The sequence below is a fragment of the Burkholderia sp. BCC1985 genome (assembly GCF_905339915.1).
Lineage (GTDB): Bacteria > Pseudomonadota > Gammaproteobacteria > Burkholderiales > Burkholderiaceae > Burkholderia.
In genome coordinates, this window is sequence record NZ_CAJPGY010000031.1 from 1 (window position 1) to 57,362 (window position 57,362).

Consider the following 57,362-nt stretch of genomic DNA (forward strand, 5'->3'; position numbering starts at 1 on the left):
GGATCTGCAGGCGCATGAGGCAGGCATTGCGTGAGGGGGGCGAGCCCGATGAGCGTGATAAAGCGCGCTTATCGAAAAACATCGCCAACGGCAATTGGACCTGATCAATTTGGCGGCGGACGATGACCCGCACGACGAACCGAACCGGACACACGAACGATCGAGGCACGATGCAGCGCAAGTTCGACAATGCTGGTGAAATGTTGAAGGGGTAAGGAGATGGAGGTGGAGATGGAGATGAAACTGAATATGGACGACGTTCAAATAGAAACGTCTCCGCAGAAGAAGCTGTCGGGCAGCATGGGGGCCGTCGGTCTGGCGCTTACCGTGCTGGCGTTCTCGGCCCCGTTGACGACCGTATCGGGATACATCCCGTTCGCGCTGATGTTCGGCGGAGTCGGCAGCCCCGTGATCTTCATACTGACGACGCTCGTATTACTGCTGTTTTCCGTCGGCTATGTGACGCTCAACAATATCGTGAAGCGCCCCGGTGACTTCTATGCGTTCATCAGCTATGGCATCGGAAAGTCGACGGGACTCGGTTCCGGCATTCTCGCCGCGGTCTCGTACTTCCTGCTCCTCGCCGGTGTCACGTCGTTCTTCGGCGTGTCGTGCTCCGATCTCGTGCACGACATGACCGGCGCTTCGATTCCGTGGTACTGGCCGACGCTCGCTTGCTGGTTAGTGGTTTCGATGCTGGGATACCTTCATGTGGAACTGTCCGCGAAGGTGCTGACGTGGGTAATGATTCTCGAGATCGTCGTTTGTCTGGCGTTTTCATTCGGTGTGCTGTCGAAAGGTGGCGTGCCAGGTGTTTCCGCGTCCGCTCCATTCATGCCGAGCCAACTGGCGAACAGTACCAACGTGCCGTTCTGCATGTTGTTCACCGTGTCGTTCTTCATGGGATTCGAGGCCACCGCGTTGTTTCGCGACGAAGTGAAGATGCCGGACCAGACGATTCCGCGTGCGACATATGGTGCAGTCATCTTTATCGGCGTGATCTACACACTGTGTGCCTACGCGATGATCATGGCTTACGGGCCGCAGGTTCAGGCGATCGCGGCCAAGACGCCCGCGGCGATGTTCCCTGACGCCTTCGCGAAATTCGTGAGCCCTAGCCTGCACCTGATCGTTTCGATGCTGGTGATGACTTCCGCATTTGCGGCGAGCCTGTCCACGCAGAACGTGCTTTCGCGCTATATGCACAACCTTGGCACGGACGGTGCGCTTCCCCGCTTCCTCGGGAAGGTGCATGCGAAGCACGAGTCTCCGTATCTGGCTTCGATTACCGTCTCGGTCATGGTTCTGTGCGTGCTGATGCCGTTCATCCTGATGGGCGCTAAACCGGATCTGCTGTACGGGCAACTCTCCGGTGTCGGGACCTCGGGCATCATCATCCTGATGACCATCGTCAACATCTCGTCGCTGGTCTGGTACGTTCGTCGGGGCCGGCACCAGGGCGTGAGCTTCGCCAAGTCGTTTCTGGCGCCGGCGATTTCATCGGTATTCTTTATCGCGCTGGTTTATCTCGTCGCAGCACACTTCGACGTGCTCGCGGGTGGCGACCCGGGGCAGTATGTGTGGATGTTCTACTGCCTGATCGGTGTGCAGGTTGCGGGCATGGCACTTGCCCAATACTTCAAGCACCGGCGCCCCGAAGTCTTCGAATGCCTGGGACGCAGCCAGAACGGTTGACGATCACGACAAGTCAGGACTCGTCGAGTCCTGGCTTTTTTTTTGCGCTTGTGCAAAGCGAGCGCAGTGCGTTGCCTACCGCCCTTCGTAACGAGCGGCGACGTTTTGGGCGAGCGTGGCCACGATCGAACTCAGCGGCATGTCGACGCGGCGAACGAAACTGGCGGTGAACGGCATCACCGGCATCTCGTGGCCGGTATCGATGCGGCGTAGCCGGCCGGTCGCAAGATGCTCCGCGACGACGTGATGCGGGATCGCCGCGATGCCAATGCCGTCGAGCGTCATCCGGACGATCGACGACAGCGACGAGTTGCCGAAGATCCTCACGTGATGCAGATGTGACCGATCGAACATCTCCTTCAGCTGCATATACGGACGCGTCGATCGGGAAAACGTGATGACCGGATGCCGCGCGAGATCGTTCAGCGTGAGGTTCCCCGCGTCGCATTCGAAATCCGACGAGACGATCCAGCTGATCGGATAGCTGCACAACGGCAGATTTTCTGCGTTGCTCGCGTTGACGGGGCCCATCAGCAGCGCGACGTCGATCGTGCCGTCGGAGAGGCCCGCGGTGAGGTTCGGCGTGGCGTCGACATTGACCTCGAGGGTGATCTCCGGGTACTCGACGCTGAGTCGCTTGAGCAGCGCGGACAACCATGTATGCACGATCGTGTCCGACGCGCCGAGCTGGACCGTCCCGCTCAGGGCCGTGCGGCCTGCGACAGCCTCCACCATCTCCGCGCTCAGCGAGATCATTTGTTCGGCGTAGACGAGCAACTGCCTGCCCTTGATGGTCAGGAAGCAACCCCGTTTGTCTCGCTCGAACAGGCGCCCCTTCAGCTGCTGTTCGAGTTGCGCGATGCGCGCGGATACAGCCGGCTGTGTCGTGTGCAACCTTTCCGCGGCACGGTGAAATCCTCCCAGCTGGGCGACGGCGTAAAAGGTCTCCAGATTTCGAAGATCGATCATGTGACGAACTCCACCCCACGTGGGGAAAAGCGATTCGATCGCAGTTGCCCGGCGCTCGATTGCCGGTCAGATAAAGCGACGCATCTCCCCATTGCGGGGAAGGTCCGATCGATCATAACGACGAAGGTTTGAGCACTCAACACCGAACGCGTGAAACCGGCGCTAGCGCGCCCGCGGCACATTCTTTCTCCACCTTTAGGTGGACGAACCTCATTAGGCGTCTAACTAGAATTTCAACAACGCTGAACGAACGGTGCGTTCGTGAAGGTTGAAGCGAGCGGTCGATGATTGATTGCGAGTGCGTGGTTTGCGCGTCAACGTGCATCGAGGATCGAGATTCCGACCCGTGCTCACGCACTGATAAGCATCGTTGATCGCGCGATATCGCCAATCACGATTGGACCGGGCGAAATTGTCCGGTGACGATTGAAATGGCATGTCGGCACTGCTGTCACGATATTCGTCGGGCGATCGGAATTGGCAAGAAAGCTGAGGGTGCCGCGTCGAAGCGCGCTGCCACGCACACCATTTGAATAAAGGAGATTGGAATGTCCGCCTTGAAGTTTCCCAGTGAGCGGCTCGTGGACGCTTATCGCGCCATGCGAACGATTCGCCGCTTCGAGGAGCGGGTGATGGACGAGATGTCGACCGGCGACATTCCGGGCAATACCCATCTTTGCGCGGGGCAGGAGGCCAGCGCCGTCGGCGTGTGTCTGCATCTCACGGATAAGGACTACATTTCGTCGACGCACCGTGGGCACGGTCACAGCATCGCCAAGGGGTGCGATATCGGCGCAATGATGGCCGAGCTGTTCGGTCGCGCGACTGGAACGTGCGGCGGCAAAGGTGGCTCGCAGCACATCGCGGACCTGCGCAAGGGGATGCTGGGCGCGAACGGCATCGTGGCCGGCGGTGCACCGATCACGTGCGGCGCCGCGCTCACGGCAAAGTTGCTCGGTACCGGTGGCGTGGCCGTCGCGTTCGCGGGTGACGGTGCGATGAACGAAGGAGTGATGGCGGAGAGCTTCAATCTCGCGAAGATCTGGATGCTTCCGATCGTCTTCGTGATCGAGGATAACGGCTTCGGCGAGGCAACGGCGAATTCGTTCGTCTCGGCTGGCAGCTTCACGCGGCGCGCGCAGAGCTACGACATTCCGGCCGCCGAAGTGGACGGTACCGACCTTTTTGCGGTCTACCAGGCCGCAGGCGAGGCGATCGATCGTGCACGCAATGGCGGTGGCCCAAGCCTTCTTCAAATCCACGTACCGCGCTACTACGGTCACTACAGCGGCGACCCCGACAACTATCGCACCCCCGAAGAAAAGAAGGCCATGCGCCAGGAGCGCGATTGCCTGGCCAACTTCCGCCGGCAAGTGCAGGAAAGGTCGCAAGTAGCCAGTGGTGAGTTGGACGCGATCGACGGGCAGATCGAGGTCGAAATCGACGCCGCCGTGAGTGCTGCGCGAGCCGCACCGTTCCCGCCGCTTTCGGCACTGACCGCCGACGTTTACGTGAAGTATCTGTAAGGACCCACTGCAATGGCAAAGAAATCGTTCCGTCAAGCGCTGAATGACGCGCTGCACTCGGAGATGGCGCGCGATCCGCGCGTGATCATGATGGGTGAAGATTTGACTGGCGGCGCCGGCGCCAACGGTGTCAAGGATGCGTGGGGCGGTGCATTCGGTGTGACGCGCGGGCTGCTCGAGGCATACGGCCCCGAGCGCATTCGCGATACGCCGATCAGCGAGGCCGCATTCGTTGGCGCAGCTGCCGGCGCGGCCCTCACGGGTTTGCGCCCGATCGCCGAGCTGATGTTCGTCGACTTCGCGGGCGTATGTCTCGACCAGATCATGAATCAGATCGCGAAGTTTCGGTACATGTTCGGCGGCCGCGCCAAGACGCCGCTCGTGATCCGCGCGACGTACGGGGCAGGCACGCGCTCTGCCGCGCAGCACACGCAGGCGTTCTATCCGATCTTCACGCACATTCCCGGTCTCAAGGTCGTGATCCCGTCGAATCCGTACGACGCGAAAGGCCTGCTGCTCCAGGCGATCCGAGACGACGACCCGGTGATCTTCCTCGAAAACAAGATGCTGTACGACACGACGGGCGAAGTACCCGACGGGGCATACACGATTCCATTCGGCGAAGCACGCGTGGTGCGGGACGGGAAAGACGTGCTGATCGTTGCGCTCGGCCGCATGGTCGGCGTGGCCGAGACGGCTGCTCGCCTTCTCGCGGCGGACGGGGTGTCGGCATGCATCATCGATCCGCGCACGACATCGCCGCTCGACGAGGACACGCTGCTCGAATACACGGAGGACATCGGACGGGTCGTGATCGTCGACGAGGCGAATCCGCGCTGCAGCGTGGCGACGGATATCTCCGCGCTGCTGGCCGACAAGTGCTTCGACTCGCTGAAGGGGCCGATCCGGCTCGTGACGGCGCCGCACACGCCGGTGCCGTATGCACCGAACCTGGAAGACGCGTACGTGCCGTCGCCGGAAGCGGTCGTGAATGCCGTCAAGTCGATTCTGAAGGGGTAATCAATCATGTCGTTCATTGAAGCCGTCACCATCCCCAAGTGGGGGATGACGATGACCGAAGGCACCGTGCTCGAATGGCACGCGAAGGAGGGGGACAAGGTCGAGCGCGGCCAAGAACTCCTCGAGGTCGAATCCACGAAGGTCAACAACGCCGTGGAAGCGACCGTGTCCGGGATCCTGCGGCGTATCGTGATCAACGAAGGTGAAATCGCGCCGGTCGGTGCGCTGATCGGCGTCATCGCCGACGAGGCGGCGACCGAGGAGGAAATCGACGCGCTCATCGCAAGCTACGCGCACCGCCTGAATGCGGGTGACGGCGAGGCGGGCGGTGTCGTCGCACCGAAGGCGATTGCCGTGTCCGGGGGCAGCGTGAACGTGCTGGAGCTCGGCCCCGAAAGCAACGAGGCGGTGCTGCTCATTCACGGCTTCGGCGGCGATTTGTCGACTTGGCTGTTCAACCAGGGCGCGCTCGCCGAGCAGTTCCGGACGATTGCGGTCGACCTTCCCGGGCACGGCGCATCGACGCCGATTACCGGCGGCGACGTGATCAGAAAGATCACCGAAGCCGTCGAGGAAGCCGCGGACGCCGTGACGTCCGGGAAACTCCACTTGGTCGGCCACTCGTTCGGCGGTGCGATCGCCGCCGCGTTCGCTGCCGGCAAACCGTCGCGTGTCGCGTCGGTGACGCTCATCGCGCCGATCGGCCTCGGCAAGGAGATCAACCGGTCGTTTGTGACTGAATTCGTTGCTGCAGAGCGCCGTCGTCCGCTTCAGGCTGCGCTGGAAAAGCTGTTTGCCGATCCGTCGAAGATCACGAGCGAAATGGTCGAGGGCACGCTCCAGTTCAAGCGTCTGGAAGGTGTCCAGGAGGCGCTGTCGGCCATCGCCGACACCATCGCCGATGAAAGCGGCCAGGTTCAGACGATCGGCGCGACGCTGGCGGGACTTGCCTGTCCCGTGATGCTGCTCTGGGGTGAGCGTGACGGGATCATTCCGGTCCCGCAGGCCGACAGCCTGCCGTCCACGGTGCAGCTGCGCGTGATTCCGGACGTCGGCCACATGCCGCAAATGGAGGCAGCGTCGGTTGTGAACGATGCGGTGCTGGACAACATCAATCGCGCCCGATAACCGCGCCTGCCGAGCGGCGGGATGCCGATTCGGCGGCATGGTGCGGTTATCCGCGCAATGATCTTGAGGAAACTGTGATGTCAGGACGTTTGACAGGCAAGCGAGTACTTCTGACCGGCGGCGTTGCCAATATCGGTCTCGCCATTCTGGAGTCGTTCGTTGCCGAAGGCGCGACCGTGTCGGTCGTCGATATCGACGAAGTCAAGGGCCGTGCACTCGAATCCAGGTTCGGCGACAAGGTGCGCTTTTTCCGAGCGGACATCTCGAGCGAAGAAGAGATCAAGACCGTAATCGGGAAGTCGTCCGAATGGATGCACGGCATCGACACGTTGTGTCTGAATGCCGGCGTCCAGCTCTCCGGGCGCGTCGAGGATTTCAGCACCGAGAACTGGGACAAGGTGTTCAGGATCAACGTGCGGGCCAACTTTATTTTCGCGCGCGAGTCGCTTCGCTACCTGCGAGCCGCGAAGAAGTCATCGATCGTGATGATGTCGTCCCTCGCGGGCAAGCGCGGTGGTACTGGCCTCGCATGCTATTCGGCGTCCAAGGCGGCCATCATCGGTCTCACGACCACGCTGGCAATCGAATTCGCACCCGATGGCGTGCGTGTCAATGCTGTGTGCCCCGGCTGGATCGATACGCCGTTCAACCAACCGGTGATCGACTTCATGGGCGGACGCGACAAGCAGGAGTCGGTCGTTCGGACGGCCATCCCCCTCGGCCGACAGGCGACGCCGGACGAGGTCGCGCCGCTGTTCGTCTACCTCGCATCGGACGAGTCGTCCTACGTTACCGCACAAGCGATCAATGTCGACGGCGGCGTGTACAACTAACTGCGGGATACGACCAGGAAGAGATCAATGAGCAAGCAGATCACATATGAAGCCGCGCGGCGGGCGATCGATGCGGGCGTCGCAAAAGCGAACGAACTGGCGCAGCGCTCGTCGCTGTCGATCGTCGATGCGGGTGGCCATCTTGTTGCGTTTACGCGTGTGAACGACGCCGCATTCGGCACGATTGAAATTGCGCACAACAAGGCGTATACCGCCGCCGCACTGCGGTTCCCTACTGATTACTGGATGAAACTCGTCCAGCCGGGCGCCGAGCTGTACGGGCTCGAGCGCGCTGCGTCCCGTCCGTTGGTCGTGTTCGGCGGCGGCCTGCCGGTGAAGAGCGGCGACGAGGTTATCGGTGGTGTCGGTGTGTCGGGTGGCCCGGAGGAAGCGGACGTGGCGATTGCGCGTGCGATGGTCGCTGCGCTCGGCGAGAACTGAACAACTTCGGGTAAGGGTGCTTTCAATGGAATCGACTGCAAGTACGCGGACGATGTCGGCCGACCAGGTCCGCCTGCTGATTCGCGACGGCAAGCTGCGTGTGCCGACGACGGGATACGCCGATGGCTTCATGCAGGCAAATCTGGCGATTCTGCCGAAGCGGTACGCAGATGATTTTCGCGAGTTTTGCCGGATCAACCCCAAGAGCTGCCCGCTGGTGGGAGTCGGGCAGCCCGGCGATCCGGGACTGGACGGACTCGGCGCAATTGACATCCGGACCGATGTGCCCCGTTACCGTGTGTATCGGAACGGGGTTCACACCGATACGGTCGACGATCTGATTGATTTGTGGCGCGACGATCTCGTGACGTTCGCGCTCGGTTGCTCGTTTTCGTTCGAGAGCGCGATTCTGCAGGCCGGGATCGATATCCGCCACATCAGTGCGAACCGGAACGTGCCGATGTACGTGACGAACATCCAGACCGCGGCTGCGGGGCCGTTTCATGGCCCGATGGTCGTGTCGATGCGTGCGTTCAAGCCTGCCGATGCGATCCAGGCGATCGTGCTGTCGGAGCGGTTTCCGCTCGCGCATGGCGCGCCGGTTCATATCGGCGACCCGGCAACCATCGGGATTCGCGACGTCGCCCGGCCTGAGTTCGGCGATCCGCCGGTGATCGAGGCAGGTGACATCCTCGGTTTCTGGGCGTGCGGCGTGACGCCTCAAATGGCCCTTCAGGCTGCGAAGCCGGACTTTGCGATCACGCACGAACCTGGGTACATGCTCGTCACGGATTTGCCGGCGAACACGGCGGTCGTGTGAGCAAGGAGTCGTTGCAATGTTCGATGCAGAAATCGCTGCGAAGCTGCTCAATCGCGCAACATCGCAGGCGTCGGACGACTGTGGCATGCAATATCTTGACGTATTGCGCGAGGGGTTACTCGATTTTTCTCACAGGACCGAGCGTCTGGTCGTAGAGGACGCCGGTTCCGATGTTTCTCGCGAAATCGAGTGGCTGACATTCGGCGACGGCTCCCGCGCGTTGCGCATTCGTACCGATGACGTGCAGATGTGTTGGAGCGAATGGGTTTCGATTGTGAAATCGGGTGACGTCAAATCGATAAAGAGTGTGAAGAAATACATTGCGGCGGAATGAGCAGACGAAGCCGTCGCAGTCTGTCCGCAATGGAAATTGACTGATTGGCGAGGAAGCTCGCCGGGAGACACCGATGTCCGAGCATGGCGTCCGATTGGAATGGAATGTTGAGAGGCACCACGAGCGAGAAGGGACCTATAGCAGGGACCACCGGGCGATCATTAGCCCGACCGTGACGATTCCCGTATCCGCGGCTCCCGATTATCTCGGGAACGAAAACCTGGCTGACCCGGAGCAGTTGCTCGTCAATGCACTCGCAAGTTGCCACATGCTGTACTTCCTCGCGCTGTGTGAAGGCAGTGGCTATGCGGTCGAGTCGTACTCTGACAATGCAGTCGGGAAAGTCGAGAAAAGCGCAGAGGGGTTTCACTGGGTATCTGAGATCGTGCTCAGGCCTCGCGTGACCTTCACGTCCGAAAAGCAGCCGAGCCAGACGCAACTGGAGCGACTGCATTACCGTGCCCACAAAGGGTGCTTCATCGCCAATTCGATCAAGTCGAAAGTGGAAATCGATCTCGGCTGAGCTTGGACCAGGATCGACTATCAGCCGATCAACAACCGTAATGAGGAAAATGAGATGAAGAAGCAAGGTCTGGTCGTGGTCGCAACCGTCGTTGCTCGCTCCGGTAGCGAAGACGTGCTGCGCGAAGCGTTGAAGGAGCTGGTGCCGTATGCAAAGACGGAGCCGGGGTTCATTCAATACGATCTGCACGAATCGACCGAGACGCCGGGGCAGTTCGTCTTCTACGAAATCTGGGAGGACGAAGCGGCCCTTGAGACGCATGCGAATACCGAGTTCGCGAAGGCGTTCGGCGCACGGGCGGGGCAATGGATCGAGTCCGTGTCGCTCAGCAAGTTCCGGAAAATCGCGTGAACCTCGCACGAACGCTCGAGCAGCATCGTGTGTCGTGCATTGAAGGAATCCTGTAGGCAGCGTCATGGTAAGCATTGATTTGAACTGCGATCTCGGTGAGAGCTTCGGCGCCTGGCGGATGGGCGACGATGCGGCGATGCTCGACATCGTGACTAGCGCAAATGTTGCTTGCGGTTTTCATGCCGGCGATCCGGCGGGGATCTATACGGTGCTGCGTGAAGCTGCACGGCGCGGCGTCGCCGTCGGCGCGCACGTCGGTTATCGCGACCTGGTGGGTTTCGGGCGTCGCAACATGCAGCCATCCCGCGCAGAATTGACGGGCGACGTGATCTACCAGATCGGTGCACTGCAGGGACTTGCAAAAGCCGCGGGCACGTCGATTCGCTATGTGAAGCCTCATGGCGCGCTGTACAACACGATTGCGCACGATACCTATCAGGCGGCGGCCGTGATCGACGCGATTCTGGCGATCGATCCGACGCTCGTGCTTATGACGCTGGCCGGCGCACCCGTCGCGGATCAGGCGCGGGAAGCCGGCCTTGCCGTCGTCAGCGAGGCATTTGCCGACCGGGCGTACAACGTGGATGGAAGCCTCGTGAATCGCCGCATGGAAGGAGCTGTCATTCATGATCCGAACGTCGTTGCGCGTCGCATGTTGCGGCTCGTGCAAGGGGGTGTCGTGACGGCAATCGACGGTACGGACATCACGATCGAGGCACAGTCGATCTGCATCCACGGAGACAACCCGTCGGCGGTCGAGACCGCTCGCGTGCTGCAAACGCAGCTCACCGCGCGGGGCGTTACGCTTCGGCCGTTTGCCGGTGCGTGCAGGGGGGAGAACCGTGCCTGAGCAGATGCGCATCCTTTCGGCCGGCTCCGCCGGCATTCTGGTCGAGTTCGAGAGTCTCGAAATGACGCTGGCGCTACTCGATCGGCTGCTCGCGAGCGAAGTGGAGGGAGTCGACGAGGTCATTCCGGGCGCGCGTACCGTGCTGGTTCGCTTCGACCCGGTTGTCATCGATCGCGCGGCACTAATCGAGCAGCTCGGGCAGTTGGACTTGTCTGTTCGCCGGGAGCGCAGCGGGAACACGTTCGATATCCCGGTTTCCTACGACGGGGAGGATCTGGGTGAGGTCGCCGAGCTGCTGGGATGGTCCGTGGCGGAACTCGTCCAGCGGCATCTGGATGCAGTCCACTCGGTTGCTTTTACGGGATTCGCACCGGGGTTTGCTTATATGACCACCGACGATCCGGGATTCGATGTTCCTCGACGCAAAACACCTCGTGTGCGTATCCCGGCAGGCTCGGTCGCGATTGCGGGCAAATTCAGCGGGATCTATCCGTCGGACAGCCCCGGAGGATGGCAGCTTCTCGGCACGACACAGGTGCCAATGTGGGACACGAAGCGTCCGCGTGCGGCATTGCTTGCGCCCGGCGATCGGGTTCGATTCCGCGATGCGAAGAAAGGCGCCGCCGTGCCGGTTTCGGAGCGACTGCAATCGACGCCGGTGCGCCACGTTTCAGGCAGCGGCATCTTGGTCACGCGTGCGGATCGCACGGTGCTGTATCAGGACCTCGGTCGGCCTCGACAGGCTGACCAGGGTGTCTCCATGTGCGGTGCCGTCGACAGAGCCGCGCTACGAATCGCGAACACCTGTGTCGGCAATCCCGACAGTAGCGCCGCGCTCGAAGTGACGTTCGGCGGTCTTTCGCTGGTGCCCGATCGCGCGGTGACCCTGGCCGTGACGGGGGCGCCGTGTCCGATTTCGATTCGCGACGCGAATGGCCGCGTGACGGTTGTCCCCCACTCGCGTCCTTTTGCCGTCGATGCGGGCGAGGAAGTCACGCTCGACATTCCCGGCCGCGGCATGCGGAGCTATGTCGCACTGCGTGGCGGGTTTGTTGTCGAGCGCACGTTGGGGTCCGCGTCGACCGACACGCTTTCGAGGATCGGCCCGGCGCCGATTGCCCGTGGCGATGTTCTCGTTCCGGCCGACGAAGCGGCTACGTTCGTCGAGCCCGAGCCGCCGGCCGCGCGGCCGCTTCCGCGCGCCGGCGACGCAATCGAGGTCGATGTCGTCCCGGGTCCGCGCACCGACTGGTTTACCGACGAAAGCGTCACCCGGTTTCTGTCCCAGGAATGGCGTGTCACGACCGAGTCGAGCCGCGTCGGCATGCGGCTGTCGGGCGACCTGGCGCTGCAGCGGCGCGACGACGCGGAGCTGCCGTCGGAAGGCACGCTGTTCGGATCGATTCAGGTGCCGCACAGCGGGCAGCCGGTGCTGTTTCTGACCGATCACCCCGTCACCGGCGGGTATCCGGTCATTGCCGTGGTCGCGGCACATCATCTCGGCATGCTCGGGCAGATTCCGATCGGCGCCCGCATTCGCTTCAACCCGATATCCGCATTCGATCCGCAAGTGAAGGAACTCGTTCGATGAAGAAGCTGCTCATCGCAAATCGTGGCGAAATCGCCATTCGCGTCATTCGTGCCGCGCGCGACTACAACGTGACGTCGGTCGCAATTTACTCGGACGCCGACGCCGGTTCGCTGCATGCCGAACTGGCCGACGAGGCCTACGGATTGGGTGCGGGGCGCCCGGCGGACACGTATCTCGACATCGCGAAGATTCTGGCGATTGCACGTCGCGCCGGCGCCGATGCGGTTCACCCCGGCTACGGCTTCCTGTCGGAGCGGGCGGAATTCGCCCGGGCGGTCATCGATGCCGGGTTGATCTGGGTCGGTCCGTCGCCGGAGGTCATTACCGCGCTCGGCGACAAAGTGCAGGCGCGGCGTATCGCGTCGAAGGTCGGCGCGCCGCTAGTCAGGGGATCCGACGGGCCGTTGAACAGTGCGTCGGATGCGGTGGCGTTCGCACGGGAAGTCGGCTTGCCGCTGGCGATCAAGGCGGCGTTCGGCGGTGGTGGCCGCGGCATGAAGATCGTCCGACGGATGGAAGATGTCGCGGAGATGTTCGATTCGGCCGTCCGTGAGGCGACCGAGGCGTTTGGCCGGGGCGACTGCTATGCCGAACAATTTCTTGATCGTCCGCGCCACATCGAGGCGCAGATCATTGCCGACCATCACGGCAACACCGTGGTTCTCGGCACGCGCGACTGCTCGCTTCAACGCCGAAACCAGAAGCTCGTGGAAGAAGCGCCCGCGCCCTTCATCACCAACGAGCAGCGCGCGCGGATTCACGACGCGGCACGGCGGATATGCGTCGAGGCCGGATATACGGGGGCCGGAACGGTGGAGTTCCTGCTCTCGCAAGATGGCGTCATTTCGTTTCTCGAGGTGAATACGCGGTTGCAGGTCGAGCATCCGGTGACGGAAGAAACCACCGGGGTCGATATTGTGATCGAGCAACTGCGCATCGCTGACGACCTTCCCGTCTCGATCACGGCTACGCCGGAGCCGCGCGGTCATGCGATCGAGTTCCGCATCAACGCGGAGGATCCAGGCCGCGGCTTCCTGCCGACACCGGGTGCGATCACGCGCTTTCGTCCGCCGGCAGGTCCCGGTGTGCGGCTCGACTCCGGCGTCGAATCGGGTTCGCAGATTCCGGGGCTGTACGACTCGCTGATGGCCAAGCTGGTAGTCACGGGCGAGACGCGGCAACAAGCGTTGGCCCGTGCGCGTCGCGCGCTCGCCGAATTCAGTATCGAGGGCGTGGCTTCGGTATTGCCTTTCCATCGAGCGGTGCTCGAGGAAAAGCGCTTCACCGGCGAAGACGGATTCAAGGTTCATACCAACTGGATCGAAACGGAGTTCGGCGGGATTGCGCCTGCTGCACGCGTCGCGCCGGCCGAGGGGGGCGTGCTGAAGAGCTTCATCGAGATCGATGGAAAGCGTCACACGATCGGCTTGCCCGCGTCGCTGTTTGCGAACGTCGGTGCTCCGCGCGCATTCGACGATGTTGTGAAGATGGAAGCTGGCGCCGGCATCGTGACGGCACCGGTGCCTGGAACGCTGCAGAAGTGGCTGGTGGAAGAGGGGGCGACGGTGGCCGAAGGTGATGGCGTCGCCATCATGGAGGCGATGAAGATGGAGATGCGTGTCGTCGCGCCGAAAGGTGGTCGGATCAGGATCCAGGGGGAATCGGGGCGTGCGGTCGCCGCGGGCGAGAAGATCGCGGTTATCGAGTAAGGAGCGAACGAGACATTGAATCTGAATTGAGCAATCGAGATGTAATGGATGTACGTCATGTGATTCGGAATCCTGAGTGACTGGCGAAAGATCAAGTTTGTGTCGAAAGAGTCAAGTAATCGGCTGAGTGCGTCACGAGTACGACAGCCTTAATGGAGGAAAACCGTGAAAAAACTGAATGTCGCTCTGGTGGGCACTGGCTTCATGGGCAAAGCCCACTCCATCGCTACTGCCGTGGTGCCGATCCTGTTCGGCTCGCCGGTAGAAATCGAGCGCAAGGTTGTGGTCGATATCGACGACGAACTCGCACGCAATGCGGCTGCGCAATACGGGTTCGCAGAGCATGCGACGGACTGGCGTGAGGTCGTGTCGCGCCCGGATATCGACATCGTCGACATCTGCACGCCGAACGACACGCACGCGGCGATCGCGATCGCGGCCGCGAAGGCGGGCAAGCACGTGATGTGCGAGAAGCCGATGGCCATGACGGTGGCAGACGCGGAAGCCATGCATGCAGCCGCAAAGGAAACCGGCGTGGTTACGATGATCTCGTACAACTATCGCCACACGCCGGCATTGCAGATGGCCAAGCGCCTGATCGACGAAGGGCGTATCGGCGAGATCCTTACGTTCCGCGGCTACTACTTGCAGGACTGGGGTGCAGATCCGAGCACGCCGCTGTCGTGGCGCTTCAACAAGGAAAAGGCTGGCTCGGGCACGCTCGGTGATATCGGCACGCACGTCATCGACGCAGCGCGACTGCTCGTCGGCGAGTTCGAATCGGTGAACTCGATCGTCAAGACCTTCATCGCCGAGCGGCCGCTGCCGGCCGGTCGCTTCTTCGGACCGGCAGGCCAGGCTTCGTCCGAGAAGGGCAAGGTCGACGTCGACGACATGGCCATGACGATGATCAAGTTCACCAACGGCGTGTGCGGGACGATCGAAGTGACGCGCAACGCGTGGGGCCACCACAACCAGCTCGGCTTCGAAATCCACGGCACGCGTGGTTCGATCGCGTTCGATTATCAGCGTCTGAATGAATTGCGTGTGGCATTCGCAGATGATCCTTCGGACGCGTTCGGCTTCCGCACGATCTACTCGGGCCCGCATCAACCGTTCGGCGACAAGCTGTGGCCGGTTGCCGGGATGGGCCAGGGCTACATCGATATCAAATCGATCGAGTGGTACAACTTCCTGCAGGCAATCGCGGGGAACAAGCCCGCCGCACCGAACTTCGAGGACGGCGTCCAGATCGAGCGCATCGCCGACGCGATCCTCGTCTCGGGCCAAAGCGGGGTGTGGGAGCACATCCAGCAGCCGGCTCGCGGATAACACGGCCGCCGCCTGAAGTCGTGCGGAGACGGCGAGCTTCCTCGGTGAGTGGCAGATCTGTCTGGCGGCTCGTCGGCAACCGACCCGACGAGCGCCTCCTCATCGGCTACTCACGTTGAAGCATCACCGTCAGGGCGGCGCAATGCGATAGATCCGGATGCGGCCACCAGGCCGACCGCATTCGAACGATGGCGCGTCAACAGATCGGAGGCAGGAGATGTCCCTGGCAATTGGGGTGATCGGCGTCGGCGTAATGGGATCGGAGCACGCGCGCATTTTGCGCGAAGAGACGTCGGGTGCGGAGCTGGTCGCAGTCTGCGATGCGGACGAAGAGCGTGCGCGCACCGTGGCGGGCGGCGCGCGAGTTTATACGGACCCGCGAGCGCTGATCCGCTCCGAGCATGGTGATGCCGTTCTCGTTGCAGCACCGGACCCGCTGCACGGCGATCTCGTACTGCAGTGCATCGAGGCCGACAAGCCGGTCCTGTGCGAGAAGCCGCTGGCCGGTACGGCAGCTGAGGCGCTCAAGGTCGTCGACGCGGAAATCGCGAAGGGCCGGAGGTTGGTCCAGGTCGGTTACATGCGTCGTTTCGATCAACCGTACATCGAGATGAAGCGTGCCATTGGTGCTGGGGAGATTGGTGCACCGGTTGTCGTACACAACGTCCACCGCAATCCCGTCGCGCCGGACTGGTTCAACGGCCCGATGTCGATCACCAATGCGTTCGTTCACGAAATCGATGCAACCCGCTGGCTGCTCGATTCCGAGCCTGTCGGCGCACGTGTCTACAGCGGCGGAAGCGGTGATCCGTTGGTCGTCGTGATGGAGATGGCCGGCGACTTGATCGTGTCGTCGGAGGTGTTCATGAATTGCCAGTATGGCTATCACGTGCACGTGCAGGTTGTTGGGCGAACCGGAACGATCGAGACCGCTCCACCCGGATATGTCGGCAGGAACGCCGGCGGCTACGGTATGACGGCCTATGCAGGCAACTGGATCGACCGATTCAGGTCGGCCTATGTGAAGCAACTCAACGAGTGGATCCGATCGATCGACACCGGTACGGCAAGCGGCGGCGCAAATGCCTGGGACGGCTATGTCACGACGTCCGTCGCGGAGCAGATCGTCGCGGCGATGGGCCGCGGGACGTCAGTAACGTTCGCGTCTGAGCGCCACCGGCCGACGATTTACGCGTAGTCGTGTCGATACACGGAAATGGAAAAGTTTGTGCGACTCGGGAGGAAAAATGATCAGAATCGGCATTCTCGGATGTGGGCGCATTGGTCAGGTTCATGCACTGGGTATCAAGCAGATTCCATCGGCGACGCTGGTTGCGGTTGCCGACGTCGACGAGCGTGCCGCGGGCGCCTGCGCCGACAGGTTTGGGGTTGAGGCACGCGATGCAACGGAAATTCTCGAAGGGAAAGACATCGATGCGGTTGTGATTGCGACATCGTCATCGACGCATTTCGATCTCGTTCATGCGGCAGTGGTTGCACGAAAGGCCATCTTTTGCGAGAAGCCCATCGATCTGTCGTCGGCCCGGGTAAGAGCGTGCATGGAAGCCGTCGAGAACGTGGGGGTGCCATTCATGACGGCGTTCAACCAGCGATTCGATCCGCACTTTGGCGAGTTGGCGCGCCGCGTACACGACGGTGAAATCGGGGATGTCGAGACCGTCACGATCACCTCTCGCGATCCGGCGCCACCGCCATTGTCGTATCTGAAGACGTCCGGTGGCCTCTTTCGCGACATGATGATTCACGATTTCGATCTTGCGCGATTCCTGTTGCGCGAAGACCCGGTGCGTGTGTTCGCTACCGGGTCGGTACTGGTCGAGCCGTCCATTGCGGAGGTAGACGACGTGGATACGGCGGCGGTGATCCTGACGACGAAGTCGGGGCGGATCTGCCAGATCTCGAACTCGCGTCGCTCGACCTACGGCTATGACCAGCGTATCGAGGTGCATGGATCGCGCGGCATGCTGCGCGTCAAGAATGTGCATGAGTCTCAGGTGGAGCGAGCCACGGAATCCGGATTCGCTATGCCGGTCGCACAACCGTTCTTTCTCGAGCGCTTCGGCGCCGCCTATCTTGCCGAAATGCGCTACTTCGTCGACACCGTATCGGCTGGAAAACTGCCGAGACCAGATGCTGGCGACGGCCTGAAGGCCCAGTTGATCGCCGACGCTGCCACGCTTTCGTGGCAGCGCGGGCAGCCGGTGGACATCGCCGGTTGATCGACGCGGCTGGCAGGCGAAAACCTGCCGGTCGCCACATTACACATATCGGGTGCTCCCATGAAGATCGGAATCGTCGGCCTCGGCAACGTAGCAGAGCTGCACGTGGCGGCTCTCGCCGAAATGGATCCGCAGTTGTTTTGCGGCGGTTGGAGTCGGACTTACAGGAAGGCGCTGGCATTCGTCGACAGGTTCGGCGGGCGCGCATACGAAACCGTTGACGAACTGTTGGGCGACAAAGCGGTCGACGCGGTTGTCGTGTGCACGAATACCGCGTCACACTTCAACATGGCCAGGCGTGCGCTGCTGGCAGGCAAACACGTATTGCTCGAGAAGCCATTGTGCGAGCAGGCGACGCAGATTCGCGAGCTTGCGGAGATTGCACGTTCGCAATCGAGAATCTGTATGCCGTCCCACAATTACGTCTATGCGGAGAGCATGCGCCGACTGCATGCGCATGTCGCTTCCGGGAAACTGGGACGGATCGTCAATTTCTGGGCGATCTACAACAAGCGGCATGACGCTTCGATCGGCGCGCCCGATCTGACGATGCGCGAGCTGATGGTGCATCACGCGTACTGCATGCTGTACTTCGTCGGCCGTCCGTCCTCGGTATTCGCGACCGGCTCCAATGTGCACTTCGATGATCCTGATGCCGACGATCAACTGATGATCACCGCGGAATACCCGAACGGAACGATTGCGAATCTATGGGGAAGTTTTTCAGCCGACGATCGCAGTCGGGATCCCTGGTCCGTCTATTTCAAGATCATCGGCTCCGACGGAAGCGGTGTGATCCCTTGGGATGTAACGAAGTTCGGCGACGCGAGACTTCCGTTCTGGGATGACGCGACCTACTGGGACAGCTTTCTTCAGGTCGAAAGCTTCTTCGTGAACGAGTGCGTCGCGAAAGGCACGACGCCGTTGTCCACGCTCGACGACGCCCATGACGCGGCAGTCGTTCTGGATGCGGCGCGTCGGTCTCTGCGCGAGCGGAGCGTCGTGCCGGTGGTCTACGGTTCCTGAGCCACGCAGAGGGGCAAACATGATCAGATACGCTGTTGTAGGTGCGGGATGGATATCGCAAGAAGCGTTCATGCCGGCCGTTGCCCAGACCGGAAATTCGACGATCGGTGCGTTGGTCTCCGGAAATCCTGACGGGGCGTGCAAGCTCGCGCGATTCTACGGTGTCGACACGATCGTCGGGTACGACGACTACGAGCGGATGCTGAACAGCGACGTCGTCGATGCCGTCTATATCGCTGTGCCCAACCCGCTTCACGCCGACTACGCGATTCGCGCTGCGCGGGCAGGCAAGCATGTGTTGGTCGAGAAGCCGATGGCGACCAGCATCGCGGATGCCGAGGCGATGATTGCGGCCGCCGCCCGAGCTGGCGTTCTGTTGAGCACCTGTTACCGCTTGCATCACGAGGCCGGGACGATCGCGGCGCTGGAAGCGATCCGGGAAGGCCGCATCGGCGATCCGAAGTACTTCAGCGGGGTGTTCGGCTTTCAGTCCGCGACGGGCAATCACCGGCTGGACAGCAAGAACTGGGGCGGCCCGCTTCAAGACATCGGGATTTACTGCGTCAACGCGGCGCGGCATGTCTTTTCTGACGAACCCGTCGATGCGTCGGCGATCACGACGCGCCGGTCCGGAGATCCCCGCTTCTCAGACATCGACGACGCCATTGCGGTCACCCTGCGCTTCCCCCGCGATCGAATCGCACAGTTCTATTGCAGTTTTGGCACGGCTTCGATCGATATGTACAGAGTGCTGGGGACCGAAGGGGACCTGACCATGGAGCCTGGTTTCAGGTTCGAGACGCCGACGCGGATGGTACTGAACACGAAGGACGCTTCGGAGACGATGCATTTCCGGCACTGCGACCACTTCGGCGGGATGATCCAGCAATTCTCCGAATGCATACAGAGAGGCAGTAAACCTGCGGCGAGTGTCGAGGAGGGCCTGGCCGATTTGAAGACCTTGTTGGCGATTGAGGCATCTGCGCGCACGGGAACGGTGGTACCCGTCGAACTGACGCGGTTCAGCCGTCGGAACCTGACGCTGGACGATGTGCGCGCCGTGCCGAGAACGGAAAAACGCCTGCTGCTGTAGGTGTCGAATCAGAAGAACCCGCGCGATGCACCGCCCGAGGCTCGCCCGGCGAGCCTCGCATTCCTGCCGCGGATCGCGACGCGCGGCAAGCGATTCAGTTGTAGCCGAGGATCGATACGGACCGGAGATCGGGGCGATCGGGAACGTTCGCCGCGATCGAAGCCATGGGCTCTCGCAGAAGGGCCGTGTACGGCGAGGTTGTTCGCGGGTCGGTGGCGGATAGCGTTCGATGGCTCGCCCGGGTTGCCGGGCCAGCATTGTGAAGAGCGGTGCCGAGAACTTTCCGTGACGTCATGGGGAGAGGGTCCAGATAGATCCGTTGTTTCGGGATTCACGGTTGCCGAGTGGTTTCCGCGTTCTACGCCATAAAAGAAGGAATGCGAATGAATAATAGGATCGGAAATGATCTTGCGCCAACGAGAAATTCCGCTCACGACTGTCAACATTTTCCTGACAGGCAGTGACGAACGTCTGCGTGTTCAATGCAGCTGCGCTGTCGTCGTGTCGACTCGAGCCGGCAGGTGTTCCATGCCGGAAGCCGGAGCGGACCTTGGATTCCTTCAGGGCAGGGCAATGAATACGCGCTTCCTGGAGACGTTCGTGACGCTCGCGCAACAAGGCAGCTTCCGGGCTACGGCGCGTCTTCTTCATACTTCGCCTGCGACGATATCGACACGCATTAAGGCGCTCGAGGACGAATTGAGGACCGAGCTCGTCGATCGGACGGCGGCGGATTTTCGTCTCACCCTATCGGGGCAGAGCTTGTTGGCGCTGGCGAGGAACGTGGTGGACGCGACCCGTGCGCTCAAGCAGGCAGCCGGCCTCGAACTCGCGTTGCGCGGGCCCATACGTTTCGGTGTCGTCGACACGATCGTCCATAGCTGGCTCTCCCTGTATGTGACGCAGTTGAGGGAGCGTCTACCTGGGCTGGTGATCGAGCTTACCGTCGATTCGAGTCCGGCATTGAACAAGAAAATCCTGCACGGAGAACTCGACATGGTCGCGTGCGCAGAGATCGTCGATAGCAACAAGATCACGTCGAGCCGGATTGCAAGCTATCCAGTTCGATGGATTGTCAGCCGGGAACTGCTTTCCGACTCGGACGTGGACCCGATTCGCCTTGCCTTGGCGCGGCCGATACTTACTTTCGGAAGAGGCACGACGTCGCACCTGGCGGTGGAACGCATCGTCCGAACACTCGCGAGTCGTGCCGGCATCCCGGACGACGCGATACGTATAACCTGTGCCTCTTCTGTCGCCGCGATCGTGCAATTGGTGCGTGATGGATATGGTGTCGGGGCAGTCCCGCATCTTTTCGTGCGTGACGAACTGGAGAACGGACGCTTCGCCGAGCTCGCGCTGGAACCGCAGCCACCGTCGATCGACGTGTCGTTGTGCATGTCGGTGAATGCGTCCCCGGCCGTCGTCGCGGCAGCCGACGCAGCTAAGGACGTATGCGCCGCATACTGCAGCGGAAGGCCGGCAACCCTGATCCGGCCTGCATGACGGTCATCCCGCTTACGGTCGTTCGGGCAGTGGCGTGTTCCGGTTGGCTTCCCGGATATGGTCGCCGGCCTGTATATGACTTCCCCTAGTATGAACCGGCGGCATGTTGCGGTAGGCTGTCACATTAGGTATCAGATGTTAGTCTGGTGCGAATTTCATGCTTCATGCTCGTGCGGCCGCCCGCTTGGTGCTGAGTACTCGTCAGGCCGCGGATTTCGCGCGATTGGTGTGCGTACTCATCCCTTCCGGCAAAGAGAATTGGCGATGTTAGTCGAAGTCAGCAAATTCAGGGAATCCCAGGAGTTCGCCCTTCAAACCGTTAACTTCGCACGGTCGATGCTCAATTGTTCAGCAGCCGTGTTTACATGGCTCGATTCGCACGACCAGCTATTGCCGCACACCCAGATGGGATGGCCGGAAGAAACCATCAAGGACTATTACACGGTATTCGCCTCAGCCGATCCGCTGAACGTCTATCGTCTGATCAAACAGCGTGCGACCGTCGTGACCCTCAAAGGTGCAAAGCGCGACGACCAGCACTCTAGCTGGTCGGATTACCAGAGAAAGTATGGTCTCGTGGACGAAGTCGGGTTCCTGTTCTGGGCAGGGGATACACCATTGGCGTGTCTCTCCGTCATCAAGAAGCAGGGCGACAGCCCGTTCTCGACCCCGGAACCCTTCGGACAGATGTACGACTACATGCAGCACAGCTTCTCGATGCTTGCCTCCGTCAAGAAGGTCCAGGCCGACCATGTGCTGCGAAACGAGTATTTCCTGACGGAGCGGGAACTTGTCGTTGCGTCCCTCATGACCGCAGGCCTTTCAAACAAGGACATCGCGGAGACGCTGGGCATCGAGCTTGCCACCGTCAAGTCGCATGTCATTCGCATCTTGGGCAAGCTGGGAATCGAGAGCCGTACGCAGCTTGCGGCGTTCTCCGCGGACTTGGGCACTCCAACAACGAAGTAGCCTGAGCGCACCGGGGCGGTGCATTCATATTCGCCGCCGGCTGCGTCAATGGAAATTTTTCTCATCCTTTGGATGGACGAACGGCGTCTTGGCCATACATACAATGGTTTCAAGGCCGGCGGACATCATCCGAGAGGTCGGAACGCTCGCATTGGCCATCGCCTGTTGCGTGGACTGACCGTTCACTTCATCGACCAGAATCTTCAACCTTGAAGACGGTGCACGTTGCGCACGGTACGATCGATGTTCGAATATAAATTCGCACAACGAATTAAATTACGGTGAGTGATGGATGCTTGCCGAGCGACGATTGATTGCGGACACCGCGTCCGCTCTGGCTTGCCGAGTTGATAGAAATTCGTGATCTGCATACATCGAGAATCACAATTGGACCTCGTCTAATTGGCGCAAGACGATGCAACGACACGAATCCTGGAAACGCAAAGCGCACGATTCGCCGGCTCAATGAGCAGCGCACGTGCTGGTCAAAGTGAAGTCAAGGAGACGTTTCAGTGAATGATTATTCCGGGCGTGTGGTTGTCGTAACCGGTGCCGGCTCTGGCATGGGGCGGGCAATGGTTCGCGAGTTCGTCTCGAGAGGGGCGAACGTAGCCGCACTCGATATCAATCTCAAGGGCGCCGTTGCCACCGTTGAAGCGTTGGCGAATCCGTCGATGGCGTACGCACATCAAGTAGACGTCAGCGATCCGCGTAGCGTCGAGACCGCTGTCAATGCGGTGATCGAGCGCTGGGGGCACATCGATCTTCTGTGCAACAACGCCGGCATTCTGGATGGACACGCGACGGCTCACGAGGTGAGCATCGAAGAGTGGGATCGCGTCATCGCAGTTAACCTCACGGGACCGTTCCTGATGGCCCGAGCGGTCATTCCGCAGATGCTGAAGCAAGGCAAAGGGGTGATCGTGAACACATCGTCCACCTCGGGCTTCAGCGCTGCAGGCGGCGGGACTGCCTACACGGCATCCAAGCATGGCGTGATTGGTTTGACTCGACAACTCACCTTCGAATACGGCGCGCGCGGTATCCGCGTCAATACGATTTGCCCGGGCGCGACCGCGACTCCGCTGGCGATGTCGGAACATACGACGGCGAATTCGCCCGATATGGAGGCGGCGCTTCAGAAATTTCCGGCGCGCCGGTGGTGCCAGCCGGAAGAAATTGCCAAGCTCGCCGCGTATCTGGGTGGCGACGATGCCGACTTCGTGCACGGCAGCGAGTACGTAATGGATGGGGGCTGGCTTGCAGCTGCACGGGATCCGTTCTGAGCGTGCGTTTGGCTACACGCGTGCGCGGTGCAGGCACCTGCGTCCGCGCCTGCACATCTCGGTGGAACAATAGGAGCTTGTGAATGTTTTCGAATCGTGAATGGCCGGAAACCGGCATTGAAGGCTTCGAGCGAGGCTTTCAAACGGTTGATGGCGTGCGGATGCATTATGTGAGCGGAGGCAAGCCGGACGGCGACGTGCTGGTTCTGATTTGCGGTTTCCCCCAAAGCTGGTATGCGTGGCGCAAGGTTTTGCCTCTGCTTGGGCATCGGTACCGTGTTATTGCTCCGGATCTTCCCGGGCAAGGTGACTCGGATCGTCCCGCGGGTACGCTTGATACGGTCAAGGCGGCCAGGCTTCTTCGTGGCTTGGTTGAAAAGCTCGGTGTCGATCGCCATGCACTGGTCGTGCACGACATCGGCGGATGGGTCGGCTATCCCTATGCAGCGATGAACGGCAACAAGGTCACCGGCCTCGCGATTCTCGACACGGGTATTCCGGGCATCAGTCTTCCGGATACGCTGCCGTGGGCTTCCGACGTTGCGTGGCGGACGTGGCATGTCGCATTCCACAACATCCCCGATCTTCCGGAAGCACTTCTTGCCGGACGCGAGCACATCTACCTCGAGTGGTATTTGCAAAGGAAGGCGGCAAATCCGCAGGTGTTTTCCCAAGCGGACTTCGAGGAATACCACCGCGTCTTTCTGACGAATGGCCTGAAAGGCGGTCTCGCTTACTACCGTGCTATCTCAGTGTCTGCCGACCAGAATCGCGAATTGAGCGCGAAGGGTAAGCTCACGATGCCGGTTCTCGCCGTGCGTGCCGATCAGGGATCAATGCCTGATCTGGTCCCGCAACTGCAGGAGGTCGCTGCGGACGTACGCGGAACGATGGTCGCTTCCGGGCACTACATCCCGGAGGAGGCGCCCGAGGCGCTTGCAAAGGAACTCGAGAGTTTCTTCGGCTAGTAGGAGCGGATATGCGGGCGCCGGCTTTGACGACCTTGCCGGCGTCTGAAGATATCCGTCACCCGGTTCGAACGGGTACGGGGTTCGCGCCGCATGCTGCCGATCGAAGTCAGTGCGTCGTGGGAGCTGCGCTCCACCGGTGAGAGATTGTTGATCTTGAAAACGGCCAGCACCGACTAAAGAATTCAATTAAATTAATCAGTATTCCTAGTGAAATTAACTTCTGATATTGGGGGGGATATGAAAAAGAAAGTCATCGCAGTGGCCGCGCTGAGCATCGTAGCGTTCTCGCAAGCAAAGGCTCAAAGTTCCGTAACGCTTTACGGGATCGTCGACACGGGTGTCGGGTACGTACACAACAGCGGCGGGCAGAGCTCGCAAGTGAGAATGTTGCCCAGCAATCTGTCAGCGTCTCTGTGGGGATTGAAGGGAACGGAGGATCTGGGCGGTGGGCTCTCGGCCATCTTTACGGTCGAGAGCGGCTTTGATGGCACGAACGGTGCGCTTGCAACACCGGGCAAGTTGTTCAGCCGACAAGCGTTCGTGGGCATTTCGAGCCCGTACGGCACCCTGACGCTTGGTCGTCAGTACGACCCCCTGACGGACCTCGAACAGCAGTTGACTGCCGACGTTTACAGCGGCTGGTTCGCTACGCCGGGTGACGTCGACAACTACGACTCGAGTGCTCGGTTCAACAACGCCGTGAAATGGGTGAGTCCATCGTGGGGGGGTGTTTCGGCCGAGGTCATGTATGCGCTTGGCGGCGTCGCTGGATCCACGGGGTCGGGGCAGACGTGGAGCGCAGCAGTTGGCTATCAAAGCACGTCGTTCAGCGTCGGTGGCGGCGTTCTCCACATCGACAACGGCAATGCAACGTTAGGCAATCGCGGCACATCCTCGTCCGACTCGCTTTTTAATTCGCCGGTAAACGCGGCTTATGCGTCAGCCCGGTCGATCAATATCGCGCGGATCGGCGCCAATTACGTCGCGGGTCCGTTCACGGTGGGCGCAGCGTATGGCTATGCTCAGTATTCGGCAGACTCCGCATCGACGTTTACGGGGTCGGAAAAGTATCACAACGGTTCGGTCTTCGCCCAGTATCAGGTGACTCCTGCGTTCCTGTTAATCGCTGGCTACAACTACACGCGCGCACTGGGAGATTCGTCTGCCAAGTACCACCAGGTGAATATCGGGGCCGACTACAGCTTGAGCAAGCGCACCGACGTCTATGCGCTCGCAGGGTATCAGCACGCGAGCGGGCAGAATGGGCAAGGTGCTGCCGAGGCTTCCATCGGTTCGTACGGAATTGCGGCGGGCAAAAGCACTCAAGAAGTTGTAGCCGTCGGCCTGCGGCACAAGTTCTGAAGCGATCTACATGAGGCGCCGCGGACCGATACGAGGACGATTCCTTCGTGAGGTCCGCGGCGCCGCGTTGCTCCTTTTTCTTACACGAGCGTATTGGGATTTCTGTATGCCGGCATCAACTCACTCCGATGAGGATTACGCCTCCAGTCCGGTTCCTGAAGATGCAAGGACCAGTTGGAGGGGCATATTCTTCGCTACGTTAGGTATCGCGACCGCGCTTTTCTTTGCTCAGATTGCGTCGATCATTACCGTGAGGTTTGGCGTAGTAGCAGCGCTGATCGGACTGGCTTACGGATACTGCGTTTCGACATTTGTCGGTGTGCTGCTTGTTCGCCGATCCATCGAGACAGGATTTGGCATCAATATCTGGGCCAGAACCGTGCTCGGGTATCGTGGAGCGGGATTGTTCAGCCTGGCTTACGGAGTGGCCTGCCTCACTTACTTCGTTGCAGAAGCCAGCATCATGGGGGCTTCGCTGCAGGCTCTCTTTCCTGAGGTTCCTCATGCGTTGATATATGTCTGCTTGGTCTTCGTCATGTTGCCGCTTGTGTGGTCGGGAATGAAGGTCCTTGCAAGATTCCAGACGATAAGCCTAGTGCTGTTTGTTGGGTTCGTCGTGTGGGCGATAAGAAATGCGCTTGGTGTTCCAGTTGCAGGAGCATCGCTCCCGGAGATTCAGCTTGCGGCGGACCCCTTCACGAGCCTGCTTGAAGTATTGGGCATTGTTAACGGTCTCGCCTTCATCATTGGTCTCGTGACGGCCGACTATGCAAGATTTGTGCGCAAACAAGAACTCCGAGCAGGGACTGTGTTTGTCGGAGCGTTGTTTCCCGCGTTCTGTTATGGGATCACCGGGATATTGGGGATCTGGTTCGCTGTCAAGATGCGGGAAAGCAATCCTGGCGTCTATTTCGTTTCGTTGCTGGGTGCAGGGGGGATCATTTTCGCCTGTACGACTCAGCTCAGAATCAATCTCGGAAACATCTACTCAGGCACCGTTGCCTTCGTCAACGCAGTCGAGCATCTATTTGGCGTTTCCGTCAGCAGAAGAGTCGTCATCGTTGTTTTCTGCGCGGCTGCGGCCACTGTGCTGATTTCAGATGGTACGCGCTTGCTAGCGAGTGCCCTGAACTATATCGGTATGTCCATGGCTTGCTTCGTCACGTTGCTTCTCGTCGATCAGTTCTGTGTTGGGCGATCCCGCGACGTGTCCGATGCGATGCCTCATGTGATCAAAAACTGGCGATGGACGGGGTTGAGCTCATGCCTGATCGCAACCCTCTTTGGAGTGTGCATCGGTAACGCGTCGCTCTTCCCGTCCTTGTACCAGTGGGCGACACCGGTCTCAGTAGTTGTCCAGGCGATCCTCTTTCTTGGTATCGAATCGTACTCCAATCGACGAAGAGGAATGTCGTCGCATGCTGCCTCGAGTTAGAGGGGCCATGTGACAACCTGACGTGTTCTCTGGAGCGTGAGGCAACCCTGCACGAGCGAAGGTCACTATCGAGGAAGATATGAGGATGAGGAAGCGCTTTACGGACGAGCAAATCATCGGCTTCTTGAGAGAGGCCGAGGCTGGCGAGGCGGTCCAGTATCTGTGTAGGACGTACGGTTTCAGCGATACCTCCTTCTACTCCTGGCGGGCGAAATTCGGTGTCAAGGACGGCGTCGAATCGCAAAGGTTGAAGGACCTTGAGGCCGAGAACGATCGACTAAGGAGGCTATTGGCAGAAGCCTTGGCCAAGCAAGGGGCGTTGGGTATTGCCACAGAAGATGTGTAGATCGTCGACGTCGCCTGAGTCGTCGTCGTTCCGATGTCGTTGTGATTGGCATCGAGCGATCCGTCATTCGACTTGGACAGATCATGATGCTTCACGCTTTGTAAATTACCGCCACCACTGCGCTTCGACGCCGAGTATGGTGCGCCCTCAGTAGTGGCCTTAACAAGGAATCGAGTCATGCGAAAGATATTCCTACGATCGCTGCAAAACCGTCATCCGATTGGTTCAACAGAGGTCTCTGCTTGTCAGGCGGATTCCGATCGTGGATCTCGTAATGTTGAGTCGGACCGAAGCAGCTTGGTTACGTACTATAGCCTCGGACAAGTAGTTGCGTGCCTGAGTTTCGACGCGTGGAATGGAGGGCAGAGCTCGACCGAGCGTAGCCGAAAATGAAGAAAGCCTGACGTGATCGGCATCATCGGCGCTTCGGCCTTAGCCAAGAACACATTCCTGCGCTGCATCAATTTCCTCGAGCGGCGGAATTCCAGGCCGATCATCGTCGACAGAGGCGGTGCGCACGAAGACCAATCGCGCGGGAGTGCTCGAAGTTGCGGACCCTAAATAACCGCTGCGGAATCGCCCGAAGCTCGCGATGGTGTTCCAGCACTTCAATCTGAAGGCGCACTTTAATGTGGTCGAGATCGAGATGGACGCGCCGCTGCAACGTGCCGGACTTGTCGAAGAAAGATGTCGAGGAACGCGTACGCGAATATCTGGAGAAGATCGACCTGCCGCCCCGCGTCGAGAAGCGGTAGCGGCTTGAGCGGAGTCGTCCGTAGACGGCATAGCATTTGCGAGATTCAACCTACAAGCAAGCCTTTGATTTTTAAACGATTTATGGGTGCTCTTCCTTCGGAGGCCATCTTTTCTGCGAATTTTGTAGGAAAAGGTCACCTTTTCTGCCACTTCTTCGGGAGGAAATTCTCAGAAAAGGTGCTCAAGCCATTGATTCATTTGGATGGCAGAGACCACCTTTTTTGCGAACCTACATGCAGGTTCTCGATGAAGTTTTTTCTCTCGGGTCGAGATTCTCGGAACCGCACGCCGCTCACGCCCCCGACTCGACTCCGCTCTCCCCGCCATCGGATCCAGTCCCGCAGCGCCTGCCTGTGTCGTCGTCGATAACCGTCTGGTGCGAGGCGCTGCACGTCAAGAAGCAGTTCGCTCCCAGTCAACTTCTGAAAATTTCCGCGCCGGACGATTGCCCTGACGCCACACCGACACGCGACACGTGCCGGAACGGGTCAACGGGTTGACGTACGTGCTGATGACTGACTGCGGGAGACGCAAGGGGGTTGCACCATGAATACAAACATCAGATCAAATTCGACATATGAACGGCGGGCGATTGCGTTGCTCGCGCTTGGCTTCGGGCTGGTCGGTCTCGACCGCTGGCTCATTACACCGCTGTTTCCGCAAATGATGCGGGACCTGGGCCTCACCTATCAGGATCTCGGGAACGTCACGGCCGTGCTGGGCCTTGCGTGGGGCGCGTCCGCAATCCTGATGGGACGGCTGTCCGACACGGTCGGCAGACGCAAGATCCTGATCCCCGCGATCATCCTGTTTTCGCTGCTGTCCGGGTCCACCGGCCTCGTCGGCGGTGTCGGCGTGCTCATGCTGACGCGTGTACTGATGGGCGTCACGGAAGGCGCGTACTGTCCCGCCAGCTTCGCGGCAGGGGACGACGCGTCGCCTCCCGTGCGACGCGGCCTGAACCTGGGAATCATTCAGGGGTGCTTCGTACTGTTCGGGCTCGGCCTCGGGCCGATCATCGCCACGCAACTGCTGTCGGTCGTGCCGTCGTGGCGTATCGTGTTCGCCATCGTCGCCGCACCCGGGTTGCTGCTCGCATTCCTGATGTACCGAACGATCCGTGAGCCGGTTCACATCGCGTCGACGGCGTCGCCCGATCGCGCGCCGCATCGGGAGAGTTGGGGTTCGGTGCTTCGGTACGGCAACGTGCGCGTCGGCATGGGCGCCATTTTCTGCGCAATGGCCGGACTGTTCGTTCTCGCGGCCATCACCCCCGTGTATCTGACCGACTTCCGTCACATGTCGACGGCGCAGATGGGTTTCGTGATGTCGGGCCTCGGATTTGGCGGATTTGCCGGCCAGATCTTCGTGTGCGGCATATCCGATTCCATCGGGCGCAGGAATGCCGCGAAGATCACCTTTCTCGCCGGCTGTGCGTCGCTGCTCGCCTTCGCTTATGCACCGACGATTCCGGCGGTGTTGTTCGTACTCCTGTTTGCGATCGCCTTCTTCTGCTGCGGCGCGATTTCGCTGATGGCGGGGCCTGTTGCGGCCGAGGCCGTGCCTTCGTCGCTAACCTCGTCCGCAGTGGGCGCCGTCGTCGGCGCCGGCGAGATCTTCGGCGGCGGTGTCGCCCCGGCGATTGCCGGCTTCATTGCCCAGCATATGGGCCTTCAATTGACGATCCTGTTTGCCTCCGCCGCGCTCGGTGCCGGCTTTCTGCTCGCCTTTCTGCTGCGGGAAACGGCACCGGGAAAGCGAGGCCGCGCCACGACGCGTGAAAGCCTGAGCGCTCAAAAAAACTAAATTCCATCGGAGATCGTCAAATGAAACTGCTTCATCGACCGTCAGCCACGTTGCTGGCAATGGCAACCCTTGGCGGCGTATCGACACACGCACTTGGGCAATCGAATGTCACGTTGTACGGCATCGTCGATACCGGCCTCGTCTACCAGACCAAGTCCTCCGGCAACGCCGGCGCTTTGAAAGGCGCACTCGATGGCGGGTGGGCGCCGTCGATCTGGGGTCTGAAAGGACAGGAAGATATCGGCGGCGGGACAAAGATCGGGTTCGCGCTCGAGAACGGGTTCTCGACGACCACAGGGCAATTCGGCAATTCGAACGGCGGTATTTTCGGCCGCCATGCATACGTCCAGGCAACCGGCGGTTTCGGCGACATCAAGGCAGGCCTGCAATTTTCGCCGTTCTTTCTGGCGATCGGCGGTCGCGACCCGCGCGCCATGTCCAATTTCGCGAGCGCGTTCACGGAATATCTGGGAAAGGTCGGTATCAACGGGATTTTCGATTCGAATTCGCTCGTGTATACGTCGCCGACATTCGGCGGTTTCACCGGCAGCGTCCAGTACGCGCCGGGCGGAATCGCAGGCAGCGGCGTCAAGGGGCGCCGGCTCTCCGGGTCGCTGACCTATGCGGCCGGACCGTTCTCCGCCGACGCGGCGTACTACCAGGCGAAAGACACGGCGACGGGCCAGACCGCCGTCGACGGCGCCACGCTCGGTGCGTCATATTCGTTCGAATCGGTGACGGGTTACGCGCTCGCCATTCGTCTGCGCAATAACGAGGCGCCTGGCAATCCGAACTACATGACTTACGCCGGCGGGCTCTCGTGGAAACCGTCTACCCCGCTGCTCCTGGACTGCGGGGTGTATTACTCGAAGGACAGATCGGCGAGCGGCAGTCATTCGCTGATGTATTCGGCGGGGGCGATGTACTCGTTGTCGGTGAGGACGTCGCTTTATGCACAGGTCGCGCTCGTCAACAATCACGGCGGCATCGGAACGGGCGTCGCCGCCAACGGCGACCTCACCCGCATCCCGGACGGCAATACGCTGGCAGCGTCGGTCGGCATTCAACACCGGTTCTAGTCGAAGCGGTGATCAGTTCAATCACGGGTACTCAAATGACACTGGAACATCCGAAGTACATCGCGGCCGTCGTGCAGGCCGTGCCCGAATTCCTGAATCTCGACAGGGGAATCGAAAAAACGATCGCGCTGATCGACGAAGCCGGGCACAACGGCGCCTCACTGATTGCATTTCCGGAAACCTGGCTGCCCGGCTATCCGTTCCATGTGTGGCTCGGGCCGCCCGCATGGGCGCTCGGGGCCGGTTTCGTCCAGCGCTATTTCGACAACTCGATGACGTACGACAGTCCGCACGCCGCGGCCCTGCGGGAGGCGGCGGCACGCAACGAGATGACGGTGGTATTGGGCCTGTCGGAGCGCTGCGGCGGCAGCCTTTATATCGCGCAGTGGATCATCGGCCCGGACGGCGCGACTGTCGCCACGCGCCGCAAGCTGCGGCCGACTCATGTCGAGCGTACGGTGTTCGGCGACGGCGACGGCAGCGACCTGGCCGTGCACGATCTCGCCATCGGCCGCCTCGGTGCGCTGTGTTGCTGGGAGCACATTCAGCCGCTGACCAAGTACGCGATGTATGCGCAGCACGAACAGGTGCACGTCGCGGCCTGGCCGAGCTTCTCCATGTATGAATTCGCGCCCGCGCTCGGCCATGAGGTGAACAACGCGGTCAGCCGGGTATATGCCGTCGAGGGTTCGTGCTTTGTGCTCGCGCCGTGCGCGGTGATCAGCGAGCACATGGTCGACATGCTGTGCGATACGGAAGACAAGCATGCGATGATCCGCGCCGGCGGCGGGCATGCCACGGCCTACGGGCCGGACGGGCAAGCGCTCGTGGAGAAACTGCCGGAGACGACGGAAGGGTTGCTGTACGTCGACATCGATCTCGGGCGCATCTCGCTCGCGAAGGCCGCGGCGGATCCGGTCGGGCACTACGCGCGCCCCGACGTCCTGAAACTATGGTTCGACAAGCGGCCGCGGCGGTGCGTGGAGCATGCCGGCGAAAGCGATGCATTGCGAAGGTCGCAATCGCCGGTGCGGGATGCGGCCTCGAACGAACCCGACGACGGTCAGGAAGGCGTCCACTGATGGATTAGCCGGTATTCGCGCGGCGTTTTCATGTAATGGGCACGAAACGCCCGGCTGAAATGCGCCGCGCTTGCAAATCCCCAGGTTCCGGCGATCTGCTCGATCGAGCGATGTGCGTGGCATTTCAGCGAGAGCCACTGCGCACAATGCTCCAGGCGTGCGACGAGAATCATGCGGCCGATGGTGGTGTCATCGTGCTGAACGAGGCGATGAAGATAGCGTGCCGACACGCCAAGTGCTGCTGCGGCCATCTCGGCATTCAGATCGGGATTCCGAAGATTGTTCGAGATGAACTGACGCAACTGTTGCAAGTGCATTGCATGAAGATTGGTGCGGGGGCCCGGACGGACTTGCAGCCACTCCGCCAGCAGTCCGCCGACCAGATCCGCGGCCGACGTGGAAATTTGCGGCGCGCTCGGGGAACGGGCGAGCTGCTCGCGTTCGGCGCACAGCGTGATGAGGTGCTGCGCCACGAGCATGCCCAGGCCCTCGGTGCCGGAGATCGTATGCGCGACGAAGGTGTCCCGAAGCGGGATCCGGTACGTGACCAGCGACATCGGGAAGCGGATGCAGATTTGGTCGAACGGCTCGGCGAGCTCCCAGCGAAACGGTCTGCGCGAATCGAATAAAACGAGGTCGTGATGTTCGACCGACGCGCAGCGTCCGTCCTGAATCAGCTTGCCCGCTCCCTGCAACTGAAGACTGGCAAGAATATAGTCTCCGTCCGTGTTGGAGACCGCCTGGACATCATGCACGGCGACATGCCTTCCGGCAGAAATCCGCGAGATGCAGACGTTGGCGATCGTCGCACTTTGTATGCTTCCCGAGAAGTGCGCATCCCGCTCGTGCGATATGGCAAGCGGAACGCAGCATTGCGCCGCCGCCTGCTCCCATTGGGCGAGCGATTCGCTGGCACGGCAATTCGCATTCAGGTTGTCCGGCGATCCCATTCTTCGATTTTCCCACGGCAGGCGGCTGCGGCCACATGAGTCATCTCGACAAATATGGTTCCGCAAAATTCCGGCGTCAATCGGCGGCTTCCTGCGTGCCGTTTTCGATGTGTCCGGTTCGTGCGGAACGGGTGATCGCCGCCGCCGCGACGACCACCGGAATTGCATATGCCTAACCGCGGCTCGAATGTGCGGCTGCGGGAATATGCTGACGGACGACGGCAAGGGCGACGAACACGACCACCATCGCCGAACCGAGCATCAGCAGGTAGCCGGTGCCCCCGGTCGCGGTGATGACGGCCGCACCGGCAAATGCGCTGAGGATTGCGCCGAGCCGGCCGAAAGCAAGCGCGGACGCCGTGCCGGTTGCCCGCACGCCGGTCGAATAGACGTATGCGCAGAGCGCATACATCGTCGACTGGACCGCATTGACGGTTCCTTGATCAGGACCGGGATCGCGAAGCCGATGAGCTGGCTGTCGAAGCCGTCCACGATAATGGAAAGCGCTGCCAGGACGACGGCGATTCGCTGTACGAGCGCGTACGGGCCGTGATCGAGCGTGTGCCCGATATCGAGCGAGCCGCCGCCGTGCAGGCCGGGATCGCCTGATGGGGTTCGCGCGTCGGACGACGCGGAAATGGACGGGTTCATTTTGTCTCCTGGTGCGCGCAGCGCGCCCTTGTGTTTTGAAATGGCCGCGGCAGGTTGCGTGACGCTCCGCACCGCGGCCGGCTGCGTGGATGTGTCGACGGACGCTTCGACGAAGCGCCCGGCGGCAACCGCCACGCGCTTCAGTGTCGAGCCGTCGCGCCGTCCGACTGACGTGTACGCTCATCGACGAGCCTGACGAGGCTGGCCAGGCTGTGCGTATACGGCACCGCCACACCGGCCTTGCGAGCAGCCTCGACTACCGCGCCATTGATCGCTTCGATCTCGGTACGCCGGCCGGCCAGCACGTCCTGCAGCATCGATGGCCGATGCGTACGATGATGGGCGAGCGCATCGCGCACATTCGACGTCACGTGCGCTTCACTTGCCGAAATGCCGAGTGCACGCGCGACGGCCATCACCTCTGAAACGATCTTCAGCGCCAGTGCTTCGCCGTCGGGGGTATTCGTCAACTCGCCGACCGTGCATTGCGTCACGGCACACAGACTGTTGAGGGCGGCGTTGAATGCAACCTTCTCCCAAATCGCGGCCCATACGTCGGGATCGACATGGCACGAGAGGCCGGCGTCATTCAACGCGTGCACGGTCTGTTCGAGCGCGCTCGTATGCGTGCCGTTCGCGTTCATCAGCCGGATCGTGCCCTGGCCATGCGAGCTGACGGCGCCAGGTTCCGACTTGTCGGCCGGCCACGTGGTCACGCCGACCATGACCCGGTCGGGCGAGACGGATCGGGCGAGCCGTTCGGCGTTCCCCAGGCCGTTCTGCAACGACAGGATGACGGTGTCGGGGCCGAGTACGGCGCTTGCGGCAGCGAGTGCGGCGGTCGTATGCATCGTCTTCGTGAAGACGATGACGAGGTCGACGGGCTCGCCGGCCTCCTCCGGCCTCAGTGCGACGAGATTGCGCACGATGTGCTCGCCGGAATCGGTCGAAAGCCGCAGGCCGTGGCTGCGAATCGATGCGAGATGAGCGTCGTCGATATCGAGCAGGCTGACCGAATGACCTGCCAGCGCGAGGCGGCCGCCAAAGAACGAACCCATCGCACCGGCACCCAGAATGGCGATCTGCATGGCGTGCTCCTCAGAACGGATCGTGGTGGAGAGTGGTCTGCAGGGTAATCCCCCGCAAGTCGGTGAATTCCGCGACACCCGCGCGGCCGCCGAAGCACCGGAAGCCGCTGCCCCGCTTGAGCGGGCCGAATCCCGACCAGATCGGGAATGCGCGGGCCGCGGCATCCACCGCTGCCTCGGCATCCTCGACGCCGTCGTCGGCGGGCGCGCGCGACGCTACCTCACCGTCGATGAGCATCGACACTGTCTTCATCGTTTGTCTCCTGGATTTCTTCGACGCCGATGTCCTCGGCGAGACAGGCTTCACTCGGCGCGTGCAGCGCGAAGGCGACCGACATGCGCTCTCACCCGGACCGGGCGCAAGCGCGCGCGGCGGAAACTGCCGGGGCGCCTAGCGGCGGGAGGCTGAGCTCCATTGAAGTCTCCTGTCGTTCAGTACGGTTCTGGTGAACGCATTATCGAAACATCAGGAAGAATCCGAAATTGCCGATTTCACAAAAAGGCATTACCTTCAGGCATGACTTTCAATCTCCAGCAGCTTCACGCATTCGTCACGATCGCTTCGGCCGGCAGTCTCGGGCGCGCGGCCGAGACCTTGCACGTCACCCAGCCGGCCTTGAGCCGCGCGATCCGCCGGCTCGAAGACGAGGTTGGCGCCCCTTTATTCGAGCGCCATACGCGCGGCATGCACCTGACGGCGGTGGGAGAGGCGCTGCTGCCGCACGCGATTCTGTTGCAGCGCGAGGCGGAGCAGGCGCGTGAAGAGATCGACGCGATGCGCGGGCTCGCACGCGGGACGATTCGCTGCGGTGCGGTAGGCAGCATCGCGAGCCTCGTGCTGCCGCTCGCCGTGAGCGGCGTGTTGCAGAAGTGGCCCAATTTGCGCGTTCACGTCATCGAGGGCGTCTGGGATCGTCTTGCCGAGGCGCTGGTGCAGCGCGAAATCGATCTCGCACTCAGCATGGTAATGCCCGACACCGAGGAGATCGTCGCGATCGAGGACTGTCGCTGGGAGGACAACAGCTACGTGGTCGCGGCGCTCGATCACCCGTTGCGGGCAAAGCCGGGGATCACGCTGGCCGATACGCTGGATCAGCAGTGGGCGATCCCGCCGCGCGGCACCGCGCCGTTCGAGCACATGCAGCAGGTGTTCGTCGCAAACGGGCTCGGCTTGCCGAACGTCGTGGTCGAAACCCGATCGATCACCGTGCTGAAGAGTCTCGTCGCCCGATCCGGTTTTCTGAGTTGGATGGCCGAACCGATGTACGTGACGGAGAGCAAGGCGGGGGTGTTCGATACGCTCGAATTGCCGGGGGTAGTCGGGCGGCGCACGTTGACCGCATTTCGGCGTCGGCACGGTTTGTTGCCGAGTCCCGCCGTCAAGCTGCTCGAACAGTTGCGGCAATTGACGGCTGAACCGCGCTAGCGCCAGCGGTTGGACACATGCACGTCGGCGTTGCCCTTCGAGAAAAAAAAGTCGGCGCCGACGGTGAACTGATTTGCGCTGAAATCCACCTCCTGTCGAAGGATCCGGTCGAACGCTCAAACACGACGGGTGACGGATCGGCTCGTGTTGCCTGCCGGACGTCGATTGTTGCCGGTTGGACAACGCGGTGTGTGCGTTCCCGACGCTACTGGCGTTTGCCTCCCCCTGACTACAATCCGTCTCACGTTCGGTTGAAATGCGAGCGAAACCAGGCGAGCGAAATTCGTGGCCGCGCTCGTGAATCGCGCCGCGCCGAGCGCCTCACCCACTTGACCAACAGGACAATCGAAGATGAGCGAAACGACCCGCAATGTGCAGCCGGTTACCTCCGGGCTCGGCAAAGAAGGATCGGGAGAACTCGTGCCTTCCCGTTACGCCGTGCGCGTGGGTAACGTCGACGTCGTGCTGATCAGCGACGGCGTTCTGCCGCTGCCGACTTCAACCATGTCCACCAACGTGAGCGAAGCAGACCGAAACGAGTGGTTCGACGGCCGTTTCCTGCAACGTGACATGTTCGACTGGGCACTGAACATCGCACTCGTGCGAAGCGGCGAACGCCTGATCCTGATCGACTCGGGCGTCGGCGACGGATTTGAATACTTCACGCGTGCAGGGAAGTCGGTGATGCGACTGGAATCGGCCGGCATCGACCTGGCTGCGATCACCGATATCGTGATCACGCATATGCACATGGATCACGTCGGCGGGCTGAACGTCGATGGCGTCAAGGCCAAGCTGCGTCCGGACGTGCGCATTCATGTATCGGCCGAAGAAGTGGCGTTCTGGAAAAATCCGGATTTCAGCAAGACGGTGATGCCGGAAACGGTTCCTCCCGCGCTTCGCAAGGCAGCTTCAAAGTTCGTGGAACTCTATGGCGAAAACATCGTGCAGTTCGATCAGACCGTGGAAGTTGCAGCGGGCGTGTCGGCGCGCGTGACGGGGGGGCACACGCCGGGGCACTGCGTGGTGGATGTCGCATCGAACGGCGAGAAGCTGACGTTCGTAGGCGACGCGATTTTCGAAGTCAACTTCGACAATCCCGACTGGCAAAACGGCTTCGAGCACGATCCTGAAGCCGCTGTGGACGTACGTATCTCGCTGTTGAACGAAGCAGCCGAGACCGGCGCTCTGCTGGCCGCGGCACATGTCGCGTTCCCGTCCGTCGGTCATATCGCAAAGAAGGGGAGCGGTTTCAGTTTTGTGCCTGTTCTGTGGGACTACTGATTGATTTTTTAATGTCGACGGCCGATGCGGAAGGAGTCCGTACTTCGTCGGGCGAACGCACACAAGCGAGCAAGGTGATCTGGGCGGGGTGGCATGCGCGCCGGCACCCTGGCAGCGCAAGTGTCGTCTCGTCTCGACCCGCTCGGCCGGATCGTTCTCACCTCCTGCAGAAACGCCCTCCTTTTCAACGGAGCACACCTTGAGATTCAACTTCTTTACGCGCTCGACCCTCTGCTCTGCAATGCTCTTGTCGATCGTGCCGACGATCGCTGTCGCGGGCGCGTTCTCCGTTAAAGTCGATGGCCCGAACCGTGGCCGGTTCGTGAACGAACAGGTCTACGGCGGCTTTGGCTGCCACGGCGACAACGTCTCGCCACGCATTTCGTGGTCCCATCTTCCTCACGGAACGAAGAGCGTCGTCGTGACCATTCACGACCCCGACGCCCCGACAGGCGGGCTGGGCTGGACGCATTGGGGCGTCGTCAATATTCCGGCGTCGGAGGCGTCGATCGAAAAAGGCGCGTCCGGCAATCCGAAGCGGATGCCGGCGGGTGCCATCGAAACGCTGACCGACTTCGGGGCGGCGAAATACGGCGGGCCTTGCCCGCCTCAGGGGGAGTCGCACCGATACATCGTCACGGCATCGGCGCTCGCCGTGCCAAGTATCGACGTGAACGCCACATCGAGCCCGGCCTTCGTTGCCTATCAGATGCACGGAAAGGTGATTGCGCAGGCACGCTACGTTGTGAAGTATCACCGAGCGGCGGAGTGAGCGCCCTGGCGAGAGGTCAGCGCAGCGACATCCCGCCGTCGACATACAGGTTCACGCCGTTGACGAAGCTCCCTTCGCTGCTGACGAGAAACAGTGCGGCGCGAGCCAGTTCTTCCGGGCGGCCGAAACGACCGAGCGGGATGCTGTCCGCGACGGCCGCCTCGAATGCCGGTCGGTCAGCGGATTCGATACCGAGCTTGGAAAGAATGGGCGTGTCGGTGGGACCGGGACTGATTACGTTAACCCGGATGCCGCGGGTATTGAATTCGAGCACCCAGCTGCGGGCAAATGCTTCGATGGCGGCCTTCGTTCCCGCATAAACGGCATGGCCGTCGAACACTTTGGAACTGGCGATCGAACTCGTCAACAGGATCGCTCCGCCGTCGCGCATGTGGGGCGCGATCTTTTGCACACCGAAGAACACGGCTTTGGTATTGGTGGCGAAATGATCGTCATACGACTCGACGCCCACCTGGCTCGACGGTGCGATCGTATTGACGCCGGCATTCGCGACGTATATGTCGACGCCGCCGAACCGTTCGGCCACCAGGGTTGCCACGCGCTCGTGCGTTCGAAGATCGGCGAGATCTCCTGTCAGTCCCGTCGCGCGATTTCCGAGTTCAGCCACGGCCGCGGTCACAGCCTCGGAGCGACGGCCCACGATGACGACGTTTGCGCCTTCCTCGACGAACAGCCTTGCCGTGGCATACCCGATTCCACTGTTGCCACCCGTAATGACGGCAACCTTGTTTGCGAGTCGATTCATTGAAATCTCCGTTGTTTCGCGCCGATCTGGCGTATGGCGCCAATATAGTCCGGGGAATTCGAGCGCTGTAGTCATGCAACGGAACTATCAATTTTGCCGAAGAGTCACGAATGGCATTCGAGAAATTCAGCGGTCTTCCAGCGTTCGTGAGGTCGGTCGAGGCAGGTTCGTTCACGGCCGCAGCACGGTCGCTTGAAACGACGCCGTCCGCCGTGTCGCGGAGCGTCGCAAGGCTGGAGAAGCGGCTCGGCGTAACGCTGTTTCAGCGGTCGACGCGGGCGTTCGTCCTGACGAGCGAAGGGCAAACATACTATGAGCGCGTTGCGCCGCTCATGCGAGGTCTCGAGGATGCGAGCGACGTTCTGACGACGCCCGAAAGAGCAGTAGGAAAGTTGCGCGTGAGCCTTCCGGTCGATCTGGGGCGGACCCTGCTGGAGCCGATCACGCGGGAATTGATGGGCAGCAATCCCGAATTGTCACTCGAAGTCAACATCAGCGATCGTCACGTCGATGTGATCCGTGAGGGCTTCGATATCGCCATCAGAGCCGGGCGCGCCGTCGACAGCAGGCTCTACGCGCACACGCTGATGAGCCTGCCGCTGGTGCTCGTGGCTTCCCCGAACTATCTGCACAAGCATGGCATGCCCAAGGGAAAGGACGATCTCGTTGCGCATCTTCATGTGCGTTACAAACTCGACGGACGCGTCGTACCGATCGTTTTTGCCGACGGAACGAGCATCCCCATCGATGGCATATTCGATGCCGACAATGGTGATGCGATGAGAGTGGCTGCATTGAACGGACTCGGTATCGCCCAGATTCTGAGAACGGCAGTACAGCCTGATCTCGATTCCGGCCGGTTGACAGAGGTGCTGCCTGACGTGAAGTTGAGTGCGGTGCCGGTCATTGCGCTGCACGCATTCGGAAAAGGTTTGCCCGCCCGCGCGAGAATATTCATCGATTTCGTCTCGCAACAGCTCGCTCGATCCAGATAGCGCGAGAAGGAACATGGGCCGACATGAATGAGACGCTCAAATTTGGCCGGCGAGACAAAATCGTCGAGTGATTCCTGTCGAAATGCGTGAGGTGCGGATATTCGGCCAGGCGTCTGCTCCGGCGTCAAAATCTCGATGGCCGACCGCGTTCATCTTCACGCCGCAATCCCCCACATCTCCTGGTCCGGGCGAGGGCATGTTCCGACGCGCGGATTGGTGCTGTTTGAACAACACCGTGAGCACTTCTACGTAGCTACCGCCGGGTTAATGGCCGTCCTACGATTCCCGCCATATCGAGCAAACATGATCGCGAGTTCCAATCTCCTCGTGAGCGCGTGCTTGTAACTGAAATTCGCCAACGGCGCGGCGGGTTCGTCTGGCCGATCGATCGGCCGGCATGACGATTTCTTTCACAACAGGAGCATATTGCATGAAGCCTGATTCTCACCTGTCTCCCGACGATGCCAGCCGTCGAGGTCTGATGCTGGGCGGTGTTCTGGCAACCGTCGCTGCCGTTGTACCGGCTGCAGCGGACGCAACGACTGGGCGCTTGTCGAAGTCCACTGCGGTTTCCGGCGCGGGGAGAAATCAATCGGCGGACAGGATCATCACCAGGGACGGCGTGGAAATTTTCTACAAGGACTGGGGACCGAAGGACGCTCCGGCAGTCACGCTCAGCCACGGCTGGCCCCTTAGCTCGGATAGTTGGGACAACCAGGCATTTTTCCTTGCGTCGAACGGCTTCCGGGTGATTGCTCATGACCGGCGTGGGCATGGAAGATCAAGCCAGCCGTGGGACGGCAACGACATGGACCACTACGCCGACGACCTGGCTGCCGTCATTGACAGGCTGAACCTCAAGAACGTGACGGCGATCGGCTTTTCGACCGGAGGGGGCGAAGTCACGCGGTATATCGGCCGCCATGGTGGCTCGCGTGTGACGAAAGTCGGCCTGATCTCGGCCGTTCCGCCGTTGATGCTCAAGACTCCCGCCAACCCGCAGGGGGTACCGATAGAGGTTTTTGATGCCATCCGTTCGGGGATGGTGGCTGACCGGTCTCAGTTGTTCAGGGAGATTGCCAGCGGCCCGTTCTATGGCTTCAACCGTCCCGGCGCCAAGGCGTCTCAGGGGATGATCGACTCGTGGTGGAGCCAGGGAATGATGGGAGGCTTCAAGAACACTTACGACTCGGTGCGGGCATTCTCGGAAACGGATTTTTCTTCGGACCTGAGCAAGTTCGACATGCCGACGCTGATCGTGCACGGGGACGACGATCAAGTCGTGCCGGTCGACGTCGGCGGGCGCGCCATGAAGAAACTGGTTCCGCACGCCATTCTGAAGATTTACAAGGGGGCGCCGCACGGTTTGACCGAAACGCACAAGGCGCAGCTCAACCAGGACCTTCTTGCGTTCCTGCGTAGTTGACCGGTACACGGACCTGTCGACCAGGGACCGCCCGCCCCATTGATTGCGCAATGAAACCGGTGACGGGCGTTCCTGATGACTGGTCGGAAACCGGGAACCGCGAATGAGGCGTCGGTGGTCGATCGTTTCAATATCCAAACCGCGAGCCCGCAGGGACTGACACCGCTTCAGAGTACGTGGCATCTTGCGGGCGCGTGGCGGGGCGACGCTTCAAGGAACCGGCATCAGGCACCGTCCTGTATCGACGAGACACCCGGCAACGTCAGGATGAACGTGCAGCCTTCGCCCGGGCGGGTATGCAAATCGATGTTGCCGCCATAGCGCTTGGCGATCGTCTTCACGAAAGCCAGCCCGAGACCGGCGCCCGAAGGGTAACGAGGCGGTTCGACTTGCAGGCGTTGAAATGGCTCGAACAGACGTTGTTGGGCTTCGGCCGATATGCCGGGCCCGTGGTCTGCAACGGAAATGGCGTAGCCATGTTCGACGCCGGTCAGGCGCACGGTTACCGTCGCATTGCCAGGACTGAACTTGATGGCATTGCTCACGAGATTGACGACCGCGCGCATCAGCAGGAAGGGTTCCACGCGTGCGATGCAGATCTCGTCCCCGACGTTCACGTCGAGCCGGATGCCGCGCGCTTGAGCGAGTGCCCACAGTTCGTCGATCGCATCGAGTACCACGCTGCCGATATCCGTTTCCACCAGTGACCAGGTCGGTGCTTCGGCGCGCGCCAGCAGAACGAAGTCGTCGGCCAGTGCCAGCGTACGGCGCGCGTACGCGGCAATTCGATCGAGCAGGTCCTTGGCGGGCGGGGCCGGTTCAGCGGCTCGCTGAAGATCGATCAACGCGAGAATCGATGCCTGAGGCGAGCGCATGTCGTGGGAAATGAAGTGCAGCCATGCCTCCCGGCGCCGCTCCGCCAGACGAATCTTCGTCACGTCGAGCACGAACCCGATCGTTCGCTGGGTCACGCCGTCTTCATGCTGCGGATAGGCGGTGGACTGAACCCATCGAATCTCGCCGTTGGGCTGAATGACGCGATACTCGACGCGATAATCCCTGCCGAACGAATTGAATTCCTCCGCGGTCCGAGTGACCTTCATCGCCTTGTCGACGTCGTCCGGATGAATCAACGCGCGAAACTGGTCGATCGAGGTAATCGCCCTCCCGGGAGCGTGGCCCATGATTCGATGCCAGTTCTCGTCGCAGTGCAGTGTGTCCGATGCGATGTCGTAGTCCCAGATTCCCAGTCCGCCGACGCGGGCCGCGATGGCCAGCCTTTCTTCGCTTCGCCGAAGCAGATCGAGCGCCACGCGCTCGCGCGTCACGTCTCTCGAAACACACAGAATGGCGGTCGTTTTTCCATCGGCGTCCAAGATCGGCGTCAGCATGTTGTCCCAGTATTGAACGTCGCGCCCCGGACGCTCGCTGCGCCCGGGAAACCTGCCGAATACACCGTTCCTGGCGGATTCGAGCGCGACATTTCCGTCGGGCCACACGTCTTCGGGCAGGAGCGGCAGCCACGGCATACCGAATCCCGACTCTTCGTCGACGCCCAGCGCCTGGCATCCGGCGCGGTTCATGTGCAGCACGTTGCCTGTCGGCGAAATCAGTTTGATGCAGTCGATGCTGATATTCAGCATGTCTGTCTGTATCGACGTGTGACTCTTCAGTTCGATTTCCTTGGCCTTCAGGTCATGGATATTCGTGCAGGTGCAGAGCCATCCGTCGTCGACACGGTGAAGGTCGACGGTGAACCACTGGTCGATGCCGTGGGAACCCGCCAGCCGGCACTCCAGCGTTTCGTGTACCGAGCCGGGTTGCGCCGCGTGAAGTGTCGACTCGGCGGTGCAGCGGTGCTCCGGATGGATCAACTCCGTCCATTGGAGTCGATACGTGGCCTCGGCCGAGCGATCCGCGTAGGCAAGCCATGCATCGTTGATGCTCACGACCCGCCCGTTCTCGTCGAAATGGCATGCCGGTGTCCGAAGGACATCGATCAGGCGGGCAATCCTGAGACAGTCGGGGCGTGCGGGGGCTGTTTCGTCGGGCGAAACAACAGGAGATTCCGTCTTCGAACGTGTGGGGGGCGCAAGGTCCGGGCCGTCTACGTTGCATGCGCAAGAAATTTCATTTTCAAGACGAAATCCATTCATGTTTGTTACATTCCATGCATCGCTGACACGCTTCCAGAATGTCAGACATCAAATGATGCATCAATGGGTAGTCAGCACTATGGATTGGCACCGTAGTAGTGCATATTATTTTCGAGTGATGGAATCAGGTGAAGATGCGGAGCTCGTCGAGTGGAAGTTGGGCCTGATTGTGGCGCGTGTTGCACATAGTGACGGCTTCAAGCGTCGCATTGAATGCTGATCATGTTGAATGACTGGTGCGGAGGCCGGACGGGGCGATACGCGTGGTATCGCCGATTTTTTGCAGTAACGGACCGTCGAGCCGACACGCCGGAATCGCAAGTGGACGATCGCATGTGCGTTGGCCGACGTCGTCGAACGGTGCCGAGATGACACGAATGCACGTGGGGTCGACACCGGGCGGCGATGCCAGGCTGCGGATGATGCATATTTCCCCGGGGCACGCGAGCGTCGCCCCCGAGATCGTTCATCGAAGCCGCTGCAGTTCGCGGTGATCCCGCTTCACGCCTCCGAAATACCGCGGCACGCGACGCGATACGCGCCCGGGCTGCATCCGAACCGTGCCTTGAACGCGCGCCCGAAATGCGTGATGTCCGAGAAGCCGCACGCGATCGCCAGCTCCAGCAGGTTGCGGTTGGGATCCGCCGGATCCTCCAGCGCGCGCTTGCTCGCCTGCAGCCGGTATTCCTGGATCAGGCTCTGCGGCGTGCGCCCGGTCGCGGCCAGCGCGCTGTACAACGTGCGCCGCGACACGTTCAGCGCACTCGCGAGCTTGTCCGGCGACAGGTCGGGATCGCTGTAGTGGTGCGACAGATGGATTTCCGCATTCATCCGCAGCGTCGCGCTGCGCGCATCGGCGCCGCTCAGCGAATCGCTCGCCTCGCGGCGGATCACCGAATCGAGCAGCATCAGCGTCGACTGCTCGAAGCCGAACAGGCTTTCCGGATCGTTCGGCACCTGCCCGTCCATCAGGTAATGGATCGACTGAAGCGCCAATTGCGCATTGCCGACGGTTCGACGGACCTGCACGCCCGCGCGCTCCACGAACCAGCGCCACATCGTACCGCTTCTCGGCGGCGTCAACGCCGCGACGAAGCGCGACGCGTTCGCCGATTCGATCATGTACGGCTGCGTCGCATCGTAGATCACCCACTCGCCGGGATTGACCGTCGACGCCGCGTTGCGCTGCGTGACGCGGCTTTGTCCGGCGATCTGGAACAGGATCTTGTAGCAGTCGCTGTCGGCACGCGACGCGAGCGAGCGGTCGCGATCGACGCGGATCGCGGTGGTGTCGACCTCGGCCATCCGCAGGCCGCCGACCGTGGCAACCCGCACCGACATCCGGAACTGCGGGCCGGTGTCGTGAAAGACCAGCGGCAGGAAGCTGTCCGCGATCAGGTCGCGCAGATTCGCGTTGCTGTTGCTGGCGTCGACGACGAGTTCGTGTGCCATTGCCGGAAGAGGGAGAGGGCCGGGGAATGCGTCGAGCTTAATGCATTCGGCGCGGACGCGGGGGCGAAACGCAATCATCGTCGGCAGCGGCGACTTTCAGCGTCAATGGTGGTTTCCACAGGGAAACCGCTGCGTCGCACCGTTCTGCACGCTGAAGCCAAAAGTGTGCACGCAACGCCGATCCGCGTGCGCGACGCGTCCCTAGAATCGAAGAGCGGCCGGCAAGTCGGGCCTTTCACTCAATTCGAATTCCGGAGGGACACAGATGGCACGGGTACGGATGCTGGACGAAGTCGGCGCGTTTCTCGCGCGCGAACACGGTCACTACATCGACGGCCACGCTGTAGCCGGCCGCGGCGAGCGGATCGACGTGCGCGATCCGTCGACGCGTGCGGTGATCGGCTCCGTCGCGCAGGCGACCGACGACGACGTCGAGGCCGCGGTCGCGTCGTCGCATCGCGCGTTCCGCGGCGAGTGGGCCAACCTGACGCCGGCCGATCGCGAGCGCATCCTGCTGCGTTTCGCCGACCTGATCGACGCGCACGGCGAAGAGATCGCGCAGATCGAAACCGCGCAGTCGGGCAAGCTGATCGGGCTGTCGCGCGTGATCGAAGTCGGCTGGTCGGCCCGCTGGCTGCGCTATTACGCGGGCTGGGCCACGAAGATCGCGGGCGAAACGCTCGCCCCGTCGTTCCCGAGCATGAACGGCGAGCGCTACACGTCGTTCACGCTGCGCGAACCGCTGGGCGTCGTGTTCGGGATCATTCCGTGGAATTTCCCGGTGATGATCCCGGTATGGAAATTCGGCGCGGCGCTCGCGACCGGCAACACGGTACTCATCAAGTCGTCCGAGTTCACGCCGCTCACGATGCTGCGCATCGCCGAACTGGCGACCGAAGCCGGCCTGCCGCCCGGCACGCTCAACGTGATCAACGGCACGGGCCAGGTCGGCGCGAAGGTGATCCGCGATCCGCGCGTGGCGAAGGTGTCGTTCACGGGGTCGGTGCCGACCGGCCGCAACATCGGCGCGGAGGCCGTCAACGCGAACTTCACGCGCTTCACGCTCGAACTGGGCGGCAAGAATGCGGCGGCGTTCCTGCCGGATACGCCGGTCGAGAAGATCCTCGACGGCATCGTCGAAGCCGGGTTCCTGCATAGCGGGCAAGTGTGCGCGTCGGCGGAACGCTACTTCGTGCATCGCGCGAAGTTCGACGAGGTGGTCGAGAAGATGAAGGCGCGCCTGGACAGCTTCCAGCCGGCCGACCCGATGGACGACGCCGGGATGATCGGCCCCGTCTGCAACGAGCCGCAGTTCCGCAAGTGTCTCGACGCGTTCGAGCTCGCGCGCACGGAGGGCGACACGATCGTCACCGGCGGCGGCGCGTATGCGCGCGACGGCTTCTACGTGAAGCCGACGATCGTGCTGCCGCGCTCGCTGGAATCGGCTTCGTATCGCAAGGAGATCTTCGGGCCGGTCGGCGCGTTCGTGCCGTTCGACGACGAGGAAGAACTGATCGCGATGATGAACGACACGCCGTTCGGGCTGACCGCGAGCCTGTGGACGAACGACCTGTCGAAGGCGCTGCGCTACGTGCCGCGGATCGAAGCCGGCACCGTGTGGGTGAACATGCACACGCTGGTCGACCCGGCCGTGCCGTTCGGCGGCGCGAAGGGCTCCGGTATCGGACGCGAGTATGGCTCGTCGTTCATCGACGCTTATACCGAGCCGAAATCGGTGACCATTCGCTTCTGACGGCTTCGCTTCTGACGACATGACCCGCCAATGGAAACCCGCCCGGCATCGACCGGGCGGGCGTTTCCGTTCAAGGCCGACATCAATCAGAACCGCGTACTGAACCCAATCCGCGCGACCGACTGCAGCGCGCCGCTCGACGCGCCGTTCGCGTCCATCACGCCGTTGATCTGCGCGTTGCTGCCGTGGCCTGCACGCTGATGCACGCCCGCGACATACACCATCGTGCGTTTTGACAGCCAGTACTGGACGGCGGCCAGGAGCTGGTGCGCATGCGCGTTGTCGAGCGTGTCGTTGCCCTTCATGTACGTGTAGCTCGCCCCGATCACCCAGACCGGCGACGGATGCCACGCGGCGCCGGCTTCCGCCGACCACGCGCCGGCGCCGTTCCACGCGTTGTGCACGGTCGTGAAGAGCGCCTTCGCCGTGATCGTGCCGAGCGTGTAGTGGGCACCCGCGCCCCAGTTGCGCACGGTGGTGGCCGACAGCCCGCCCGCCGCGCCGTACTTCTGGTTCGTATAGGCCGCGCCCGCGCCGAACGGGCCGTTGTCGTAGCTCGCGCCGACGCTGACCGTATCGTTCGCGCCGACCGATCCCGCGACGTTGCCGAAGCCGTACAGCGCGCCGAAAGTCAGGCCCGAGATCGACGCGCTCGTGTACTTCACGGAATTCGCGACACGGTTGCTGCCCGCGACGCGATCCCAGTCGAACGCGCCGGTCGGGTTGTTCGGCAGCGCGAGCTTGTCGAACGGGCCGTTGCGAAAGCCGTACAGCCCGACGAGATCCTGCGCGATCTCGTTGCCGCTCGCGGCCAGCGCGTCGACCATGAACTCGTACTGGTTGCCGAGCGTCAGCGTGCCGTAGCGGTCGTTCTGCAGCCCGACATAGGCCGTGCGCGCGAACAGGCCGCCGCCGATCATCGATCCGTTCGCGAGCGAGAACTGATTGACGAGCCGGAAGATCGCGCGCGTGCCGGCGCCCAGGTCCTCCTTGCCCTCGAAACCGAGCAGGTTCGGGAAGAAGATGTTGTCGTCGAATTTCGCGTTGCCGTGGCCGCCTTCGTTGCTCACATAGCTGAGGCCGGCGTCCAGCAGCCCGAACATCGTCACGCTGCTCTGCGCGAACGATGCGGCCGGAATCGTGCAGGCCGCGAGGGCGAGCAAGGTCTTTTTCGTCATCTCCAAGGTGCTCCTCACATGTCCGGTCTCGCCGGAATATTTTTGATGGGACTACTGATTGATATGAAGATACTGAAACCTGCTACGGTCGATCGGGGCGCGCCCGGAAACGGGAGCCGGAAGCAGGAGCCGAAAACGGAAGCCCGAGACGGCGCGCAGGCATTCCGACACGCGGACACCGGCGCACGCCTCCTGCGCCGATGCCCGCGCGCGCCGGCGCTAGACCGTCGAATACCCGCCGTCCACCGGCACGATCGCACCGGTGACGAACGATGCGCCGGGCGAGCACAGGAACAGGATCACGTCCGCGACCTCGTCGGCCGTGCCCCAGCGCGCGAGCGGCGTGCGATCGAGAATCCGCCGCGACGCCTGCGCGTCGGCCATCAGCCCGCTGCTGAGCGGCGTGTCGATCCAGCCGGGCGCCACCGCGTTCACGCGGATGCCGCGCTCGGCCCATGCCTGCGCGAGCGAGCGCGTCAGTTGCGCGATGCCGCCCTTGCTCGCGCTGTATGCCGGGCGGTCCTTGCTGCCGAAGTACGTGTACATCGACGCGACATTGACGATGCTGCCGCCGTTCGCCGAGAGTGCCGGCAGCGCGGCGTCGGACGCACGCATCACCGACGTCAGGTTCACGTTCAGCACGAGTTCGAACTGGTCCATCCGGTATTCGTCCGCGTGCCGGCTGATGCCGACGCCGTTGACGAGCACGTCGACGCGCGACAGCGAGCGGATCAGCCGTGTCAATGCTGCGTCGTCGGTCACGTCGAGCTCGACGCAGCCGATGCCGGGATGCACCGGCGCATGCGGGCCGGCGGCATCGAGCCCGAGCGCGACGACCGACGCGCCCGCTTCCGCGAAACGCCACGCGGTGCGCGCGCCGATGCCCGACGTGCCGCCGGTGACAACGACGGTCTTGCCGTCAAACGACCAGGGGCGGTTCATGTTCGATGCTCCCGACAGTGTGAACAGGGCGCGCATGCCGGCGCGATGGCGCAACCAGGATCTTGATCTGCGCGCGATCAGCGAGCAGCGCGTCGAAGCCGTCGGCGACGGCATCCTCGAGCGAGACGGTGCGCGTGACGATCGACGTGAGGTCGAGCGCGCCCGACCCGATCAGCCGCAGCAGATCTTCGTACACGTGCCGGTAGCCGACGCTCGCCGTGAAGGTCAGCTCGTCGTTGACCGCGCGGAACGCATCGAAGCCCGCATGCGGCATCAGGCCGACCATCACGAGGCGGCCGCCCTTGCGCAGCCCCTGCATCGCCGCCTCGAACGTGGCCGGCAGGCCGGCCGCCTCGAAGCTCACGTCGACGCCGAGCCCGCCCGCCGCTTCGCGGATCGCGTCGCGCAGCACCGGGGCGTCGAGCGAGCGCGCGTCGAACGCGTGCGTCGCGCCGAAGCGCACGGCCGCCGCGAGCCGCTCGGGCGACACGTCGACCGCGACGATGGTCGTCGCGCCCTGCAGTTTCGCGAGCATGATCAGCAGCAGGCCGATCGGCCCGAGCCCGAACACCGCACAGGTGTCGCCGAGCCGCAGCTCGCCGCGCCGCAGCGCGTGCAGCGCGACGGCCGCCGGTTCCATCACCGCGGCCTGTTCGAGACTGACGTCGTCGGGCAGGCGGTGCAGCATGTAGGCCGGCACGACCGCGAAATCGGCCATCCCGCCGTCGCCCATCAGGCCGGCGAAGCCCATCGATACGCACAGGTTGTACGACCCCGCGCGGCAATACGCGCACTGGTGGCAGTGATACTCGGGCTCGACCGCCACGCGGTCGCCGGGGACCAGCGTCGTGACGCCCGCGCCGACTTCGACGACGGTGCCGCAGAACTCATGACCGAGCGTCAGCGGCGCGGTGCGGCCGGACAGCGGATGCGGTGCGTGGACGGGAATCGCGTGCGGGCCGTCCGCGTATTCGTGCAGGTCGCTGCCGCAGATGCCGCAATACGCGACCGCGATGCGAACCTCGCCGGGCCCGGCGCGCGGCGTGTCGAGATCGACCAGGCGGATGTCGCGCGGGCCGTGCCATTGAAGTGCGCGCATGTCAGCGTCCTCCGAGGTTTTGCGTATCGAGACGGGGAGCGGCATCGGCGGGCGCGCGCTTGCGCAGCACCGCGGGTGCGGTTTCGACGAGGCCGAACGACAGCACGCACGCGAGGATCGCGCCGGCGGCCGACGTCCACATCGCGAACTGCAGGCCGTACTTGTCGGCCGCGAAGCCCGCGACGGTCGGCGCGACGAAGCCGCCGATCAGCTCGCCCGCGCCCATGATCAGGCCGAGCGCGCTGGCGATCGCGCGGGGCGGCACCGTTTCGGCCGGGATCGTAGCCATGAACAGCGTGAAGCAGCCGAGGCCGGTGTACGTGACGAACACGAGCGCGCCGAGCGCCCAGAGCGAATCGACGTGGATCATCACGACCGGGCACGCGGCGGCGATCAGCGCGAACGCGATCATCGTCGGCTTGCGGCCGATCCGGTCGGAGATCGCCGGCACCGCGAAGCCCCAGAACACCCACGCGGCGCCGAGGCACGTCATCACGACGCCCATGTCGGCCGGGGACAGGTGGCGGCTCTCGACGAGGAAGACCGGCGCGAACGAGATGATCACGATGAACCACGTGAGGAAGAAGCAGCTGATCAGCACGCAGAGCAGGATGTTGCGCTCCTTCAGCAGCGCCCAGCGGTCGATCGCGGCGCCGCCGGCCGTCTGCGTACCGTGCGTGGCCGCGCCTTCGGCCTGTGCATGCCGTACGCCGCCGGGCGGCACCTCGCGCACCCAGCGCCAGATGCAGAACGCGATCAGGAAGCCGGGCACGCACGACACGTAGAACGCCTCGCGCCAGCCGTAGGCGGTCGCGATGCCGATCACGACGGGCGGGCCGATCATCGCGCCGAGCAGGCCGGCGGCCGAGCCCTGCAGCAGGCCCATGTTCAGCCCGCGGCGGCTCGGCGTCGAGCTCTCGACCATCAGCGATTGCGACAGCGGCAGCACGGGGCCTTCGGCGATGCCCATCAGCGCGCGGAACGCGATCAGGCTCGCGAAGCCGCCGACGAGCCCCGACAGCGCCGAGCATACGGAAAAGCCGAGCACGGCCGCGATCAACAGCGGCTTGCGCGTGCCGCGCGCATCGGACCACGCGCCGGTCGCGGCGCCCGACAGCGCCCACGTGAGCGCGAGGGCGGACGACACCATGCCGAGCTGCGTGTTCGACAGGTGCAGCTCGGCCGACATGAACGGGAACAGGAACGACAGCGCGAGGCGGTCGAAGAACACGAAGCCGAACGTCATGAACAGGATCAGCAGCAGCCTGTTCTCGTACGTCCATGCGAGTTTGGGGGAAGGGCGGGATGTCATGGGCGGCCTCGTCGCGCGTCAGCGGAACAGCTTCTCGATCGCGTGCGCGCCGAGGCCGACCTTCTCGTAATGCGCCTTGCACATCGCGATGTACGAATGCACGTCGAAGTAGCCGTCGGGGTTGCCTTCGTCGTCGAGCCAGATCAGCGGGCCCTTGACGATGAAGAACGCGCGCATCGGTTCCGGATGATCGAACGCGACGAGCGTGTGGCCTTCGCCGGGCGTTTCATACACGAAATCGCCGCGCGTCGCGGTCCATTCGTGCTCCAGATAGCCCCACTTGCCGGACAGCGTGTAAGCGAACACCTCGTGCGGGTGGTAGTGCCGGTTCACGAGCCCGGCTTCCTTCGCCATCAGGATGTCGCACCATTTGTTCTGCGACGGCGAGATCCACAGCGGCCGCGACGAAACCGTTTCGGTGAACGGAACGTAATAGCGCGCGTCCTCGGTCGCCGCGTTCGGGATGTACGCTTCCGGCAGCGCATCGGGCTTGAACGGATTGGCAATCGGCGCGATGTTTTGCCAGAATTCGGATACGGCTTGGTCGACCACGGTTCGTCTCCTTGTGGTTAGGTGTCGTGGGGTCGACTTTAGCCAGCCGGTGCGCGCCGCTCTTGACTGGGCTGGACGAATTGCTTGATCGGGCCGGACATCGCGGGCCAGGCATCGCACCGCAACAACAACCAGACGCACCATCCCCCAATCCGTGCCGCTCCGCACGACAGGCGCCCGCAGGAGGCGACGTGACGAATTCGACCGTTCTTTCATGCACGCGCGGCTCGACGGCCGACGTGCCGGTGCGCGACCGCATGGACTACTGGGATGCGTTCAACGCCGCGACGCTGGTCGGCCTGCGCTGCTCGTCGCTGTCGCCGGCCGGGCTCGAGGTCGAGAAGACCGATCTCGCGCTGCCGGGGCTCGGCGTGGCCGACATCAGCGGCCGCGATCACGTGATCGAGCGCAGCCCCGCGCTGGTGCGCCAGTTGCCGAAGGAGTCGCTGTTTGCGTGCCAGATCCTGAGCGGTCGCGCGTATTTCATCCAGCGCGAGCGCTGCCTGCTCGCGGAAGCCGGCGACGTCGTCGTGTACGACACGCGCGTGCCCTATCTGTTCGGATTCCTGACGCCGATGCGGCAATTGCTGATCGATATCCCGATTGCCACGTTCGACGATCGATTCGACGCGGAGCTGGCGGCGCTGCCGTTGCGGATCGCGCCGAAACCGGGCGCGGGCGCGATGCTCGGCGCGACACTGCGCGCGAGCGTCGAGCGCTTCATGAAGGCGCCGGTCGAAGACGACGCCGCGCGCTTCGTCGAACACACGCGCATGCTGGTCGCGGAACTCATCGACGCGGAAGTGAACGGCGCAGGCGCATCGCGCGCGTCGCTGTCGTACCTGCTGACCGCGAAGCAGTACATCGCGACGCATCTCGGCGATCCGGAGCTCGGGCCGCAGGCTGTGGCCGATGCGGTCGGGCTGTCGTTGCGGCACCTGGGCCGGCTCTTCGCGGCCGAAGGCGAGTCGATCACGCAGCACATCTGGTCCGAGCGGCTGACGCATGCGCATCGCGAGCTGATCGACGCGCGCCTGCGCAAGACGAGCATCGGCGAGATCGCGTTTCGGTGGGGCTTCTCCAGCCAGGCGCACTTCAGCCGTGCGATTCGCGAGCGCTACGGTGCGTCGCCGATGACGCTGCGCAGCGCTTGACGCTGAAGCAGCGAAACCGATGCCGGTGCGGCGCGTGGCTCACGCGCCGCTTTCGTTTTCATTGCATGCCGGTCGCGGCGTGAGTCGCCGCGTCACTCCGCGAGCATGAACTCGGCACAGCGTTCCGCGATCATGATCGTCGGCGCGTTCGTATTGCCCGATACGATGCGCGGCATCACCGACGCGTCGCAGATCCGCAATCCGTCGATCCCTTGCACCGCGAGACGCGGCGTCACGACCGCGCTTTCGTCGCTCCCCATCCGGCAGGTGCCGGCCGGGTGATAGACGGTTTTCGCGCGGCGCCGCACGTAGTCGGCCAGCGCGTCGTCGGTCAGCGCTTCGGCTTCGCGGACGATGCGGGCGAGCGACGGCGCGCGGATGATCTTCCGCGCGAGCGCGACGCCGCGCACGAGGCCGTCGACGTCCGCCGGATCCGACAGTGCGCCGCTGTCGAACCGGATCGGCACGGCTGGATCGTTGCCGCGCAGTTGCACCGAGCCGCGCGAGCGCGGCCGAAGCAGGCATGGATTGATCGACAGGCCGTGGCCCGGCAGCGGTTCGCGATCGACGTCGCCGACGAGCGTCGGCAGCACGTGGAACTGGATGTCGGGGCGGCCGCTGCCGGTCGTATCGACGAACGCGCCGGATTCGACGACGTTCGACGTCAGCAGGCCCGTGCGGGTCAGCATCCATTGCAGCCCGTGCCGCAGCGCCTTCAGCCCGCGATCCTCGCCGAACAGGCTGACCGGCGCGTGGCTGTAGCCGTAGATCGAGACCTCGAGATGGTCCTGGAAATTCGCGCCGACTTCCGGGCTGTCGTGCAGCACGTCGATGCCGTTTGCGCGCAGGTGCGCGCCGGGCCCGATGCCCGACAGCATCAGCAGCTTCGGCGTACTGAGCGCGCCGGCGGCCAGCACGACGTCGGCGCGGGCGGTTGCCGAGCCGGTCGCGCCGTTCTCCATCCGCCATTCGACGCCGGTCGCGCGCCGGCCGTCGAAGCGCACGCGGGTCACGCGGCAGCCGGTCAGCACGCGCAGGTTCGGGTGGCCGAGCGCGTCGGCGAGATAGGTTGCCGCGGTGCTGCCTCGCTGCCCGTCGAAAATCGTCGTGTGGTAGAAGCCGGCGCCGTGCTGCGCGGCGCCGTTGAAATCGTCGTTGTACGCGATGCCGGTTTCCTGAGCGGCCTTCACGAACGCGAGGCTCAGCGGATGCCGGAAGCGCGTGTCGCCGACCTTCAGCGGCCCGTCGGTGCCATGGAACGGCTCGGACAGCCGCAGGTGCGACTCGGCGCGCTTGAACACCGGCAGCACGTCGCTCCAGCGCCAGCCCGCGCAGCCGAGCGCGGCCCATTCGTCGTAGTCGGCGCGCGTGCCGCGCACGTACAGCATCGCGTTGACCGAACTGCCGCCGCCGAGCGTGCGGCCCTGCGGCACGTAGGTCCTGCGTCCCGCCGCGCCGGCCTGCGGCTCGCTTTCGAACGTGACCGTGCGCTGTGTGCCGAGCACGCGGATGAACGTCGCCGGAATCCGGATGAACAGGTTGTCGTCCTTCGGGCCGTCCTCGAGCAGCAGCACGCGCCTGCCGGCCTTTACCAGTCGATGTGCCACCGTGCAGCCGGCCGAACCGCCGCCGACGACGATATGGTCGTACGTCTCCATCCCGCTTTGTCTCCTCGCTGTCAGGCGGCGGAACGAGCACCGCCGCGCAGGAAGCCAGCTTAGCGACGGGCGCGTGTCCCCGTTTGACCGGGGCGGACGCCGGGCTTGCTTCGCGCGGACACGGCGGGGCGCCGCGGCGGCTCATGCAGCGATCTCGTTGCGCTGACCGTTGGCCGTGGATTGCGCAGCGGGAGAACCCGGCGACGAGCGGCTAGCGCGGGTTGCCCGGCGCGCGCGTGTCGCTCGGCGTCTCGCCGAAGCGCGCGCGATAGCTGCGGCTGAAGTGCGCGCTGTTGTTGAAGCCCCAGCGGAACGCGATTTCGCTGACCGTCAGGTGCTTCAGCGATCGGTCGCGCAGGTCGGCGCGGCAGCGTTCGAGACGGCGCGCGAGGATGTAGCGCGTGAGCGGCATCCCTTCGATTTCGAAGATGCGCGCGAGCTGGCGCGGCGACAGGTTGATCGCGCGGCTGACCGACCGGGTGTCGAGATCGTCGTCGGCGAGATGGCTGTCGATGAATGCCTTCGCGCGCGACAGCGTGTGGACGGTCGACTTGGTCGGCGACGCGTCGCCGTCGCGCAGCCGCAGCATCGACTGCATCAGGTCGAGCATCGCGGCGGCGCGCCGTTCGCGCGCGTCGGGCATCGATTCATGCGGTTCGGCGAGCAGCGCGTAGAGCTGCCGCGCGGCCCACGACGTGACGCCGTCGTCGCGGTCGATCTTGACGACGCTGCGATGGCGCCACGGGCCGACGTGCGCTTCGAACACGTCGCGCGGCACGTCGAGCACGGTCATCGCCATGTTCGCGGGAAAGCCGTGACCGTACGGCATCGACGTGTCGTACAGCACGATGTCGCCGGGCGCATGCTGGATGCACTCGACGTCCTGGAACGTATAGCCCTGCCCTTCGTGCATCAGGCACACGAACACGGCGTCGCGCGGGTCCGCGTGGATGTTGTGCGGCGTGCGCACGACCGCATGCCGGTTCGCGACGATGTCGCACACGCCCAGCAACCCGAGGTCGCGCTTGCGCAGCGACGCGTCGATGCCTTCGGACGATTTACCGCTGCATTCGATGCGCACGAGCGAGCGGGCGACATGGTCGACCCAGAAGTCGACGCGTTCGTCGCCGCGTACGGCGCGCGTCGAGATCGACACGATTCCCGTGCTGATATCCGGCATGACGTTCTCCCAATGACCGCCCGAGCGGCGCAGTCTCGGATACGCCGGCGGGCGCGGTCAATCGGTGAAAGACCCGGGGCGGGCCCGGGATGCGCTCGCGGCGGCGCGTTGCGGCCGGATGTCCGTGTGAGTCAACGAATATGGCCGGGAAAGGCAAAACGTGCGGGCGTGTTCGGGGTATGTTGTTCGGTTCGGTTCGAACGATGAGGCGCGCAGCTGCTTCGTTATACGGAATAAAAGTCGCGTGCCGCCGGATCGTTTCGTTGAAGCTGCGCGGTGGTCGCGTGATTCATCAAGCTCGCATCTCGCGCGCTGGCGAAGCGATGGCGGTATGCATGTTTGCGTGCCGCCGAAGACCTGGGGCAGCGGTGTGTCGTGGTTTTTTTCGTTGTGTTGGAGCAGAAGCGCGTGTTGTCGGATCGCATTGCCGAAACCGCGCGCCGGTCGAGTGATTCGCGGCGCTCTTCCCGCGCGCGCGGCGTGAGCGATGCCGACATCCCTGTTCGCGTCACCCGCGCGTCGCACCGGCGGCTTGAAGCGCGAAACGCCGCGATTCAAGCCGTCATCTGCTTGTACGCGACGTCAGACCGCGCTGGCCGCGTCGATCTTCCGAATGTCCTCATCGTCGAGCCGCACGCGAATCGCTTCGCCGAGCAGCGCGAGTTGTTCGAGCGACGTCGCGCTCGCGATCGGCGCGGTGATCGTCGGCCGCGCGATCTGCCATGCGAGCGCGATCGCGGCTGGCTGCGTGCCGTGCTTCGCCGACACATCGTCGAGCGCCGCGAGAATGCGCAGGCCGCGCGCATCGAGATAGCGGGCGACGCGATCGCCGCGCACGCTCTTCTTCAGGTCGGCCTCGCTGCGGTACTTGCCCGACAGGAAGCCGCTCGCGAGCGCGTAGTAGTTGACGACGCCGAGCTTCAGGTCGCGCACGACCGGCTCGAGATCGCGCTCGTAGTCGGCGCGGTTGATCAGGTTGTATTCCGGCTGGATCACCTGGTACGCGGGCAGACCGTCGCGCTTGCTGATGTCGGCGGCTTCGCGCAGGCGCGCGCCGCTGTAGTTCGACGCGCCGATGATGCGCACCTTGCCCGCGTCGATCAGCGCCTGGTATGCGGCGAGCGTTTCTTCGAGCGGGGCCGTGTCGGCCAGATCGCGGTGCGAAAAATACAGGTCGATGTAGTCGGTCTGCAGGCGGCGCAGCGAATCGTCGGCGGCCTTCAGGATGTTGTCTTTCGTGAGGCCCGCACGCGCGTCGAGCAGGCCGACCTTGGTCGCGATCACGACCCGGTCGCGCTTGCCGGAACGCTTCAGCCACTTGCCGATGATCGTTTCCGATTCGCCGCCGCGGTTGCCGGGTACCCAGGCCGAATAGACGTCGGCCGTGTCGATGAAGTTGATGCCGGTGTCGGCGAGCGCGTCGAGCAGCGCAAACGATGCGTTTTCGTCGACGGTCCAGCCGAAGACGTTGCCGCCGAAGGCGAGCGGG

General features: G+C 62.6%; 52 protein-coding genes and 4 pseudogenes (1 of these 56 running past the window's edge). 38 read left to right on the plus strand and 18 right to left on the minus strand.

Annotation, left to right across the window (positions count from 1 at the left end):
• Positions 1–237 precede the first annotated feature (237 nt).
• On the plus strand, positions 238–1,695 hold the full coding sequence (locus U4Z31_RS26315; protein WP_321811807.1) for an APC family permease: 1,458 nt from the start codon (positions 238–240) through the stop codon (positions 1,693–1,695).
• Between the two features lie 75 nt (positions 1,696–1,770).
• Here the strand turns inward: U4Z31_RS26315 and U4Z31_RS26320 are convergent, their stop codons facing one another.
• Positions 1,771–2,664 carry a LysR family transcriptional regulator gene (locus tag U4Z31_RS26320; protein WP_321811808.1) on the minus strand — a complete coding sequence of 298 codons (894 nt, stop codon included), beginning with the start codon at positions 2,662–2,664 and terminating at the stop codon, positions 1,771–1,773.
• Positions 2,665–3,212: 548 nt separating this feature from the next.
• Here U4Z31_RS26320 and U4Z31_RS26325 point away from each other — a divergent pair.
• The 19 genes from U4Z31_RS26325 (at position 3,213) to U4Z31_RS26415 (ending at position 21,956) form a co-directional block, all read left to right on the plus strand.
• The gene (locus U4Z31_RS26325) at positions 3,213–4,190 is read left to right on the plus strand and encodes a thiamine pyrophosphate-dependent dehydrogenase E1 component subunit alpha (RefSeq protein WP_321811809.1); all 978 of its coding nucleotides are present in this window, start codon (positions 3,213–3,215) and stop codon (positions 4,188–4,190) included.
• A 12-nt stretch (positions 4,191–4,202) separates the two neighbouring features.
• Positions 4,203–5,210 (plus strand): alpha-ketoacid dehydrogenase subunit beta, encoded by a 1,008-nt coding sequence (locus U4Z31_RS26330; protein WP_321811810.1) that lies wholly within the window; start codon positions 4,203–4,205, stop codon positions 5,208–5,210.
• Between the two features lie 6 nt (positions 5,211–5,216).
• Positions 5,217–6,338: an acetoin dehydrogenase dihydrolipoyllysine-residue acetyltransferase subunit gene (locus tag U4Z31_RS26335; RefSeq protein ID WP_321811811.1), complete on the plus strand. Its 1,122-nt coding sequence runs from the start codon at positions 5,217–5,219 to the stop codon at positions 6,336–6,338.
• A 77-nt stretch (positions 6,339–6,415) separates the two neighbouring features.
• On the plus strand, positions 6,416–7,171 hold the full coding sequence (locus tag U4Z31_RS26340; protein WP_321811812.1) for an SDR family NAD(P)-dependent oxidoreductase: 756 nt from the start codon (positions 6,416–6,418) through the stop codon (positions 7,169–7,171).
• Positions 7,172–7,198: 27 nt separating this feature from the next.
• Complete coding sequence (locus U4Z31_RS26345; protein ID WP_321811813.1) at positions 7,199–7,612, plus strand: GlcG/HbpS family heme-binding protein; 414 nt, start codon at positions 7,199–7,201, stop codon at positions 7,610–7,612.
• A gap of 25 nt (positions 7,613–7,637) precedes the next feature.
• Positions 7,638–8,432: a putative hydro-lyase gene (locus tag U4Z31_RS26350; protein ID WP_321811814.1), complete on the plus strand. Its 795-nt coding sequence runs from the start codon at positions 7,638–7,640 to the stop codon at positions 8,430–8,432.
• Between the two features lie 16 nt (positions 8,433–8,448).
• Positions 8,449–8,766 (plus strand): hypothetical protein, encoded by a 318-nt coding sequence (locus tag U4Z31_RS26355; protein ID WP_321811815.1) that lies wholly within the window; start codon positions 8,449–8,451, stop codon positions 8,764–8,766.
• A gap of 73 nt (positions 8,767–8,839) precedes the next feature.
• On the plus strand, positions 8,840–9,289 hold the full coding sequence (locus tag U4Z31_RS26360) for an OsmC family protein (RefSeq protein WP_321811816.1): 450 nt from the start codon (positions 8,840–8,842) through the stop codon (positions 9,287–9,289).
• Positions 9,290–9,343: 54 nt separating this feature from the next.
• Positions 9,344–9,640, plus strand: a complete 297-nt coding sequence (locus U4Z31_RS26365; RefSeq protein ID WP_321811817.1) for an antibiotic biosynthesis monooxygenase family protein — start codon at positions 9,344–9,346, stop codon at positions 9,638–9,640.
• A gap of 64 nt (positions 9,641–9,704) precedes the next feature.
• Positions 9,705–10,490: a 5-oxoprolinase subunit PxpA gene (locus U4Z31_RS26370; protein WP_321811818.1), complete on the plus strand. Its 786-nt coding sequence runs from the start codon at positions 9,705–9,707 to the stop codon at positions 10,488–10,490.
• Positions 10,483–12,081 carry an urea amidolyase family protein gene (locus U4Z31_RS26375; protein ID WP_321811819.1) on the plus strand — a complete coding sequence of 533 codons (1,599 nt, stop codon included), beginning with the start codon at positions 10,483–10,485 and terminating at the stop codon, positions 12,079–12,081. Before U4Z31_RS26370 ends, U4Z31_RS26375 begins: the two co-directional genes overlap by 8 nt.
• Entirely contained in the window at positions 12,078–13,790 is a 1,713-nt protein-coding gene (locus U4Z31_RS26380; protein ID WP_321811820.1) for an acetyl/propionyl/methylcrotonyl-CoA carboxylase subunit alpha, read from the plus strand. The genes U4Z31_RS26375 and U4Z31_RS26380 overlap by 4 nt, the downstream gene beginning before the upstream one ends.
• Positions 13,791–13,955: 165 nt before the next feature.
• Complete coding sequence (locus U4Z31_RS26385) at positions 13,956–15,122, plus strand: Gfo/Idh/MocA family oxidoreductase (RefSeq protein WP_321811821.1); 1,167 nt, start codon at positions 13,956–13,958, stop codon at positions 15,120–15,122.
• Between the two features lie 217 nt (positions 15,123–15,339).
• On the plus strand, positions 15,340–16,320 hold the full coding sequence (locus U4Z31_RS26390) for a Gfo/Idh/MocA family oxidoreductase (RefSeq protein ID WP_321811822.1): 981 nt from the start codon (positions 15,340–15,342) through the stop codon (positions 16,318–16,320).
• 49 nt (positions 16,321–16,369) lie between these two features.
• On the plus strand, positions 16,370–17,362 hold the full coding sequence (gene iolG / locus U4Z31_RS26395) for an inositol 2-dehydrogenase (protein WP_321811823.1): 993 nt from the start codon (positions 16,370–16,372) through the stop codon (positions 17,360–17,362).
• Between the two features lie 60 nt (positions 17,363–17,422).
• Entirely contained in the window at positions 17,423–18,388 is a 966-nt protein-coding gene (locus U4Z31_RS26400) for a Gfo/Idh/MocA family oxidoreductase (protein ID WP_321811824.1), read from the plus strand.
• Between the two features lie 19 nt (positions 18,389–18,407).
• Positions 18,408–19,481: a Gfo/Idh/MocA family oxidoreductase gene (locus U4Z31_RS26405; RefSeq protein WP_321811825.1), complete on the plus strand. Its 1,074-nt coding sequence runs from the start codon at positions 18,408–18,410 to the stop codon at positions 19,479–19,481.
• A 573-nt stretch (positions 19,482–20,054) separates the two neighbouring features.
• Positions 20,055–20,987: a LysR family transcriptional regulator gene (locus U4Z31_RS26410; RefSeq protein WP_321811826.1), complete on the plus strand. Its 933-nt coding sequence runs from the start codon at positions 20,055–20,057 to the stop codon at positions 20,985–20,987.
• Between the two features lie 264 nt (positions 20,988–21,251).
• Positions 21,252–21,956, plus strand: a complete 705-nt coding sequence (locus tag U4Z31_RS26415) for a response regulator transcription factor (RefSeq protein WP_321811827.1) — start codon at positions 21,252–21,254, stop codon at positions 21,954–21,956.
• A 45-nt stretch (positions 21,957–22,001) separates the two neighbouring features.
• Here U4Z31_RS26415 and U4Z31_RS26420 read toward each other — a convergent pair whose 3' ends face one another.
• Complete coding sequence (locus tag U4Z31_RS26420; protein ID WP_321811828.1) at positions 22,002–22,163, minus strand: hypothetical protein; 162 nt, start codon at positions 22,161–22,163, stop codon at positions 22,002–22,004.
• A gap of 305 nt (positions 22,164–22,468) precedes the next feature.
• Here U4Z31_RS26420 and U4Z31_RS26425 point away from each other — a divergent pair, with 305 nt between their 5' ends.
• The 9 genes and pseudogenes from U4Z31_RS26425 (at position 22,469) to U4Z31_RS26465 (ending at position 32,079) form a co-directional block, all read left to right on the plus strand.
• Positions 22,469–23,242, plus strand: a complete 774-nt coding sequence (locus U4Z31_RS26425) for an SDR family oxidoreductase (RefSeq protein ID WP_321811829.1) — start codon at positions 22,469–22,471, stop codon at positions 23,240–23,242.
• Positions 23,243–23,325: 83 nt separating this feature from the next.
• A complete protein-coding gene (locus U4Z31_RS26430) occupies positions 23,326–24,210 on the plus strand; it encodes an alpha/beta fold hydrolase (RefSeq protein WP_321811830.1) in 885 nt (294 codons plus the stop codon).
• 240 nt (positions 24,211–24,450) lie between these two features.
• Complete coding sequence (locus U4Z31_RS26435; RefSeq protein WP_321811831.1) at positions 24,451–25,575, plus strand: porin; 1,125 nt, start codon at positions 24,451–24,453, stop codon at positions 25,573–25,575.
• Positions 25,576–25,681: 106 nt separating this feature from the next.
• Complete coding sequence (locus tag U4Z31_RS26440) at positions 25,682–27,010, plus strand: hypothetical protein (RefSeq protein ID WP_321811832.1); 1,329 nt, start codon at positions 25,682–25,684, stop codon at positions 27,008–27,010.
• Positions 27,011–27,095: 85 nt separating this feature from the next.
• Positions 27,096–27,314, plus strand: a pseudogene (locus U4Z31_RS26445) (transposase); the annotation flags it as partial.
• 444 nt (positions 27,315–27,758) lie between these two features.
• Positions 27,759–28,108: pseudogene (locus U4Z31_RS26450) on the plus strand (histidine/lysine/arginine/ornithine ABC transporter ATP-binding protein); the annotation flags it as partial.
• 550 nt (positions 28,109–28,658) lie between these two features.
• Positions 28,659–29,918, plus strand: coding sequence for an MFS transporter (locus U4Z31_RS26455; RefSeq protein WP_321811833.1), 1,260 nt, complete (start codon positions 28,659–28,661; stop codon positions 29,916–29,918).
• A 20-nt stretch (positions 29,919–29,938) separates the two neighbouring features.
• Positions 29,939–30,997, plus strand: coding sequence for a porin (locus U4Z31_RS26460; RefSeq protein WP_321811834.1), 1,059 nt, complete (start codon positions 29,939–29,941; stop codon positions 30,995–30,997).
• A gap of 35 nt (positions 30,998–31,032) precedes the next feature.
• The gene (locus U4Z31_RS26465) at positions 31,033–32,079 is read left to right on the plus strand and encodes a carbon-nitrogen hydrolase family protein (protein ID WP_321811835.1); all 1,047 of its coding nucleotides are present in this window, start codon (positions 31,033–31,035) and stop codon (positions 32,077–32,079) included.
• On the opposite strand, the gene U4Z31_RS26470 is transcribed toward U4Z31_RS26465, so the two are convergent.
• Entirely contained in the window at positions 32,061–33,029 is a 969-nt protein-coding gene (locus U4Z31_RS26470) for a helix-turn-helix domain-containing protein (RefSeq protein ID WP_321811836.1), read from the minus strand. The two genes, U4Z31_RS26465 and U4Z31_RS26470, sit on opposite strands and share 19 nt — an antisense overlap.
• Before the next feature lie 35 nt (positions 33,030–33,064).
• Here U4Z31_RS26470 and U4Z31_RS26475 point away from each other — a divergent pair, with 35 nt between their 5' ends.
• On the plus strand, positions 33,065–33,205 hold the full coding sequence (locus tag U4Z31_RS26475; protein WP_321811837.1) for a hypothetical protein: 141 nt from the start codon (positions 33,065–33,067) through the stop codon (positions 33,203–33,205).
• Here the strand turns inward: U4Z31_RS26475 and U4Z31_RS26480 are convergent.
• The 3 genes and pseudogenes from U4Z31_RS26480 to U4Z31_RS37205 all read right to left on the minus strand — a co-directional run.
• Positions 33,202–33,462: pseudogene (locus tag U4Z31_RS26480) on the minus strand (MFS transporter); the annotation flags it as partial. The gene U4Z31_RS26475 and the pseudogene U4Z31_RS26480 overlap by 4 nt on opposite strands.
• Positions 33,463–33,820: 358 nt before the next feature.
• Positions 33,821–34,768, minus strand: coding sequence for a 2-dehydropantoate 2-reductase (locus U4Z31_RS26485; protein ID WP_321811860.1), 948 nt, complete (start codon positions 34,766–34,768; stop codon positions 33,821–33,823).
• 10 nt (positions 34,769–34,778) lie between these two features.
• A pseudogene (locus tag U4Z31_RS37205) lies at positions 34,779–34,898 on the minus strand (salicylaldehyde dehydrogenase); the annotation flags it as partial.
• 387 nt (positions 34,899–35,285) lie between these two features.
• Here U4Z31_RS37205 and U4Z31_RS26495 point away from each other — a divergent pair.
• The 3 genes from U4Z31_RS26495 (at position 35,286) to U4Z31_RS26505 (ending at position 38,250) form a co-directional block, all read left to right on the plus strand.
• Positions 35,286–36,194, plus strand: coding sequence for a LysR family transcriptional regulator (locus U4Z31_RS26495; protein WP_124489030.1), 909 nt, complete (start codon positions 35,286–35,288; stop codon positions 36,192–36,194).
• A 351-nt stretch (positions 36,195–36,545) separates the two neighbouring features.
• Positions 36,546–37,478 carry an MBL fold metallo-hydrolase gene (locus U4Z31_RS26500; RefSeq protein WP_321803680.1) on the plus strand — a complete coding sequence of 311 codons (933 nt, stop codon included), beginning with the start codon at positions 36,546–36,548 and terminating at the stop codon, positions 37,476–37,478.
• A 241-nt stretch (positions 37,479–37,719) separates the two neighbouring features.
• Positions 37,720–38,250 (plus strand): YbhB/YbcL family Raf kinase inhibitor-like protein, encoded by a 531-nt coding sequence (locus U4Z31_RS26505; protein WP_321811861.1) that lies wholly within the window; start codon positions 37,720–37,722, stop codon positions 38,248–38,250.
• 16 nt (positions 38,251–38,266) lie between these two features.
• Here U4Z31_RS26505 and U4Z31_RS26510 read toward each other — a convergent pair whose 3' ends face one another.
• Entirely contained in the window at positions 38,267–39,016 is a 750-nt protein-coding gene (locus U4Z31_RS26510; RefSeq protein WP_321811839.1) for an SDR family NAD(P)-dependent oxidoreductase, read from the minus strand.
• Between the two features lie 110 nt (positions 39,017–39,126).
• Here U4Z31_RS26510 and U4Z31_RS26515 point away from each other — a divergent pair, with 110 nt between their 5' ends.
• Entirely contained in the window at positions 39,127–40,011 is an 885-nt protein-coding gene (locus U4Z31_RS26515; RefSeq protein ID WP_321803684.1) for a LysR family transcriptional regulator, read from the plus strand.
• A 430-nt stretch (positions 40,012–40,441) separates the two neighbouring features.
• Positions 40,442–41,437 (plus strand): alpha/beta hydrolase, encoded by a 996-nt coding sequence (locus tag U4Z31_RS26520; RefSeq protein WP_321811840.1) that lies wholly within the window; start codon positions 40,442–40,444, stop codon positions 41,435–41,437.
• A gap of 224 nt (positions 41,438–41,661) precedes the next feature.
• Here the strand turns inward: U4Z31_RS26520 and U4Z31_RS26525 are convergent, their stop codons facing one another.
• Positions 41,662–43,386: an ATP-binding protein gene (locus U4Z31_RS26525; protein ID WP_321811841.1), complete on the minus strand. Its 1,725-nt coding sequence runs from the start codon at positions 43,384–43,386 to the stop codon at positions 41,662–41,664.
• Between the two features lie 205 nt (positions 43,387–43,591).
• Between U4Z31_RS26525 and U4Z31_RS26530 the strand changes: the two genes are divergently transcribed.
• Positions 43,592–43,813, plus strand: a complete 222-nt coding sequence (locus U4Z31_RS26530; protein WP_321811842.1) for a hypothetical protein — start codon at positions 43,592–43,594, stop codon at positions 43,811–43,813.
• A gap of 281 nt (positions 43,814–44,094) precedes the next feature.
• Here the strand turns inward: U4Z31_RS26530 and U4Z31_RS26535 are convergent, their stop codons facing one another.
• Entirely contained in the window at positions 44,095–45,045 is a 951-nt protein-coding gene (locus U4Z31_RS26535; RefSeq protein WP_321811843.1) for a helix-turn-helix domain-containing protein, read from the minus strand.
• A gap of 265 nt (positions 45,046–45,310) precedes the next feature.
• Between U4Z31_RS26535 and U4Z31_RS26540 the strand changes: the two genes are divergently transcribed.
• Positions 45,311–46,798 carry an NAD-dependent phenylacetaldehyde dehydrogenase gene (locus tag U4Z31_RS26540; RefSeq protein ID WP_321811844.1) on the plus strand — a complete coding sequence of 496 codons (1,488 nt, stop codon included), beginning with the start codon at positions 45,311–45,313 and terminating at the stop codon, positions 46,796–46,798.
• Positions 46,799–46,884: 86 nt separating this feature from the next.
• Here the strand turns inward: U4Z31_RS26540 and U4Z31_RS26545 are convergent, their stop codons facing one another.
• From U4Z31_RS26545 to U4Z31_RS26565, 5 genes are all read right to left on the minus strand, one after another.
• Positions 46,885–47,976 carry a porin gene (locus U4Z31_RS26545; RefSeq protein WP_321811845.1) on the minus strand — a complete coding sequence of 364 codons (1,092 nt, stop codon included), beginning with the start codon at positions 47,974–47,976 and terminating at the stop codon, positions 46,885–46,887.
• Positions 47,977–48,195: 219 nt separating this feature from the next.
• Positions 48,196–48,918 (minus strand): SDR family oxidoreductase, encoded by a 723-nt coding sequence (locus U4Z31_RS26550; protein ID WP_321811846.1) that lies wholly within the window; start codon positions 48,916–48,918, stop codon positions 48,196–48,198.
• Positions 48,896–50,017: a 2,3-butanediol dehydrogenase gene (locus tag U4Z31_RS26555; protein ID WP_321811847.1), complete on the minus strand. Its 1,122-nt coding sequence runs from the start codon at positions 50,015–50,017 to the stop codon at positions 48,896–48,898. Before U4Z31_RS26555 ends, U4Z31_RS26550 begins: the two co-directional genes overlap by 23 nt.
• 1 nt (position 50,018) lies before the next feature.
• Positions 50,019–51,329, minus strand: coding sequence for an MFS transporter (locus U4Z31_RS26560; RefSeq protein WP_321811848.1), 1,311 nt, complete (start codon positions 51,327–51,329; stop codon positions 50,019–50,021).
• 18 nt (positions 51,330–51,347) lie between these two features.
• On the minus strand, positions 51,348–51,881 hold the full coding sequence (locus U4Z31_RS26565; protein ID WP_044846474.1) for a 2,4'-dihydroxyacetophenone dioxygenase family protein: 534 nt from the start codon (positions 51,879–51,881) through the stop codon (positions 51,348–51,350).
• 191 nt (positions 51,882–52,072) lie between these two features.
• Between U4Z31_RS26565 and U4Z31_RS26570 the strand changes: the two genes are divergently transcribed.
• The gene (locus U4Z31_RS26570; RefSeq protein WP_321811849.1) at positions 52,073–53,035 is read left to right on the plus strand and encodes a helix-turn-helix domain-containing protein; all 963 of its coding nucleotides are present in this window, start codon (positions 52,073–52,075) and stop codon (positions 53,033–53,035) included.
• Between the two features lie 92 nt (positions 53,036–53,127).
• Here U4Z31_RS26570 and U4Z31_RS26575 read toward each other — a convergent pair whose 3' ends face one another.
• The 4 genes from U4Z31_RS26575 to U4Z31_RS26590 form a co-directional block, all read right to left on the minus strand.
• Positions 53,128–54,717: a GMC family oxidoreductase gene (locus U4Z31_RS26575; RefSeq protein ID WP_415750304.1), complete on the minus strand. Its 1,590-nt coding sequence runs from the start codon at positions 54,715–54,717 to the stop codon at positions 53,128–53,130.
• A 187-nt stretch (positions 54,718–54,904) separates the two neighbouring features.
• The gene (locus U4Z31_RS26580) at positions 54,905–55,873 is read right to left on the minus strand and encodes a helix-turn-helix domain-containing protein (RefSeq protein WP_124921584.1); all 969 of its coding nucleotides are present in this window, start codon (positions 55,871–55,873) and stop codon (positions 54,905–54,907) included.
• A gap of 224 nt (positions 55,874–56,097) precedes the next feature.
• Complete coding sequence (locus tag U4Z31_RS26585; RefSeq protein ID WP_321811851.1) at positions 56,098–56,370, minus strand: hypothetical protein; 273 nt, start codon at positions 56,368–56,370, stop codon at positions 56,098–56,100.
• 85 nt (positions 56,371–56,455) lie between these two features.
• On the minus strand, positions 56,456–57,362 hold the 3' portion of the coding sequence (locus tag U4Z31_RS26590; protein WP_321811852.1) for an aldo/keto reductase. The gene runs 41 nt beyond the window's last position; the window shows 907 of its 948 coding nt (coding positions 42–948); the start codon falls outside the window, past its right edge — the gene reads right to left on this strand; it ends in the stop codon at positions 56,456–56,458.

Bases quoted from the DNA above. Each gene is read 5' to 3' on its own strand.
- U4Z31_RS26355 (WP_321811815.1), top strand. From the start codon at position 8,449: ATGTTCGATGCAGAAATCGCTGCGAAGCTGCTCAATCGCGCAACATCG.
- U4Z31_RS26410 (WP_321811826.1), top strand. From the start codon at position 20,055: ATGAATACGCGCTTCCTGGAGACGTTCGTGACGCTCGCGCAACAAGGC.
- iolG (WP_321811823.1), top strand. From the start codon at position 16,370: ATGATCAGAATCGGCATTCTCGGATGTGGGCGCATTGGTCAGGTTCAT.
- U4Z31_RS26350 (WP_321811814.1), top strand. From the start codon at position 7,638: ATGGAATCGACTGCAAGTACGCGGACGATGTCGGCCGACCAGGTCCGC.
- U4Z31_RS26315 (WP_321811807.1), top strand. From the start codon at position 238: ATGAAACTGAATATGGACGACGTTCAAATAGAAACGTCTCCGCAGAAG.
- U4Z31_RS26545 (WP_321811845.1), bottom strand. From the start codon at position 47,976: ATGACGAAAAAGACCTTGCTCGCCCTCGCGGCCTGCACGATTCCGGCC.
- U4Z31_RS26320 (WP_321811808.1), bottom strand. From the start codon at position 2,664: ATGATCGATCTTCGAAATCTGGAGACCTTTTACGCCGTCGCCCAGCTG.
- U4Z31_RS26370 (WP_321811818.1), top strand. From the start codon at position 9,705: ATGGTAAGCATTGATTTGAACTGCGATCTCGGTGAGAGCTTCGGCGCC.
- U4Z31_RS26400 (WP_321811824.1), top strand. From the start codon at position 17,423: ATGAAGATCGGAATCGTCGGCCTCGGCAACGTAGCAGAGCTGCACGTG.
- U4Z31_RS26390 (WP_321811822.1), top strand. From the start codon at position 15,340: ATGTCCCTGGCAATTGGGGTGATCGGCGTCGGCGTAATGGGATCGGAG.
- U4Z31_RS26485 (WP_321811860.1), bottom strand. From the start codon at position 34,768: ATGCAGATCGCCATTCTGGGTGCCGGTGCGATGGGTTCGTTCTTTGGC.
- U4Z31_RS26535 (WP_321811843.1), bottom strand. From the start codon at position 45,045: ATGGCACACGAACTCGTCGTCGACGCCAGCAACAGCAACGCGAATCTG.
- U4Z31_RS26495 (WP_124489030.1), top strand. From the start codon at position 35,286: ATGACTTTCAATCTCCAGCAGCTTCACGCATTCGTCACGATCGCTTCG.
- U4Z31_RS26475 (WP_321811837.1), top strand. From the start codon at position 33,065: ATGAGTCATCTCGACAAATATGGTTCCGCAAAATTCCGGCGTCAATCG.
- U4Z31_RS26430 (WP_321811830.1), top strand. From the start codon at position 23,326: ATGTTTTCGAATCGTGAATGGCCGGAAACCGGCATTGAAGGCTTCGAG.
- U4Z31_RS26560 (WP_321811848.1), bottom strand. From the start codon at position 51,329: ATGACATCCCGCCCTTCCCCCAAACTCGCATGGACGTACGAGAACAGG.
- U4Z31_RS26325 (WP_321811809.1), top strand. From the start codon at position 3,213: ATGTCCGCCTTGAAGTTTCCCAGTGAGCGGCTCGTGGACGCTTATCGC.
- U4Z31_RS26465 (WP_321811835.1), top strand. From the start codon at position 31,033: ATGACACTGGAACATCCGAAGTACATCGCGGCCGTCGTGCAGGCCGTG.
- U4Z31_RS26470 (WP_321811836.1), bottom strand. From the start codon at position 33,029: ATGGGATCGCCGGACAACCTGAATGCGAATTGCCGTGCCAGCGAATCG.
- U4Z31_RS26500 (WP_321803680.1), top strand. From the start codon at position 36,546: ATGAGCGAAACGACCCGCAATGTGCAGCCGGTTACCTCCGGGCTCGGC.
- U4Z31_RS26580 (WP_124921584.1), bottom strand. From the start codon at position 55,873: ATGCCGGATATCAGCACGGGAATCGTGTCGATCTCGACGCGCGCCGTA.
- U4Z31_RS26515 (WP_321803684.1), top strand. From the start codon at position 39,127: ATGGCATTCGAGAAATTCAGCGGTCTTCCAGCGTTCGTGAGGTCGGTC.
- U4Z31_RS26550 (WP_321811846.1), bottom strand. From the start codon at position 48,918: ATGAACCGCCCCTGGTCGTTTGACGGCAAGACCGTCGTTGTCACCGGC.
- U4Z31_RS26530 (WP_321811842.1), top strand. From the start codon at position 43,592: ATGTTTGTTACATTCCATGCATCGCTGACACGCTTCCAGAATGTCAGA.
- U4Z31_RS26365 (WP_321811817.1), top strand. From the start codon at position 9,344: ATGAAGAAGCAAGGTCTGGTCGTGGTCGCAACCGTCGTTGCTCGCTCC.
- U4Z31_RS26505 (WP_321811861.1), top strand. From the start codon at position 37,720: ATGCTCTTGTCGATCGTGCCGACGATCGCTGTCGCGGGCGCGTTCTCC.
- U4Z31_RS26440 (WP_321811832.1), top strand. From the start codon at position 25,682: ATGCCGGCATCAACTCACTCCGATGAGGATTACGCCTCCAGTCCGGTT.
- U4Z31_RS26340 (WP_321811812.1), top strand. From the start codon at position 6,416: ATGTCAGGACGTTTGACAGGCAAGCGAGTACTTCTGACCGGCGGCGTT.
- U4Z31_RS26360 (WP_321811816.1), top strand. From the start codon at position 8,840: ATGTCCGAGCATGGCGTCCGATTGGAATGGAATGTTGAGAGGCACCAC.
- U4Z31_RS26335 (WP_321811811.1), top strand. From the start codon at position 5,217: ATGTCGTTCATTGAAGCCGTCACCATCCCCAAGTGGGGGATGACGATG.
- U4Z31_RS26540 (WP_321811844.1), top strand. From the start codon at position 45,311: ATGGCACGGGTACGGATGCTGGACGAAGTCGGCGCGTTTCTCGCGCGC.
- U4Z31_RS26555 (WP_321811847.1), bottom strand. From the start codon at position 50,017: ATGCGCGCACTTCAATGGCACGGCCCGCGCGACATCCGCCTGGTCGAT.
- U4Z31_RS26345 (WP_321811813.1), top strand. From the start codon at position 7,199: ATGAGCAAGCAGATCACATATGAAGCCGCGCGGCGGGCGATCGATGCG.
- U4Z31_RS26405 (WP_321811825.1), top strand. From the start codon at position 18,408: ATGATCAGATACGCTGTTGTAGGTGCGGGATGGATATCGCAAGAAGCG.
- U4Z31_RS26330 (WP_321811810.1), top strand. From the start codon at position 4,203: ATGGCAAAGAAATCGTTCCGTCAAGCGCTGAATGACGCGCTGCACTCG.
- U4Z31_RS26435 (WP_321811831.1), top strand. From the start codon at position 24,451: ATGAAAAAGAAAGTCATCGCAGTGGCCGCGCTGAGCATCGTAGCGTTC.
- U4Z31_RS26415 (WP_321811827.1), top strand. From the start codon at position 21,252: ATGTTAGTCGAAGTCAGCAAATTCAGGGAATCCCAGGAGTTCGCCCTT.
- U4Z31_RS26510 (WP_321811839.1), bottom strand. From the start codon at position 39,016: ATGAATCGACTCGCAAACAAGGTTGCCGTCATTACGGGTGGCAACAGT.
- U4Z31_RS26520 (WP_321811840.1), top strand. From the start codon at position 40,442: ATGAAGCCTGATTCTCACCTGTCTCCCGACGATGCCAGCCGTCGAGGT.
- U4Z31_RS26455 (WP_321811833.1), top strand. From the start codon at position 28,659: ATGAATACAAACATCAGATCAAATTCGACATATGAACGGCGGGCGATT.
- U4Z31_RS26460 (WP_321811834.1), top strand. From the start codon at position 29,939: ATGAAACTGCTTCATCGACCGTCAGCCACGTTGCTGGCAATGGCAACC.
- U4Z31_RS26380 (WP_321811820.1), top strand. From the start codon at position 12,078: ATGAAGAAGCTGCTCATCGCAAATCGTGGCGAAATCGCCATTCGCGTC.
- U4Z31_RS26585 (WP_321811851.1), bottom strand. From the start codon at position 56,370: ATGTCGGCATCGCTCACGCCGCGCGCGCGGGAAGAGCGCCGCGAATCA.